Consider the following 57,671-nt stretch of genomic DNA (forward strand, 5'->3'; position numbering starts at 1 on the left):
TGTATCAGAAATCGTTGTTTCTTTTCTTAAAGTTGCTACAGTAAAGTACATTGTGTTCCCAGTAAACAATTCAGCACCGCCATATATAATAAGTACGAGAGCAATCCCGAAAAACATAGAAGCAGCTAAATAAGTTGCTGGTGAATCTGCAATGTGAAAAAAGTTACCTAATTTAAAACATAGTACAATAATAAAACCGATATAAATACCCGCAAGTGCAGCACGAATGAAATATTGCATTGGGTTTGTATCTAGTATTTTCTTTTTGCTTTTAGCCAGTTTGACAACATAATCTAGTCCTTGTTCTAGCATGAGTAATACGCTCCTTTAGTAAATCTTCTATAAATACTCCTTATATGAATAAAGTACATGGAATTGTTCTCACTTTCAATAAGTTTGTGCAATGTTTCACAAAAAGGACATACATACATTAAGAAAACGTTTACAAAAGGTAGTATAATGGAATTTTTTCTGGACATTGGGAAGAAGAAAGAAAAAGAAAAAGCGCTGTAATTACAGCGCTTTTTCGTCTAAATTCTTTTCTACTTTTACTTCTACTTCTTTTGAGAACCAACCACCAACTGCGATTCCGACTAATACAATCCAGAATGTAAGCTTCCACGGAGTGGATTCTGGGAATGAATGTGGAATTACATTTAATGCAGGGTGTGCTAATGTATAAACTGCTAGCTTCACACCAACCCAACCTACAATTAAGAATGCTGCGGTTTCAAGTCCTGGTTTACGTTTTAAGATTTGTACGAAAGCAGTTGCTGCAAATCGCATAATGATTAATCCGATAAGTCCACCTACAAAGATAACAACGAATTGCCCAGTATCAAGACTACCAATTGTACCTAATCCTGTTTTTGGTAAAGTCATTGCTAGTGCAACAGCAGCTAAAATTGAATCAACTGCGAAGGCGATATCAGCAACCTCAACTTTAAATACAGTCCACCAAAAGTTCTCTTGTTTTTTCTTTGCTTCTTTTTCTTCTGTTTCTTCATCTGTGTTCTTTTTAACATATGTTTTAAATAAGTGATTACCAGCGATAAACATAAGGTAGATGGCACCGATTGCTTGCACTTGCCATACATCGACTAAGAACGAAATCATAAATAACGATCCAAATCGGAAAACAAATGCCCCCGCTAATCCATAAAATAGTGCTTTCTTTCTTTTTTCTTCTGGTAAATGTTTTACCATAATTGCAAGAACAAGAGCGTTATCAGCCGCTAAAATCCCTTCAAGTGCAATTAGGATGAGTAATACCCAACCATACTCCAATAATAATGATACATCCATGTACATTCTCCTCTCATTTCTATAAGTTCTAAATAAGTGAAGAATTTCCCCACTATTTAGTTTCCCCATACTCCTGCCTATTAACTTTGGAAGAATCTGGAAGTGAATGCAAAAAAGACCTCTGCCGTTAATAGGCAAAGGTCTTGCTAGACATATGTAATAAAAAATGCCAACAAAGCCGGAAGAACTAAGTTCTACGTAATGACGACTTTGTTTCCAAGAAATATTCTTGGACGCTACTCCCCTTTGGAGATATGTTATTGTATTCTCATTATATGGATAATTTATACGGTTGTCAACCTGTTAAAATATCTTCATTCGGATATTTTATTTTCAGGTTCTTTTTACGAGCAAATGAAAAAGCCAATGTTAAAGGACCCATTTTCCCGAAAAACATCATAAAGATAATAATAGCTTTTCCGATTATAGTTAAGTGGGGTGTTAAATTCATACTGAGGCCAACAGTCCCAAATGCTGAAAATACTTCGAAAGCACTCATCAATAGAGGAACTCGCTCAGTAATACTCAAAATTAAAATAGCAAAAAAGATAAATGAAATTGAAATAATAGTAATGGTTAATGATTTGACAATGAGAGTATCTTTAATGGATTTTTTAAATACGACAATATCCTCTTGTTGTTGTAAAAATTTAAATACGCCAAAAAATATGATTAAAAATGTTGTTAACTTAATCCCACCACCAGTTGAAGCGCTACCAGCACCAATAAACATAAGGAGCATCATTAATAGAAGAGAAGGTTTTGACAATGTAGAAATATCAACTGTATTAAACCCGGCAGTTCGCGTTGAAATTGCTTGGAAATAAGAGGCTAATCCTTCTTCAAATGGGGTAAAACCTCTCATAGAAAGGGAGTTATGGAACTCGAATATAAAAATAAAAAGGGTAGCAATAATGTTGACGATTAGAGTAGAAGAGAGCATAAGTTTTGAATGTAGTGTAAGGTTTTTAAAGTTTTTCTTTCTTTTTATGTCTACGATTACTGTAAAACCAATTCCACCTAAAATGATGAGAGAGGAAATGACGAGATTGACAAGAATGCTATGAGAATGGGACATTAAATTATCGCTCCACACAGAAAAGCCAGCATTGTTAAAGGCTGAGATTGAATGGAAAAAACTATAATAGATCCCTTTCATAACCCCATATTTTGGTACCCATTCAAAAGAAAGAATTATAGTAGCGATACATTCGACTGTAAAAGAGAATAAAAATAATGCTTTGGCAAGACGGATGATGCCGCCGATATTCGTTTGATTTAATGCTTGTTGCAGTAAAATCCGATTTTGAAGACCGATTTTTCTTCCGAGCATAATCGCAATTAAGACAGCAAAGCTCATAATGCCAAGCCCGCCAACTTGTATAAGCGTTAAAATGACACATTGTCCAAACAAAGTAAATACTTTTCCAGTATCTACAACACCAAGCCCAGTAACAGTACAAGCGGAAACGGTTGTAAATAAGGCATCGAGCCATGAAATGGACGTTGTCGTAGCAATGGGTAGTTTTAATAAACATGTGCCGACAACTGATAATACAAGAAAAGACAAAGTAAGAACGCGGGGAGGGCTCATGCTAATATTAATCCGTTTCATTTCACATATCGCTCCTTTCGTTTTGCTTTGATTAGTATGTGAAAAAGCACCATTATGTATGTTGAAAATAGAAAGAGGCAGAGAATATCTGCCTCTAAGCCATATGTTATATTATTATCCACGTAATTGTTGTTGAGCTAAAGCAACAAGACGTTTTGTTACTTCACCGCCAACTGAACCGTTAGAACGAGATGCTGTATTAGATCCTAAACTTACACCAAATTCTTGTGCAATTTCATATTTAAATTGTTCAAGTGCTTGTTCTGCACCTGGAACTAATAATTTGTTTGTTTTTACCATGTTGATACACATCCTTATGAGTAGTCCAGTTCAGCTAAGTTCTTATCTAAACTGGTAACGTTATTTTATGTGGAAACGACGTACTCATACGCGGAAGTAATCGGTGCGATTAGAAGTTCTTGGATAGAAAAAAGGGTAGCAAATTTGCTACTCTTTTTTTAGTATTGTCGCTGTTCCTTCCACGACAATATCATCTGATTGATTATATATGTTTGTTTGCAGCGTAATGATTTTTTTATCATCACGCTTCTTAATAACCTCTGCCACAACGCGAAGTGTATCACCGATTTTGACAGGGGCACGGAATGAAACATTTTGGGATAAATAAATCGTATTTTTGCCTGGGAGTTTCGTTCCAAGGATGGTAGAAATAAAACTCGAAACGAGCATACCGTGAGCAATACGTTCTTTAAACATTGTCGTTTTTGCAAAAGAATCTAAAATGTGAATAGGATTCACATCCCCAGTCAATTTTGCAAAATTGATAACATCTTCATCTGTAATTGTTTTTGTAAGGGATGCTTGATCACCGACTTGAATCTCATCATAACGAAGCTCCGGAACAGTTTGTGCTTCTTGAAATGGATTCATTTTGTCCTCCTTCTTTTCCATATCGAAAAATGTTAGCCATCTTGATGTAGTAGGAGGAAGAAAGAGTTTTGTTTGTGCTGCGGTTAGCTCCCACATTTTTCTTACTTGATGGAAGTAAATAGATTTTTTGAGTTTTCCTCGAACTTTTTTGCGAGTTCCAACTGTTTTGACTTGAACTCTTCCAAAAAACCCTCTAACTGTTTTTGAGCCTCTTCACGTTGTAATTGTTGTTGCTCAATAAATTGTTTTGTTGTTTCTTCAAATTGGCCGCTTGTTTGGGTAAGAATTGACAATGATGTTTTTGTAGGAGAAACAGTAAGCTGATGCATATGAGCAGAAAGTTCCTTCCATTTGTCCTGCCACTCGTTAATTTGATCATTTAAGGAGTTTCCAGTTAATTGTTTCACGTAATCTGTATATTGGTTATTGAACTGAGCAGTGAGTTGTTGTAGTTCTTTTTCTAGTTCATCTACTCCTGATGTTAATTTATGCAAAGCGTCTTGTTGTTGTTTTAATGTTTCTAAAGTAAGTTGCTCTAATTGCTTCCCAGCTGAAGAGAAAAGGGAAAGTGATTGAGACCAGTTTTTCCAAAATGCATCGACTAATTCGTATGGTTTAGTTTCCATTGTTTGACCCCCAAATGTTTTTTTGCATATTGTGAACGCAGATTACTCTGCTGTACCACCAGGTGAAGATGAAGAATCCGTTTCATCCTTTTCTGGAGAAGTAGAAAATGGAAAGAATGCATTGGTGTATAACGTGAAAAACGTTCGCAACATATTTTGATAATGTCCAAAAGAAGTCGCACATGTTGTTAAATATTGCTCTCCATATTCAGTTAAAGAATAAATTCTTTTTGCCGGCCCTCCATCGCTTGTATCCCAAGTAGAAGAAATAAGGTTTTCTTTTTCTAATTTGCGTAGTGTTCTATAAACATTACCTTGGTCAACAGAAGAAAAGCCGATATCCATTAGCATTTGAATAAGTTTGTAACCATGAAGACTCCAGTCTTTTAGACAGAGAAGTAAGAAGGGAACTAAGAAGTTTTTTGGCATGGAGTTTGGTTGTTTCGCTTGGTTGCTCTCCAAACTTTCGCGTTGTTCTGGTTCATTTTGTAGCATGATTGTGCATCACCTCATGAATCAGTTAGATGGAATTTTTTGCTTATAAGTGCAATTTACACCTATCTGTTTTTAAAGTCAACACATTTGTTAGAAAATAGAAAAAAATAAAATATAGACTTGAAGTTTTATTCAGAATATTAGAAAATAGTGAATAGGTTGAATTGTTTCAAAAACGAAAAAGGGAGTGTAGGTAAAGTGATTGATCAAAAATTCGATCCACTACAAGCATGGAAAAATGCTTATGAACAAACCGAAACATTTTGGGGAAAAGCGCTCAATGAAACAATTAAAACAGAAGAATATTCTGCTTGGATGGGCAGCGTTCTAGATTTGAATTTGTTTTATCAAAAAGCATTAAATGATACGACAAAAAACTATTTAGAACAAGTAAATGTTCCGACGAAAGAGGATATCGCAAGAGTGGCTACGCTTGTTATTAACTTAGAAAATAAAGTAGATAACATTGAGGAGTTTCTAGAGGAGAAAGTAGATTCTTTAGGGCAAGCTCCTACATTAAAGCGTGATGTAACGAAAGTAAAACAAGATATTCGTACGCTTGAAACAAAAGTAGATCAAATTTTAGAATTGCTAGAAAAGCAAAATGCAGTACTAACTAAACTACAAGTACCTGTAAAAGAAGAGGTAAAGCCTGCGAATAAACCAGAAAATAAAAAATGATAAAAGCGCTTGTTTATAACAGATAAAAGAGAGAGGGAGAATCTCTTTTCACGTATAAACAGCGAAACATAATTATATATGGACTCTATAGTATGAGTACCAAAATGATTCATAACAATCGTTCACAAATTCATTTAAGGGGGAAAAGAAATGGTTCAATTAAATGGAAAAGTAGCAATCGTAACAGGTGGAGCAAAAGGAATTGGAAAAGCAATTACAGTAGCATTAGCACAAGAGGGAGCGAAAGTAGTTATTAACTATAATAGCAGTAAAGAAGCAGCTGAAAATTTAGTAAATGAATTAGGAAAAGACGGACATGACGTTTATGCAGTGCAAGCGGATGTTTCTAAAGTAGAAGATGCAAACCGACTTGTAGAAGAAGCTGTGAATCATTTTGGTAAAGTTGATATTCTTGTTAATAATGCTGGTATTACAAGAGACCGTACATTCAAAAAGTTAAATCGTGAAGATTGGGAGCGCGTAATTGACGTGAATTTAAGCAGCGTATTTAATACGACAAGTGCGGTTCTTCCATACATAACGGAAGCAGAAGAAGGAAGAATTATTAGCATTTCTTCTATTATTGGTCAAGCAGGTGGATTTGGCCAAACAAACTACTCAGCAGCAAAAGCGGGGATGTTAGGATTTACAAAATCATTAGCGTTAGAACTTGCAAAAACAAATGTCACTGTAAATGCTATTTGCCCAGGATTTATTGATACTGAAATGGTAGCAGAAGTACCAGAAGAAGTACGTCAAAAAATCGTTGCAAAAATCCCGAAAAAACGTTTTGGTCAAGCTGATGAAATTGCAAAAGGTGTAGTATACCTATGCCGTGACGGTGCGTATATCACAGGTCAACAATTAAACATTAACGGCGGATTATATATGTAATGAAGTAAGAAAAAAGTGCATATCCATAGCAGGAATGCACTTCTTTTTTTTAAGAAGGAAATCGACCAAAAAGGAGATAGAAAAATGACTACATTCGCAACAGAATGGGAAAAGCAATTAGAGCTATACCCAGAAGAGTACCGAAAAGCATACCGCCGAGTGAAAAGGGCGAGTGAAATTTTATTACGTGAACCAGAGCCGCAAGTCGGATTAACGCCGAAAGAGGTTATTTGGACGAAGAATAAGACGAAGCTTTATCGCTACATTCCAAAACAAGAAAAAACACAAAGAGTTCCAATTCTGTTAATATATGCTCTTATTAATAAACCATATATTATGGATTTAACTCCTGGAAATAGTTTAGTGGAATATCTAGTGGATCGTGGTTTTGATGTATATATGCTTGATTGGGGCACATTTGGTTTAGAAGATAGTCATTTGAAATTTGATGATTTCGTGTTTGATTATATTGCAAAAGCAGTAAAAAAAGTAATGCGAACTGCAAAATCGGACGAGATTTCTTTACTTGGTTATTGCATGGGTGGAACGCTAACTTCTATTTATGCAGCGCTTCATCCGCACATGCCAATTCGTAATTTAATTTTCATGACAAGTCCTTTTGATTTCTCTGAAACAGGATTGTATGGTCCTTTATTAGATGAGAAATACTTCAATTTAGATAAAGCGGTTGATACATTTGGAAATATTCCGCCAGAAATGATTGATTTCGGAAACAAAATGTTAAAGCCAATTACGAACTTTGTTGGTCCATATGTTGCTCTAGTAGATCGTTCAGAGAATGAACGCTTCGTCGAAAGCTGGAGATTGGTTCAAAAGTGGGTTGGTGATGGTATTCCGTTCCCAGGTGAATCATACAGACAGTGGATTCGTGATTTTTATCAAAATAATAAATTGGTTAAGGGTGAACTCGTTATTCGCGGACAAAAGGTAGATCTTGCAAATATTAAGGCGAATGTCTTAAATATTTCCGGGAAACGTGATCATATCGCTTTGCCATGTCAAGTAGAAGCATTACTAGACCATATTTCTAGCACAGATAAACAATATGTATGTTTACCGACAGGGCATATGTCTATCGTTTACGGTGGAACAGCTGTAAAACAAACATATCCGACGATTGGAAATTGGCTTGAAGAGCGTTCTAATTAAAAATAAAAAATCCAACTAGCCTATGTTAGTTGGATTTTTTTATGAAAAATAACAAAACATAGAAAGGAGAAATTTATATTTTAGGAGTATAATTATGAAACTTATGATGGGTAAGTTGTTTTGGAATACAGGAGTTTCTGTACCTTGTTATCCACTGTTAGAAAATGATATGATATGTGATGTGCTCGTAGTCGGAAGTGGCGAAGCCGGTGCTCATATAGCGCATTCGTTAGCGAAAATTGGCATGAGTGTTACACTTATTGAAAAAAGAGTAATTGCATGTGGTAGCACAGCTGCTAATACAGGTTTACTACAATTTCTTCATGATAAATCGTTAACCTCTCTTATCCATACATTGGGTAAAGAAAAAGGGGTACGAGCATATAAGCTTTGTTATGAAGCGCTAAGAACAATGGAAGAGGTTATACCGACTCTTGATATTAATCCCCATTTTATTCCGCGACATAGTTTATATTATGCAAGTAAAAGTGAGGATGTCTCATTTTTACAAGAGGAATATAATACGTTACAGAATTATGGATTTCCAGTTGAATATTTTACAGAAGCTGATATTAAGAAACGTTATCCTTTCATAAAACAAGCGGCATTATATACACACGGTGATGCCGAGGTGAATCCGTATTTATTAGCGCACAGTCTTTTGCATAAAGCAAATCAAATGGGAGCTAATATATATGAACATACAGAGGAAATACATATAAAAAAACGCAAAAATGATTTAATTTGTTACACGAAAACAGGAAATCAAATTGTAGCAAAGAATATTATTATGGCGACAGGTTATGAAGCGCTTTTTGGAAAGAAAGAAAGAAAAAATACAACAGTAGACACCTCTTATGCAATTGTAACAAATGAAATAGATCAGTTTGAAGGCTGGCATGAGCGATCGTTAATTTGGGAAACGGCACGGCCCTACTTATATTTTCGAACGTATCGAAACCGCATTATTGTAGGCGGATTAGATGAAGCGCTGCAAATTCAAACAATTGGTGATACGAAATTATTGCATAAGCGTGATATCCTTATTAATATTGTAAAAGAGATGTTCCCGCAGTATAAAAATATACAGGCAGACTACTATTGGGCAGCCGCATTTGGTGGTACTCATGATGGTCTCCCCATTTTAAAAGAAGACGAAAAGATACATAATTTGTTTTACGCATTGCCGTATGGAGGTAATGGAACTGTATATGGAATGGTCTTTGCTAAATTATTTGAGCAGTTATTTACAAATAAAGAAAGTAAAGATTTTTCTTTATTTAATCGATAGAAAAAAGGTAGCGAAGTGATGGAATGAGAGATATAAAAAAGTTTTTACAAAAATTACGTCCTGTACAACTCATCGTCTTGTTTTATTTATTAGCGGTAGTTGTATCGGTGATATTGCTTAGTTTACCGTTTGTTACGAAGCCTGGTGTGAAATGGACATTTATAGATGCGCTTTTTACATCGGTTAGTGCGGTAAGCGTTACGGGACTGTCTGTTATTACGATTTCAGATACGTTTACTACAGCAGGAATTATTGTTTTAGCCCTTATTCTACAATTAGGCGGCTTAGGAATTATGGCGTTAGGTACATTCGTTTGGATTATAACAGGAAAAAAGATTGGTTTGCAAAGAAGAAGATTAATTATGGCAGACCATAATCAAGGGAATTTATCGGGTCTTGTAGAATTGATGCGTTCTATTTTGATTGTAATTATTTCAATAGAACTTATTGGAGCAATCCTATTAGGTACAAGATTTTTACTTTACTTTCCGACTTGGCAAGAAGCTTATTTTCACGGTTTCTTTGCAGCTGTTAGTGCGACTACGAACGGCGGATTTGATTTAACAGGACAATCATTAATTCCGTATAAAAAAGATTATATTGTTCAAATGATTCATATGTTACTAATTATTTTGGGAGCGATTGGTTTCCCTGTGCTAATGGAAGTGAAACAATTCCTTAGTAAAAGGAGACAACAATTATTCCGTTTTTCATTATTTACAAAATTGACGACAACAACATTTTTTGCACTCGTTGTTGTTGGTACAATTATGATTTTTTTACTGGAGAGAAATCATTTTTTAGTAGGAAAGTCATGGCATGAAACTGTCTTTTATACATTATTCCAATCTGTGACGACGCGAAGTGGTGGACTTGCTACGATGGATATACGTGAATTGTCACAACCGACGCTTTTATTTATGAGTATATTAATGTTTATAGGGGCATCTCCAAGTTCGGTTGGGGGCGGAATACGTACAACAACATTTGCTGTTAGTATATTGTCACTATACACCTTTGCAAGGGGCGGTAGAACAGTTAGAGTCTTCAAACGTCAGCTACATGAAGAGGATGTACTGAAAGCATCTGTCGTTATGACGATGGGGATTTTGTTATGTGCTACTGCGCTATTCATTTTATCTATTACGGAAAATGTACCGCTTATGAGCTTAATTGTTGAAGTTTGTTCGGCTTTCGGAACGACGGGACTATCAACAGGTGTTACGCCTGATTTAACAACTGTTGGGAAACTTGTACTTATTGTGCTTATGTTTATCGGACGCGTTGGCATTTTAACATTTATTTTAGCTAGTGGTGGAAGGGAACAACCACCTCGCTATAAATACCCGAAAGAGCGGATTATTATTGGATAGTATGAAACCATTCTACCTACGTTAGGTAGAATGGTTTTTTAGTCGTTAATGCCAAATTGTGGATGCATAAAAGCTTCATTTTTATTATCCGCTTCGTTTTTTAGCAATTCTTGATTTTCTTCTGAAATCCAGCCAATATCATTTGTAGGATGGATCCACTCATCGCCAGCCATAATGGCAGGATCTACTTCATCACTCCAATTGTTAAGCGGACTGTTCTCGGAATTATATTTACTGTCTCCAATTACAACATCATATTGATTCACAAAAGGTTGTTGCATCGTTTTTCCTGTTCCTTTAAAAGATGGAAAATTCATTTGATGCGGGAGCGTTTCGTCTAAAATCGGTGATTGAATCTTTTCTTTTTTCTTCAAAATCATCGCTCCTTTTTATAATGGTTTCTTCATATGTAGTATTTCCATCGAACGCCTCTTATGTACTTGTTAACACTTGCCAGTAATAATTATTTTAAGTTGTTTCAAAATAGAGTAGAAAGTGATTTCTTGAGAGCAGGTGAATGTATTGGTAAAAAGAAAAGTGAAACAAAATGCGGCAATCAATAATAATAAAACTCCGAAAGAAAGCTTACCAGATGCAGAATTTGCATTAGAGTATGAAGGAGAAAATAGCGCAAAGTATGCTAATCGTAATTCAAAAAAAGGGAAACAAAAATGAGGCGTTTTTTACAAACGCCTCATTTTTTTGTGGGATTATAAAGGTTTTTTTAATTATTTGTAAATTTAGTGTTTTCTATTAGCAGAAAAATGCGAAAAAACATAGAAGTAGCAACGTATTACACAAAAACAAACAACAAACAAAAGATTAATGTTGGTTTAATACTGCTTTTACACTAGTTGTTTATATTTGAGTTGTACATAAGATTTGTAAAAGGAGAGAGAAACAGTGAAAAAAACAATCTTTAAAGCTGTAGCGACTGGAATGGTATTTTCGTTATTAATGGGGTGTGGTGCAAAGAAAGAAGAAAGTGCTGGAGCGAAAGTGAAAGATGACAAATTATCTGGATCATTAACTGTTTACACAGCCATTGAAGAAGAGCTTGTACCAATTTATCTTGATTCCTTTAAAAAGAAATATCCTGATGTGAAATTGAACATTGTACGTGATTCAACAGGAGTTATTACTGCGAAATTACTAGCTGAAGGGAAAAATACACAAGCAGATGTTGTATGGGGAACTGCGGCATCAAGTCTATTAGCTTTAGATAAAAAAGATATGTTAAAAGGATACTCTCCAAAAGGAGCAGATCGTGTTCTTCCACAATTTAAAGATGATAAGCAACCTGAAAAATGGGTAGGAAATACTGCATTTATGACGGGGATTGCTGTAAATAAAGAAGAGTTAAAGAAGAAAAATTTACCGATGCCAGAATCATATGAAGATTTAACGAAACCAGAGTATAAAGGAACACTTGTTATGCCACATCCAGCATCATCTGGAACAGGATTTTTAACAGTTTCTGCATGGCTACAAATTATGGGTGAAGATAAAGGCTGGGATTACATGAAGAAACTTCATGATAATATGGCAAGTTATACGCATTCAGGTTCAAAACCAGCGAAATTAGCAGGAGCAGGTGAATATCCAGTCGGTGTATCAATGGTTTATAGTGCTTTAAAAGAGAAACAAAAAGGTGCACCAGTTGAAGTTGTACTGCCGAAAGAAGGATTAGGATGGGAAGTAGAAGCGAACGCACTTATTAAGAAAGATAATGCGAAAAATGATAAATTAGCGCAAGCATTTTTAGATTGGGCAATTACTGATGATGTAATGAAGTTATACTTTGAGAAAAATGGATTTGCGACAATTAAAAATGACTATAAACTTCCAGAGGGATTCCCGAAAGATGTTACGGAAAAATTATATAAAAAGAATGACTTTAAATGGGCAGCAGAAAATCGTGACAAAATTTTAGAAAAATGGGAAAAAGAGTTTGGCCAAAAAGCAGAACCGAAAAAGTAAGTGAGTGGGAGAGAGAAAAATGAGCGAATATGTATCAATTCAACACATTCAAAAACAGTTTGATGCATTTACAGCGTTAAAAGATATTTCTTTTACTGTGAAAAAAAATGAGTTTGTTTGTTTATTAGGCCCAAGTGGCTGTGGGAAAACGACGTTGCTTCGCATTTTAGCGGGACTAGAGGAACCAACGACTGGCAGTATAGCTGTGAATGGAAAAGATATTACAGCATTGCCTCCTGGAAAGAGAAACTTCGGAATGGTTTTCCAATCGTATGCTTTATTTCCGAATTTAACAGCACTTGAAAATATTGAATACGGCTTAAAGACAAAAAAATATGGGAAAGCAGAAGTGAAAGAGAAAGCGCTAGATGCGTTAAAACTTGTAGATTTGCTGAATGTAAAAGATAAATATCCTGCTCAAATGTCTGGTGGACAACAGCAGCGAGTAGCACTTGCACGTGCGCTCGCTCTGTCTCCAGATATTTTGTTACTCGATGAGCCGTTATCAGCTTTAGATGCAAAAGTGCGTGAAAAATTACGTAGGGAAATGCGTGATTTGCAAGAGAAAATAGGAGTAACGACGATTATGGTAACGCATGATCAAGAAGAGGCATTAACGATGGCTGATAAAATTGTTGTAATGAATCATGCGGAAATTATGCAGATTGGAACACCAGAGGAGATTTATCAAAGACCAGCCAATCCGTTTGTGGCAGATTTTATTGGTTCTATTAATTTCTTTTCGAAAAATAACGAAGAACATGCAATTCGTCCTGAACATGTAACAATTGTACAAAAGGACGGTATTAAATCAGTTGTGGAAAGTATGGAATTTCGCGGATCTGTATATCGGACGGAAGTGCGAGTCTTAGAAGAAAACACACACCTTTATAATGAGAAAATTGTAGTGGATATATTAGCATCAGAAGTAGAAGCAACGGCTATTAGAAAAGGAAAGCCGATTCAAATCTCTTTCTCAGAAAATCATATGTTGTCATATGGAAAGAAGGTCATTGTATAGATGGAGATGTTAGAAAACTATAAGGTAGAAAGTACGAAAAAAAAGATTAAGAGAAGTATAGGGAAAGAGGAATGGATCCAAAGGCTCGTAATTATCGGTATGATTTTTTCTTTCCTTATCATACTTGTATTACCGCTATTACAACTATTTACACAAGCTTTTTATAATAAAGATGGAGTTTTCGTTGGTTTATCGAATTTCAGTAAATATTTCACAACACCAACTTTAGTTCAGTCTTTACAAAATACAGTATGGATTTCGGGCGCAACAACAATTATTTCAGTTGCAATCGCATTCGTTTACGCATATGCAATTGCCCGTACGAATGTTTTTGGAAAGCGTGTATTTCAGTATGTAGCGTTATTACCATTGTTTGCACCAACGATGATGCACGGTATAGCACTTACATATTTATTTGGTAATCAAGGGCTAGTAACGAAAGGAATGTTTGGTTTATTTGAAGGTATACAAATCCCTTTATATGGACCAGTAGGAATTGTAATAGCTGAAGTTATGTATACATTTCCGCAAGCCTTTCTCATATTGCTAATTGCCTTTCAAGGATCTGATTATCGTTTATATGAAGCTTCTAATATGTTAGGAGCCAGTAAAACAAAGCAATTTTTCACGGTTACTTTACCTAGTGTAAAGTACGGATTAATTAGTGCAATGTTTGTTGTGTTTACACTTAGTTTTACTGATTTTGGGGCACCAAAAATTGTTGGTGGGCAATATAATGTGCTTGCTACTGACGTATACAAACAAGTAATTGGACAGCAAAATATGCCGATGGGTGCAACTGTCGGAATGATTTTATTAATCCCAGCTATATTCGCATTTGTAGTTGATCGTATTACGCAAAGAAAGCAGGCGAATTTCTTATCTTCAAAAGCAGTACCATACAGAATAATAGCTAATAAGAAAAGAGATGTAATCTCATTCATATATTGTAGTGTGATTACCCTTATGATCATTCTATTATTTGTTGCAGTTGGTATTGCTGCAAGTGTGAAAGTATGGCCATATAATATGAGTTTTACATTTGAGCATTTTAATTTTTCAAGTTTAACAGGAGATGGACTTGAAGCATTTAAAAATAGCGTAATTGTTTCAGCAGTTACAGCAGTTATTGGGGCGATCTTAACATTTGTATTCGCATATGCAATTGAGAAAATAGACCAGCTACAATTTTTTAGAAAAACAGGTTACTTTTTCTCTATAGTGCCGTTAGCGATACCAGGTTTAGTACTCGGATTAGGATATGTCTTTTTCTTTAGTCAACCAACGATTCAAATTCTTGGACTATCAGTAACGAATCCGTTTCATTCTTTATACGGAACAATCGCTGTATTAGTACTAGTAAATATCATTCATTTTTATTCTGTAACATTTGTCACGGCAACGACTGCCTTAAAGAAATTAGACCGAGAGTTTGAGCTTGTTTCGCAGTCGATGGGTATTCCGTTTTATAAAACATTCTTCCGAGTAACAGTACCAATGTGTTTACCAGCAATTTTAGAAATGGTAATGTACTACTTCGTAAATTCAATGGTAACTGTATCGGCAGTTGTGTTCCTATATGCAGCTGATTTTAAACTAGCTGCCGTATCAATCGTAAATATGGATGATGCAGGAAATGTAGCGCCAGCAGCTGCAATGAGTGTACTTATTGTTGTTACAAATATTGTAGTGAGAGTTGTATATGAATGGGGAACGAAAGCACTTCGTAACCGAACTTCACAATGGCAAAAAAGATAAGTAAGAAGGGTGATGGACAGAATGAAAATTGAAGCAGTTATTTTTGATTGGGCAGGTACGACGGTTGATTACGGATGCTTTGCACCGCTAGAAGTATTCATGAAGATTTTTCATAAACGGGGCGTTGAAATTACAGCAGAAGAAGCACGTAAGCCAATGGGATTATTAAAAATAGATCATGTAAGGGCACTAACAGAAATGCCTCGTATTGCGGATGAGTGGAAGCGTGTCTTCGGTCAATTACCAACAGAAGCAGACATTCATGAGATGTATGAAGAGTTTGAAGAAATTCTCTTTTCTATTTTACCAAGTTATGCTACGCCGATTGATGGGGTAAAAGAAGTAATCGCTTCTTTACGTGAGAGAGGCATTAAAATCGGTTCAACAACGGGCTATACGAGAGAAATGATGGAAATTGTAGCAAAGGAAGCAGTGTTACAAGGATATAAACCTGATTTTCTTGTTACGCCAGATGATGTTCCAGCAGGCCGTCCATATCCATGGATGTGCTATAAAAATGCAATGGAACTTGGTGTGTATCCGATGAACCATATGATAAAAGTAGGGGACACAGTATCAGATATGAAAGAAGGTAGAAATGCTGGAATGTGGACAGTTGGTGTAATTCTTGGAAGTAGTGAGCTTGGTTTAACGGAAGAGGAAGTGGAGAGTATGGATTCGGTAGAGCTTCGTGAAAAAATAGAAATAGTTCGTAATCGGTTTGTTGAAAATGGGGCTCATTTTACGATTGAAACGATGCAGGAGCTCGAAAACGTAATGGAACATATCGAGAAACAAGAACTTATTATTTCATAAAAGGGGCACGGGATCATGAATGAAAATCACTACTTATTATTAACACCAGGACCATTAACGACAACAAAATCAGTAAAAGAAGTTATGCTATACGATTGGTGTACGTGGGATGATGAATATAATACGATGGTGCAAGAAGTAAGAGCTAAACTTGTATCGTTAGCGACGAAGGAAGAAGAGAAATATACAACAGTGTTAATGCAAGGAAGCGGTACGTTTTCAGTTGAAGCAGTAATTGGTTCTGTTATTCCGGCAAATGGGAAGCTTCTCGTTTGTACAAATGGTGCGTACGGTAAGCGAATTGTGCAAATGGCAGAGATGTTACAGATTGATGTAGTGATCAGTCAAACAGAAGAGTGGGAACCTACTAATATTGTAGAAGTAGAAAAGTTATTGCAAGAAGATAAAGAGATTACGCATATTGCAGTTGTTCATTGTGAAACAACGACAGGAATTATAAATCCAATTGTAGATGTATGTAAATTAGGACAACAGTATGGAAAGGTTACAATTGTTGATGCGATGAGTAGTTTCGGTGGGATTGAAATAGACATTGCTGATTTACAAATTGATTTTTTAATTAGTAGTGCAAATAAGTGTATTCAAGGGGTTCCTGGATTCGGATTTGTAATCGCAAAACGTGATGAATTATTGAAGTGTAAAGGGCAAGGACGCTCTTTATCTCTTGATTTATATGATCAGTGGGAAACGATGGAAAAACAAAATGGGAAATGGCGTTTTACTTCGCCTACACATGTTGTACATGCTTTTTATCAAGCGCTACTTGAGCTAGAAAAAGAAGGTGGAGTAAGAGCGCGTTACAATCGATATTACAACAATCAAAAACTACTAGTGAATAGAATGGGAGAAATCGGATTTAAGCCACTAGTAGATAAGAAATATCAATCTCCTATTATTACATCTTTCATTTATCCAAAAGAGGGGTTTGAGTTTCAACAGTTATATAACGAATTAAAGCGTTATGGATTTGTTATTTACCCTGGGAAAATTTCGAAAGTAGATACGTTCCGCATTGGAAATATCGGTGATGTACATGAAGAAGATATTAATCGCTTAGTTGATTGTATGGCTAAAGGAGCTGTTATTGGGTGAAAGTATTTTGCTTAGGTGGAGCAGGTAAAATTTGTCGTGAAGCTATTTTGGATTTAGTTCAATTTTCATCTTTTGAGACGATTACTGTAGCCGATTTTAACGAGGAAGAGGGCCGTAAAGTAGTAGAATGGCTCAACGATCCTCGTGTTGATTTTGTAAAAGTAGATGTAACGAATCACGAGGATACGGTTGCAAAAATGAAAGGTTATGACATTGTAATGGACGGTACGACGATAAAGCTAAACGGATTGTCGACTCGCTGTATTGCAGAAGCAGGCTGTCACGGTGTGAACTTAAATGGATTTGGTGAAGAAAATGAATCGCATGCTATATTTGTTCAAAATGAAAAAACATGTTTACCTGGATTTGGCATGACGCCAGGTGTAACGCAAATGATGGCAATGCATGCAGCAAATCAACTGGATACTGTAGAGTCCGTCCGTGTAAGTCACGGTTCGTATCGTCCGATTGCTTTTTCTGCTTCAATTACAGAGACAACGACATATGAATATGATCCACATTTATCATCGCGTATAGTGTATGAAGATGGTGAATTTAAGCAAGTACTTCCGTTTGCGCGTCCGAGAGAAATAGAATTGCCAGCGCCTTATGGTAAGGCAACACAGTATATCATTCCGCATTCTGAAACGATTACGTTAGCAAAGGCACTAGAAAATAAAGGTGTCAAACTGATAGAGACGAGAGGAACTTGGCCAAAGCAAAATATGCAACTTGTACGTGCTTTATATGATTACGGCATATTGCGTAATGATCAGATTGAAATAAACGGGAAAGAAATAGGAATTATGGATTGTATTTCGCAGTATTTATTGCAACCGAAAGAAGGTCAAGAAACAGAGCTTTATGGTTATGCACTTCATGTAGAAGTAATAGGTATGAAAAATAATGAGAAGCAAAGACATGTGTTATATCATACACATCCGTTATCTGATGGTTCTGTTGTAGGATGGGAAAAATTAAGAGCGTATACGAGAAACGTCGGTATTCCATTTGGGGTTGCTACAGAGTTAATTGCAAATGGAAATGTAAATAGGGTGGGTGTTGTTACGCCTGAAGAAGCCTTTGAAAATCCACAATTGATTTTTGATGAGCTAGCAAAGCGCGGTATTCATATTCATGAAGAAGTTTCTACTTATAAAGAAAATTATAACTTTGTATAAGTAAGGAAGTTTATAAGGGAGATATAAATGAGGTGAAGCTATGTCTGTAGTAGGAGAAGAAAGAAAGCGAACCATTCTTGAAAAGGTAGAATTTAAAGGGAAAGTAAAGGTCTCAGAATTAGCGAGAGAATTTGCTGTATCAACAGAAACGATTCGTCGATATTTAGAAGAATTAGATCGTGAAAAGAAGCTGAAAAAAGTGTATGGTGGAGCTGTTCAACTTCCAGGCGCTGGAGTAGAGGCACCAATGTTAGAAAGAGAAATGCTACATATAGAAGAGAAGAAAAGAATTGGTTATAAAGCAGCGACATTTGTAGAAGATGGTGATGTCATTGCAATTGATGATGGAAGTACACCGCTTCAGATGGTTCCATACCTTGTTCATCGTAAGAACTTAACAATTGTAACAAGTTCATTTCCAGTCGCAACACAATTAATTTCTTCTATTAATAAAAAGATGTTTCATGGTGAAGTTTTATTTATAGGTGGAAAAGTATCTCCAAAGCATTCGCGTGTATCAGGGTCTATTTCTCAGCAAGTCATACAGCAATTCCATTTTCATAAAGCGTTTGTTTCGATTGATGGGTTATTACCTAGTTTTGGAGTTTCCAGCTTTGAATTAGAGAAAGCGAAATTGTCAGAGGCGATGATGAAATTAGCTGAGAAAACATATATTTTATGTGATCATACGAAGGTAGGCGTGAAAGGGAATTATCGTATAGCAGCAATTTCGCGTATTCAACACGTAATTTGTGATAAAAAAATGCCATATAGCTTTGAAGAAGAACTTATGAAGCATAATATTCAGTGGACAGTTTGTTAAATACAGTGAAAGCACATAAACTCCCACCTAATTTTTAGGAGGGAGTTTTATTATCTGTAAATCGTAAAATAAAAGATTTGCAGTTATGCAAAAAGTGGACACATTTTCTCACCTCTTTCATATAATTTACCAATACAAAAAAAGTTGGTCGAAGGAAAGAAGGGAGAACATGTCAGAACGAATATATAATAAACTTGTATTGTACGCGAATATTTTGCAAAAAATAGGTGTCATCAATGAGAAGGAAAAAAGTGAAATTCTTCATACGATAGGTAAAAAAGCCCTTTGAATAAAGGGCTTTTTTATTTTGTACCTTTAAAAATATAAATTTAATGTAATATTCTCATTGACAATGATAATGAGATTCATTATCATTTATTTGTGATTAATTGATAAATGTTATCAATTGTGAAAATTATATATGATAGGGGATATTATTTTGAAAAAAAATTATATGAAGGCGCTAGTAGTAGCGACAACATTAGCGATTCCATTTGCTACGTACTCTACTCCAGCATTAGCGGCATTAAAAGTTGAAGCAAATCAATCGGTAGCAGCAGCGAGTGATCGCACGTATGATACTGAGATTAAAATATATAAGGACCAAAAAGATGAGCCATCTATGGTTTCTCAATATATAAAAGATCCTAAAGTAACGATTGCAGCTGGCAAAAAAATTGTCACTGTAACAATGCAAGATAGCGATTATTTTCAATATCTTAGAATAGAAGATAAAAACCAGCCTGGTGTATTTCATGATGTGAAGGTTTTGTCAGAAGATAAGAGGAAGAATGGAACGAAGGTAGTTCAATTTGAAATTGGCGAGTTTGAGAAGAAGCACAATATGCAAATGCATATACTTATTCCAGCTATTGGATATGATCACAAATATCAAGTTCAATTTGAAATTAAAGATCCAACTGTAGGTAACAAAGAAACAGAGAAACCAGATGATAACTCTAATTCAGGAAATACGGAAACGGATAATCCAGTTGATAATCAAAATATGATAACAGATAACAAATTAAGAGAGCTTGTTAATAAAAAAGTATTTAATAGAAAAGATTTAAATACACCAATTACGAAAGAAGATTTATTACAAGTAAAGGATTTGTTTTTAAATACAAATGAGATACTTGATTATAGTGCATTAAAATATATGCCAAATTTAAAATCTTTAACAGTTGCGAATGCGAAGATAAAGGATCCGTCGTTCTTTGCGAACTTAAAGCAATTAAATCATTTAGCTTTGCGTGGTAATGAATTTGCAGATGTAATGCCACTTGTTAAGATGGATAATTTAGAATCCCTTGATTTAAGTAATAATAAAATTACAAACGTTGCACCACTAACTGAAATGAAAAATGTAAAAAGTTTATTTCTATCAGGCAACCAAATAGAAGATGTAACAGCATTAGCGAAAATGGAACAACTAGATTACTTGAATTTAGCAAATAATAAAATTACGAACGTTGCTCCATTAAGCAATTTGAAAAATGTAACATACTTAACTTTAGCAGGTAATCAAATTGAAGATATTAAACCGCTTTATACGTTACCGTTAAAAGATTTAGTATTAACACGTAATAAAGTGAAAGATTTATCAGGCATTGATCAATTGAATCAATTACAAGAGCTATGGATAGGGAAAAATGAAATAACAGATGTTACTCCTCTAAGTAAGATGACACAGTTGAAAATTTTAAACTTACCCAACAACGAGTTAAAAGATATTACTCCATTATCAAGTTTAGTAAACTTACAAAAGCTTGATTTAGAAGCGAATTATATTTCAGACTTATCACCAGTTAGTAATTTAAAAAAATTAGTATTTCTAAGTTTTGTTGCAAATGAAATCCGTGATGTCCGACCAGTTATAGAACTAAGTAAGACGGCTTATATTAATGTCCAAAATCAAAAAGTATTTTTAGAGGAAACAGAAGTAAATAAAGAAGTAAAAGTACCTATATATGAAAAAGATGGTGAGATTTCTACGAAAATCCGTCTGAAGAGCGATAATGGTACGTATAGTAATGGTGTAGTGAAATGGAGTACACCAGGTGAGAAAGTATATGAATTTGGTGTGAAAGATCCATTCGCGGATACAGGAATCTTCTTTACAGGATCTGTTATTCAAAATGTAGTAGAAAGTAAAGACGGTAATACATCTAAAGAAGATGAGAAAACAGAAGTGGTAGAATTTAAAGATGTACCAAAGGGACATTGGTCAGAAGAAGCAATTAATTACTTAGCGAAAGAAAAATTATTTATAGGCTATGGAAATGGTGAATTTGGATTTGGTGATAACATTACTCGTGGACAAGTAGCACTTCTAATACAAAGATATTTAAAATTAGAAAATAATCTAGAACAAAAAACGGCATTTACAGATACGAAAGGAAATATGTATGAAACGGCTATTGATGCAGTGGTTCAAGCTGGAATTATGACAGGCTATGGAAATGGTATGTTCCGTCCGGATGGAGTATTAACTCGATATGAAATGTCAGTAGTACTACAAAGAGTATTTCAGTTAAAAGAAAATGAAAATAGTGCAGAGAATTTTAAAGATGTACCAAATGGCCATTGGGCGAAAGGATATGTGAAAGCTTTAGTGGATAATAAAATATCAAAAGGCGACGGGGAAGGGAATTTTTTAGGAGATAATTTCGTAACACGTGAACAATACGCACAGTTTTTGTATAATGCAATAAAGAAATAAAGTGAAACTTTATTCAGTGGGGGTTTTGTTCATTCCCCACTGATTAGTAGCCCTCACCAATCGGGCTGCCCGTTAATGCGGGATAAAAAATGAGGAAAATACGCTATTCTTTAATTAAAGAATAGCGTATTTTTTATGTGCAAAATGAAATAGGAAATAGATAGGAGTATAGACATATGAATAGCCTATTTTAAAGAAGAACCACGAAACTATATTGACAAAAAAGCGTTCTCATGTGATAATTCAATTAAATTTTTAGAATAATCAAAAAATATTCCTTTTACATAGAAAGGATTCGAATCTTATATGAATATTATGCCGGGGGTGACGAAATGTTATTTTTTCTGAAGAAATGGAATGAATTAAAAGATGTGAAATCTGAATTGGCACTTCGTGATTGGTTTTATGGTACCAAAATTAGCTTATCGCTATGTACGTCAAAAGAGCCGTTAACATTTTTAGTAAATGTTGAGGGAAGAGATAAAGGGCTATTTTCGGAAGAAGATTTTATTGTCGTAAATTGCATGTGCGAGTCAGTATTTGAAAATGAAGAAAAACCAGCTGCAGAGTCATTTATGCATGCGGATATTTATAAAAAAAGTAGTGCAGGATGTATTTTACAAGTGCAGACTGTAGATAGTCATTTAATATCAGAGTTATATGGGGAAGAAGGAGAAGTAACGTTCGATAAACGCAGTGTGGAGCGTGTTTTCGGAAAAGAAGGTATAACAGAAATGACAATTCCAATTGTAGAAGATGAAAAAAAATTCGCTGATTTATTAGAAAGCAATGTTCCGAATTTCATTGAAGGTGGAGGAGTAGTTCTTGTTCATAATTACGGCATGATTGTGTGGGGAAAAACGCCAGAAGAAGCGAAAAAATGGCTAGAGGGTATAGAATATTTAATGAACTATCATGTAAAGTTATTAATGATTAAGGGTGCAAGGAGCTCTGTTATATAAAAATGGATGTGATATGGATACAAGTTAATAAATAAATGAAAGCGTTTTAAAAATAATTTCACTCATAAAATATAGGTCTCCTTATTATATATAGATTACATGTTGACATGTAAGGAGGAACATATTTTGCGAGTTAAATATCATTTTCTGCCAAAGCAGCAAGTAACATTTTGCAAGATAAATGATTCTGGTGAAGAGGCACTGCAAATGATGAACGAAACGGGATTTCGAGCCATCCCGGTATTAGCAGAAGATGAGAAGAAATTCACGGGGATTATTTATAAAGTAGATTTATTAGAAAAAAAATGCAATAGCGGATTAGAGCATGTAAGTGCAGGGGATACGCTTGATGATTCCAATGCATTTATTTTTGAAAAGGATTCATTCTTCAGAGCTTTTTATGTAATTCGTCGGCTTCCGTTTTTAGCCGTGCTAAATGATTATAATGAATTTGTCGGTATGTTAACGCATTCGAATATATTTGATGTTATTGAAGATTCATTTGGTATGCGAACAGGTGGTTATATATTAACAATTGCAACACAAGATTGTAAGGGAACGATTAAAGAGCTTGGGACATTGTTAAAAGCATATAATATCGGTGGCCTATTTACGTTAGATAACGGTGATCAATATATCCGCCGCGTTATTGTAAATATATCAGATGAGTTAGATGAAACAAGATTAAAGCAATTAATCGGAAAAATAGAGAAAAAAGGATTCAGAGTGAGTCATGTAGATTATATTTAAGTTAAAAAAAGTACCTATCTGTTATATATAGATAGGTACTTTTTTGTCCCGCCATTTGTGGGCAGTAAAATCCGAGCCTCAAAATTCAGCGCAAGTAAAGAAGTTAAGTGGGGGGACGGATTGCCCATAAAAGCCCAATTGGTTAGGGCTGATTATATGTGAGTAATGAACTTTATTTTGAAACAGGAGGCGGGGATAATGCTAGATCAGATAAGAAAATAAAGTCTGCATGCTCACGAATTTTAGGGATAGAAGTTTCAATAACGCGTGATGTAATTTCACCTGGAGGGCCCACATGCCCGATAGCTACCATAATAGGTTTTTCTTGAATTTTTTTGATGAGTAATTGGGCTTGTTTTGAAATATGTCCTGCTGTATACACATCATCAAAAAATAGTTGGTTTTCAATAATAGGAACTCCTAATTCTTTTCCGATTTTTGGGACGACACTATTAGGATTCGTTTTACTATCTAAGTAAAATAAACCGTGTTTTTTACAAGCAGCAAGTATAAGGCGAACAATTCTTTCATCCGCTGTTACTTTTGACCCCATATGATTGTTCATTCCAATTGCATGCGGTACTTCTTGAATCGCTTGTTCAAGTCGGTTGTTTATTTCTTCATCGCTTAAATCAGTTGTAATTGCTTTCGGCCCAAGCCATTCTTTTTTACCTTTTATAGGTTCCATTGGCATATGTATAATAACTTCATGGCCTTTCTTATGGGCAGCTATTGCATCTTCTTTTGTGGAAGGAAGAAAAGGCATAACAGCAACAGTGAGTGGAATGGGAAGTGATAACATTTGATTAGTCCCCTTCATATTATTTCCGAAATCATCAATGACAATAGCAACTTTATTCGTATGAGCATTTGCTTGAATAGGAAATAAGAAGGACGGTAAAAACAAAACAATGATGAATAATGCAATCGTATATTTTCGCATATAAATATTTCCTTTCTATTGTTATCCCGCTATTTGTGGGGAGTAAGACTCCCACCTCAACATTGGGCTGGATAGGTGGGAGACCCACTGCCTATAAACGCCCGATTGGTGAATGCTAATAATCAGTGGGGGCTGAACAAAAAACACTGATTAAAGTTTCACTTTATCAATCATCATTATGTTTTGCTTTTTTATATAAATTAAACAAAAAATGTCGAAGAAAAGTAGATGGAAAATTAAGAATCCCCGGTTTACGTAGAATTTATAAAAAAACAAGATGAAAAAAATGTCTATTATTGCGAATGTATTTACAAAGATAGAATAATTTGTAATAATTCTCAAAGTGAGGGTAAAGATTTGTAAATTACAGGGAGAAAATGTTAAATTTTCTGATTCTTCAAATTTGCATATGATTAAGTAGTTAAAAAAGTCAATGGAGAAGTGAAGTTAAGAGCATGGAAGTATAATAAGGGGGATATGGATGTTTACTGTAAAAAGGAAGTACACATTAGAAAGGCTTTCACGTGATATTCATATGAAACGTGAAGAAATGATTCAACTAGGATTAACAAGTGGGCTAAATAGTAGGGAGACAATTCAAGTTAGTCAAGAATTGGACAAGCTTATTTTACAATATCAATGTTATAAAGAAAAACAAACACCGAAATGGTTTTCAATTATAAAAATACCTATTTTCCAAATCGGGTATGAAGGAAAATCAAATAATTTTTGGCGAATGCTTGTGGCTGGTTTTATGAAATAAGTATAATTACCCTTATAGGATAAGGATAATTATACTATGTGTAACGGAATTTCGATATGAACTGTTGTTCCTTCGTTTTCTGTACTGTCAATAAAAATATGCCCATTATACATCTCTACAATTCGTTTACATATGACAAGTCCAAGACCTGTTCCAGTATCTTTATTAGTAAAGAACGGATGAAAGAGGTGTTTTTGAATATGTTGCGGAATCCCTTTTCCAGTATCTATAATCTGCAATTGTGCGTGTGTTTCATTGTTTTTTACTACAATGGTTAGTGTATCACTAGAAGTCATGGCCTCAATTGCATTTTTTGTAATGTTTAAAACCACTTGTTTCATATGGTCTTTCGAACAATGGATATGAACAGGATGGTCTGGCAAATGTAAATGGAATACAATGTTATGTAAATTCGCCTCAGATTGAATAATTAATGCTACCTCATTTAGAATTGTTCTTACATCATACGTTTGTTCGATGATGGCGGTTGGCTTTCCGAGAATAAGAAATTCACTTACAATTTCATTGATTCGCTCTATTTCTTGTTCAATTACGGAAAAGTAGAACTGATCTTGCTCATCTTTATATTTCTCTTTTAATAGAGCGACGAGCCCTTTAATTCCAGTAAGAGGATTACGGATTTCGTGTGCTGTACTCGCTGCAAAAGTTCCAACTAATTCAATTTTCTGTAGTTCATTTTGTTGTCTTTCAAGTTTTGTTTGCCGTTTTAACAAAATATATTGAGCAAGTAAAAATAAAATAGACATTAAAAATAAAGTAGCTATACACTCTATTGTAACCCACTGGTATAAGGTTTTTTGATGAATAGGTAATGGAGAAACAGAGACCTTCCAATTTAATCTTTGGAGTGGGGTAGTAAGCATATTAGAATGCGTATCACTTGTGTCGTTATTATCATCGGTTAGAAAAACTACATCATGTTTATCAGTTACCTCAAAATGGTATTGTGGTTTAATGGCATTTAAAGAAGATGAAATGTAATCAAAGCGTAAACTAGCTAATAATAATCCTGAGAGCTCCTTCTGTTTATTAAATATGGGGGCAGCAATTATAATAGCTTTATGTCCAAGAACGCGATCAGTAATGACTGATGATACAGTGGTTTTTTTAGTTTGGAGCGCGTCTTGAATATATTTACGGTCTGAAACATCTATAGGCTTTGATTCATCTTCAGATGCGATTGTAATGACTCCTTCTGGTGTAGCGTAATATAGACCAGAAAAGCGTGCATCGTTTCCATCTGTATCATGTACAATTTGTTTAATGCCATTTATATTACCAGTCTCGGTGCCTACAACTTTTGCAAGCATGTCTAAAGCAGAAATTGCTTCACCAAGATGATGATCCAAATAATCTCTATATAAAAAGAGAACTGTATGAGCAGATAATTTGTTTTCCTGTTTCATTTTATATGTATGATACGAATAAAATGTAGCACCAATCCCTATTGTCGGTAGGATAACAAGCAATATATATACAATTATGCTTTGGAATTTGACTTTCAAATGTGGTACTCCTTCTTTTTTTATTATCATTATATATAAACTATGTTAAAATTGTCATGTTTTTATTCAAGAATGATTCTTAATATATTAGGGGAGAGGAAATGGATGAGTGAATGCTCATTCGGAATTCACATGAAGTATGAAGTGGCATTTTCTTTTTATTGCTGAGAATTTAAGTGAAGGGTTGAAAGTTGTATGACATCAAATAATGAACGAGAAGATATTTCTCAATCTTTAAAAGTATTTATTGCATTATCTCGTGTACATCGTTCTGTTATGGATACTACAAATAAATCTATACAAAGTAACGGATTAAATCCAACTGAATTTGCTGTATTAGAACTGCTATATCATAAAGGCGGTCAACCACTTCAGCAAATTGGTGAGCGTATTTTAATAGCTAGTGGCAGCATTACATATGTTGTAGATAAGCTGGAGAAAAAGGGATTAGTAAAGAGAATTCCATGTCCGAATGACAGACGTGTTATTTACGCGCAATTAACTGAGTCTGGCGAGAACTTTATTGCTTCTATTTTTCCGGGGCATGAGAAAGTTATACATCAGTCTTTTGAAATGTTAACGAAAGATGAAAAAGATGAATTACTTGATTTATTAAAAAAAATTGGGAAGTATGAAAAATAATATGTTCCAAAGGAGCTTTGGATAAATAAATCCAAGGCTTTTTTATTTGTAATGAACTCAGGGCAGTCACTGCCGAAATTTGTTGAAAATTAAGAGGGAATTCAAGAATACGTATTGAATTATAATAAAGGTATGTAATGGAGAGGAGGCTCGTTCATGTCATTTAAAGACTATGAATATAAACGCCCAAATATTGAAGAGTTAAAAGAGAAATTTACTGTTGCTTTAGAGAAGTTTGATAACGCAAAAACTGTAGAAGAACAAAAACAAGTCATTCATTCAATTAATGAGATTCGCAACGATTTTGGTACAATGGGAAACCTTTGTTACATTCGCCATTCTGTTGATACGACGGATACTTTTTATAAGGAGGAGCAGGATTTCTTTGATGAATTCTCTCCAGTTGTACAAGGATATGGTACAAAATATTATAAGGCACTCATTAATTCTCCATTTCGTGAAGAATTAGAGGCGTATTATGGAAAACAATTATTTGCTCTAGCAGAATGTGATTTAAAAACATATTCAGATGAAGTCGTGAAAGATTTACAATTAGAAAATAAATTATCATCGCAATATACACAGTTATTAGCATCTGCAAAAATTGACTTTGCTGGAGAAGAAAGAACGTTATCGCAACTGATTCCGTTTATGCAAGGAAAAGAAAGAAGCGAACGTAAAGCAGCAAGTGAAGCATACTACGGATTTTTAGCTGGAAATGAGGAAGAACTAGATCGTATTTATGATGAGCTTGTTAAAGTGAGAACGAAAATCGCAAAATCTTTAGGTTTCAAAAACTTTGTTGAACTTGGATATGCAAGAATGTACCGTACAGATTATAATGCGGAGATGGTGGCTAATTACCGTCAGCAAGTGCTAGATTATATCGTTCCCGTTACAACGGAATTAAGAAAGCGACAACAAGCACGTATCGGTGTAGAGAAGTTAGCTTATTACGACGAAAACTTTGAGTTTGCTACAGGTAACCCAACTCCAAAAGGAGATGCGGATTGGATTGTTGATCATGGAAAGACAATGTATAAAGAGTTATCGGCTGAAACAGATGAATTTTTCAATTTCATGCTAGATAATGATTTATTAGATTTAGTTGCGAAAAAAGGAAAAGCTGGTGGCGGATATTGTACATATATTGAGAATTATAAAGCGCCATTTATTTTCTCAAACTTCAATGGAACATCTGGTGACATTGATGTATTAACACATGAAGCAGGTCATGCCTTCCAAGTATATGAAAGTCGTAAATTTGAAATTCCAGAATATAATTGGCCAACATATGAGGCGTGTGAAATCCACTCTATGAGTATGGAATTCTTTACATGGCCATGGATGAAGCTATTCTTTGAAGAAGATGCAGATAAATATTACTTCTCTCACTTAAGTTCAGCACTTCTGTTTTTACCTTATGGTGTATCTGTTGATGAATATCAACATTATGTATATGAAAATCCTGAAGCATCACCTGAAGAGCGAAGACAGCATGGCGTAACATAGAGAAGAAATATTTACCACATCGTGATTATGAGGAGAATGATTATTTAGAGCGCGGTGGTTTTTGGCAACGTCAAGGGCATATTTATAGCTCACCGTTCTATTATATTGATTACACGCTTGCTCAAATTTGTGCGCTACAATTTTGGAAACGTGCAAGAGATAATAGACAAGAGGCGTGGGAAGATTATGTGAATCTGTGCCAACAAGGTGGAAGTAAATCGTTCTTAGAATTAGTAGAGGTTGCAAATTTAACATCACCATTTGCTGAAGGCTGTGTGAAAAGTGTTATTACAGAAATTGAAGCATGGTTACATGCGATTGACGACACAAAATTGTAAAAAACATGCGCTTTTTTCACATGTTTAACATCGACATAATGGGAAAATGATGAGATAATAAAAGAAAATTCAGAATACTGAAGGGGTGTTTCTAATAAGGAGCACCTCTTTTCACCAACAAAAGGGGGGAACAAGTATGCTTCAATCTAATATGGATGTAAGTTTAGAAAGTTTAGTAAACTCATTACAGGCTACTCGAAGCACGCTATTATCAGAAATTGAAATGTTAAATGACACAGAAGTGAATGTAAAGCCACGCCGTGATAAATGGAGTATTATTCAAATTTTACACCACTTGCATTTAGTTGAACAATCTGTCACGTCTGCCCTTGTATATGCTTTACAAAAAAATGAAAGAAACATGACTCCATTTAAAGACCTCCAACTTACGCTTGATCGCACACATAAACGAGAAGCTCCTCAGCAAATGCAACCAACAGAAACTTTAATGAAAAAACAGCAAGGAATTCAATTACTAGAACATTCACGCCAAGAACTATTACACGCGCTTCATAGTGTTATAGATGAAAAAGATTTATTTGAAAATGGATTAAAGCATCCTGTTTTTAATGATCTGAATTTGTATCAATGGGTTCAATTTCTTGATTTGCATGAACAAAGACATCTTACGCAGTTAAAAGAGGCGAAACATGCAATTTTGCAACGCTAAAGTGGAAGAAGTGGGAAACCACTTCTTTTTTGATACGTGCATAGTTTTCTTTCTTATTTTGGAATACTACATGGAGAAAGAAAAGAAGGAGTTGAAAAAACATGTCTAAGAAGAAGCGAGAAGAAGAGCGCGCCTGGAAAGCACGTAAAGAAAATCAACAACCGCACGGAAAAGTGAAAGCTTTTGCTGAATTAGTTGAAGGAACAGAAAAAACGTGATGAGTATTTCATCACGTTTTTTGTATGAGTGGAAAAGTTAATAAAAAGGTTGTACCGATTCCTTTTTCACTTATAATATCAATTTTTCCATTCATAGCTTGAACAACACTGAATACGACCATCATTCCAAGTCCAGTACCTTTTTCTTTCGTTGAATAAAAGGGCGAACCAAGACGTTTTACTTGTTCTGAATCCATACCGACTCCTGTATCTTTTATATATAACTGAATATGCTTATGATCAGGAACTAATGTGAAATAAAGATCACCGCCTTTTGGCATAGCCTCAATGCAATTTTTTAAAATATTTAATAAACATTGATTTAGTTTTTGCTTTTCTCCAGCGATAAAAAAAGAAGTGCTTTGCTTTATATAATGAGTACGTACATTTGTTAAATTAGCAAGCGGTGTAATTAACGACAATGCATGTAGTAATTCTTCTTCTAACTGTAATGTTTGTTCTTTTTCAATGCTTGGTTTAGCAAAGGTTAAATAATCTGTAAGAACATGATTTGCTTGTTCGATGCCATTAATGGCAATGTCGATATATAATTTTCGTTCCTGCTCAGTGCATGTATCTGATTGTAACAGTTGTAAAAAACCTTTCGTTGAAGTTAATGGATTGCGAATTTCATGAGAGATAGACGCTGCCATTTCACCAATTAAATGAAACTTTTCAGCATTTATAAGTTCGTTTTGGAGACGAACTTGAGTTTGTAATATGTGTAGTAAATATAAAATTAGAATCGTACCAAGCATTGAACATAATTCATACACAATAATATGCGGTATATAATCAGTCTTATTTGTAACCTTTGAAAGGAAGAAGGGTATCCAACTAAATCCGTATGTGAGACTGTAGATAATAGCAAGTGTTATTTTTATACGATTAGAAGTTCGATTGAAAAATTTATATGTTAATAATAGAACAATAAATAGAAGAACAGAACCGATAAGAGATGGGAAAACACCTATCCCACCTAATAATAAGCGATATATGTTTAATACAACTAAGATAGAACCACCAGCAATAGGCCCTCCCGTTAATGTACCGACAATTAATACAATATGGCGCATATCAAATTGAAAACCATTATTTGTTTTTGCTGCAAATGTAATACAGAGTACGGTAGCAAGGCAACAGAGTACAATGAATATAGCTGAATTTAATTTAGGAGAGCGTTTCCCTTTTTGATTCCAAAATAAATGATATACGAGCATTGTAATCAGGATGAATAATATATTTAAAAAGAGATAAATAATAAAGGGTTTCAGTGGGATGCCTCCTCTCTTCTTATATTAAATTAATCATACTATAAAATGAAAGAAATGAAATAATAAATAGCTGAAAAATCAGAAATTTTTACGCTAGTATACAATATGTTACAATAAGCTGTGTCAATGAAAGAAGAAATTCCGTGCACCGCGCGGGAGAGGTTCGCGAACTCCCTCTATAAAAAACTATGGAAACAACAATATCCTTAGGTATTGTTTTGTTTTTTTATTGTGACAGTTCAAGAACGTTCTTTCTTCTTATTTATAGTAGAGAAGGAGAATGAGTGAAATGAAAAAAGAAAAAGCAGTTGTTGTTTTTAGTGGAGGACAAGATAGTACGACATGTTTATTTTGGGCAATAGAGCAGTTTGCAGAGGTAGAAGCTGTAACGTTTAATTACAATCAACGTCATAAGCTAGAAATTGATTGTGCAGCGGAAATTGCAAAAGAACTAGGAATAAAGCATACGGTACTAGATATGAGTCTATTAAATCAACTTGCTCCAAATGCTTTAACGAGAACGGATATGGAGATTACACATGAAGAAGGTGAATTGCCATCGACATTTGTAGATGGACGAAATTTACTCTTCTTATCATTTGCTGCTGTATTAGCAAAACAAGTTGGAGCACGTCATATTGTAACGGGTGTATGTGAAACTGATTTCAGTGGTTATCCAGACTGCCGTGACGTGTTTGTGAAATCGTTAAATGTTACTTTAAATTTATCTATGGATTACCCGTTTGTCATTCACACGCCACTTATGTGGATTGATAAGGCTGAAACATGGAAATTATCAGATGAACTTGGAGCATTTGAGTTTGTTCGAGAAAAAACATTAACATGTTATAACGGAATCATTGGTGATGGTTGCGGTGAATGTCCAGCATGTCAACTTCGTAAAGCAGGATTAGATACGTACCTACAAGAACGCGAAGGAGCGAACAACTAATGGATAACTTTTTTGGATTTCGCATCGTAGAGAATTTGCAAAAAATGGACAAGGATATTCAGCGTAAACAACTCAAATACCATAATAAAAGAGTAATGGTCAGCAAGGAATTTACATTTGATGCAGCACACCATTTACACTGTTATGAAGGGAAATGTAAAAACTTACATGGTCACACATATAAAGTTGTATTTGGAATTAGTGGATATGTAAATGAAATAGGTCTTGCAATTGACTTTGGAGATATAAAAGAAATTTGGAAGAATGAAATAGAAATTTATCTAGATCATCGTTATTTAAACGAAACGTTACCTGCAATGAATACGACTGCTGAAAATATGGTCGTTTGGATTTATGAAAAGATGGCAGAAGCACTAACAAAAGAGAATCGAGTGAACGAATATAAAGGAGCTCGCGTTGAATTTGTTCGTCTATTTGAGACGCCGACTAGTTATGCGGAAGTAAGACGGGAGTGGATGCTTGATGAGTAAAATCCCTGTCTTAGAAATATTCGGTCCGACTATTCAAGGTGAAGGAATGGTTGTAGGGCAAAAGACAATGTTTATCCGTACAGCTGGTTGTGATTATAGCTGTGCTTGGTGTGATTCTGCTTTTACGTGGGATGGATCAGCTAAAGATCAAATTAGACAGATGACACCAGAAGATATTTGGGATGAGCTTGTTGCAATTGGAGGAGAAAATTTTTCTCATGTTACGATTTCAGGTGGAAATCCGGCATTACTGAAAAATATTGAGTTTCTTCTTTCTATATTAAAAGAAAATGGAATGCGAACGGCAATTGAAACGCAAGGGAGTAAATGGCAAGATTGGTTACTTCAAATTGATGAGATAACAATTTCTCCAAAACCACCAAGCTCAACGATGAAAACAGATTTTCAGAGGTTAGATGCTATTATTCAGAAACTAGCAGGAAAAGATATTAGTTTAAAAGTAGTAGTATTCGATGATCATGATTTTGAATATGCAGTTAAGATGCACGAACGTTATCCAAAGGTACCATTTTTCTTACAAGTAGGAAACGATGATACAAAAACAGTGGATGATGCGATGCTTATAAAAAAATTATTAGATAAGTATGAATGGCTGATTGATAAAGCTGTAAATTGTAAAGAGATGAATGATGCAAAAGTATTGCCTCAGCTTCATGCGTTAGTATGGGGAAATAAGCGCGGCGTATAACGAGAAGGGATGTTTAAAATGACAGGAAGATTAGATGAAGATTTAAAAGATGTAACATTACTAGGGAATCAAAATACAAAATATTTATTTGAATATAGCCCAGAAATATTAGAGGTATTTGATAATAATCATCCAAACCGTGATTATTTTGTAAAATTCAATTGTCCTGAATTTACAAGTTTATGCCCGAAAACAGGACAACCAGATTTTGCAACAATTTATATTAGCTATATTCCAGAGCAAAAAATGGTAGAGAGTAAATCTTTAAAGTTGTATTTATTTAGTTTCCGCAATCATGGTGATTTCCATGAAGATTGCATGAACGTTATTATGAACGATTTAATTAAATTAATGGATCCACGTTATATTGAGGTATGGGGGAAATTCACACCACGTGGTGGTATTTCAATTGATCCATACTGCAACTACGGGCGCCCAGGGACGAAGTATGAACAAATGGCTGATTACCGCATGATGAACCACGATCTATATCCGGAAACAATTGATAATCGTTAATAGAAAGAAAGGGCCTGTATAGTATACAGGCCCTTTCTTTCTATTATATTATGCATTTTGATTAATGACAGTATAGTTTTTATGACTTACAACTGTAAGAGGTTCCATATCTAGTTCTCTAAAATTCTTCATAATTGTTATATCAACAATAACAGAGTTTTGATTTACTTTTTGAACACGGCCTTGCATTCCACCTTTAAATTCGATGATATCTCCAGTTTCTGCGATCTGCATAAGCAACTCTCCTTGTTACAGTTTTCCCAAAAAAAGAATAAATTTGGGTTTTTTTATTTCCTCCTATTTTGAACCATATTTCCTACTTTGTAAATGTTTCCAAAGTAAAAATTCGAAAAATATTCACTTTTTGTAAGAAAATATGTAGAAAATCCATGTTTTTTGAAAAAAATAGCAAAAATGCGAGAATCTTTATATCGAGGTATAATGAAAAAGTAGAATAACCTGCTGAAGTGGGAGAAATTAGAGGCGGTAAAATGATGTTTGAATTTGTGGGGAGTGTTATAGCTTTAATTTTATTTTTATTTTCTTATATGCATTTAAAAAAGATTCGTCAATATGATACGAGTACATATTTTGATGGGATGGATGGTATCCATGCTTCGATAACACATGATAATGGTGGGGAGATGTAAAGGTATATAACTTTATTTTCTTGCGTGGTATGATGTTTAGAACTAGTGCATAATAGAGTTCATAAGTGATGAATGGAGAGTGAAAAGAATGAAGATTTCTTTTATTCGTCATGGTCGCTTAGATTGTACTATAGAACCAATGACGGTTACATCCTTTCATGAATGGATAAAAGGATATGACTTACATACTATAACAGAAAAACAACCTATACCATTGGAAACAAGAGAAGCGGTTGAAGTAGCGAAATTGATTGTAACGAGTGATCAAAAGTGTGCTGTACAGTCAGCAGCTGAATTAATGGATTCTTTATGTTTTATACAAAATTCTCTTTTTAGGGAAGTGGCAGTTCCGGCGAGCTTTTATGCGCCAAAATGGTTGAAGTGTAAACTTAACGTATGGATGTGTATTGGACGAGCATTATGGATACTTGGTTACCATAAAAATGTTGAATCTTATAAGGAAGTAAGAGAGAGGGCAAGGCAAGCAGCTTACGTATTACATCGTTATGCTCTCGTACATGGAAGTATTGCTCTTGTAGGTCATAATTATTTTAATTCGATGATTGGAACGGAGCTGAGGGCAATGGGATGGTCTGGTTCGCCTATTTTGCATAGAAAGCCATGGGGATGTACAACATATACGTTTCACGAGGCGATGGATGGAAATATATTAAATACGAATTTAACATAAAAGCACACGATTTATATAAATCGTGTGCTTTCTTTTTAAGATACAGAAATTTTGACGTTTAATGGTTTTACGAGATGAGCATAAGGTTCGCCTACTAGCATAACAATTTCATCTTTTTTATAACCTAACTTTTCGTATAGTGAATAGGCGCGTGTGTTTTCGAAATTAACAAGTAAAGCGATTTTTTCATGCCCTTTTTCAGTTGCATAGATTTCGGCAGCTTCAATTAATTTAGAACCGATACCTTTTCCGCCGTGTGCACTTGAAACTGATAGTGTATCAATGTAATACTCATCAAGCTCAGCTTCTTTTTCTAACGTAATTGATTCATCTTTATGTAATTCTCTTAAGTGATGTACAATTGGTGCGTCAAGCTGTGTTGCTTCACTACCGTGATAAGCGACAATAACTCCAACTGCACTCTCGTCTTGTTCATAGACAAAACAGTTTTCGTAGCTCAGACGGTTATTTTCTTTTGAGAACCATGTCTCAAGTCCTAGTAATACTTCTGCTTCATCTGTGCTACCTGTGATTTTTTCAGCAATTTCATGCAGAGCATTATACAATAAAGGAGCTATTGCCATTGCATCTGTCTTTTTTGCTTTCCGAATCATAGTATCCCTCCTAGTTCTATTTGTATATTGTAGCATAGTGGTATGGAACTTTGCATAATTGAATGCCGAAATGTTTGATATAGAGAAGTAGCTATGTTAGTATATGATACTTAGTGGACATATAGTAAAACGATATTGTTTGCGAAATAACGAAAATAAAATCATGGCATAACAACAAGATAAAGTGAAACGTTAATCAGTAAGATTTTTTGTTCATTCCACGACTGATTAGTAGTCAACACCAATCGCACTACCTGCAAATAGCGGGATAAATTTACAGTTGTTGACCTATAGAATATACGATAAAATAAAATATTGCAGAGAGGTGAAATACATGGATAAAGAATTAGCAAATACAATTTTAGATCAGCTAAAAAATGGTGAAATAAAGGAGTATGTTGTTACGAAAGATGTATTTTATACGTTCAGAGAAGTTGTTGTAAATAGAGAAGACTTTAAGCATTTCATTGGTAACGCACAGCGAGGCGGGCAAGTGATTTATACATATTCAGAAACGCCACGTTCATAAAGGGGAATTTTGATCAGCAGGGCATCTCTCACTGATTAGTAGCCTTTCACCAATCGGACGTTTAATGCGGGATAAATAAAAGATAAAGGAGAGGGGAATTATGGGCGATTTTAAACAAGGCATTTTACCACATTGGGATTATATGTGGAAAGATAGAGCCGGCAATCGATTTATGGGAATGGTTATGTATCCAGAGAAACGAAAATGTTCAGCAAAAATGCTTCAGAAAATAAAAAGAGCATATGAAGAAGCAGTAGAAATTAAAGTAACTGTACAAGTTCGACATACATATCAGTACGTAGAAGGAATGATTGTATACTTTGATGAAGAGGCTCCGGTATGTACAATGATTGATAAAGATGAAAATCCGCATCATATATTTGTAAAAGATATTTTGCGCATTGAGCACTCTGAATAAACTTTTCATAAATAAATTGAAGTTCCATAATAATAATCTTTTTCTATAATAGTTATCTTTTAGTGTGTAACGAGAAACGAAAGTATATGTATAATATATTTAATAAGGTAAATTTGATAAATGTAATCGTTTTTTAGAGCAGATTATAGTTTCATATCTGTTCTTTTTTGCGTGATGCTGGAGAAATATATTTCTTCAGCATCTACCGTTTTATGACAAAATATATTGTTAACTTTTTTAAAAATAAGGTTAAATTCGTTGACAACTTTTTTGAAAAGCACTTTATTGACATGAGTTTTAGAATGTTGTTTCATAGTCATTGTATTGAAAAAAAACGGCTATCATGTCGAAAAGTAAAAGTTAAAAAAAGAAAGAATTTATACATATATCTTGTGTCTTATTTTGAAACGTAATACAATATATAGAGAAATCAAGAACAACATATAGAGAATATAGATTTGAGAGGGAGGGTCGGAAATGTTAGTTGCATATGATTCTATGACAGGAAACGTGAAGCGTTTCATTCACAAATTAAATATGCCGGCCGTTCAAATTGATGAAGATCTAGTAATAGATGAAGACTTTATTCTTATTACGTATACAACAGGTTTTGGCAATGTACCAGAACGTGTTTTAGACTTTTTAGAGCGCAATAATGAAAAATTAAAAGGCGTATCTGCAAGCGGCAATCGTAACTGGGGAGACATGTTCGGTGCAAGTGCTGACAAGATTTCTACTAAATATGAAGTGCCTATTGTATCAAAATTTGAGTTATCTGGAACAAATAACGATGTAGAATATTTTAAGGAAAGGGTGCGGGAGATTGCGACACATTGAACTGAATAATGAAATCACGCAAATGCAGGACGGTTTTTATCAGCTTCATAAAGATAAAGAGGCATTAGAAGTCTTTATGGAAGAAGCTAGAGAGAATACCGTTCCTTTTAATAGCGTGGCAGAGCGAATGGAGTATATGAAAGAACATGATTACTATTACAACGTTCTGGACGAGTATAGCTTGGAGGAAGTAGAGGAAGTATATAACATCGCTTATGGTGAAAACTTCGAGTTCCAATCTTATATGGCAGCATCTAAGTTCTACAAAGATTATGCGTTAAAAACGAATGATCAAAAACAATACTTAGAAAGCTATGAAGATCGTGTAGCAATTGTTTCATTATACTTAGGACGCGGTGATGTTTCGAAGGCAAGACAATTCGCAAGCATGATTGTAAAACAAAACTACCAACCAGCGACACCAACCTTTTTAAATGCGGGAAGAAGCAGAAGAGGAGAAATGGTGTCTTGTTTCTTGTTAGAGATGGATGATAGCTTAAATTCGATCGGCTTTAACATTAATACTGCGATGCAATTATCGAAAATCGGCGGGGGAGTAGCTTTAAACTTATCTAAGCTACGCGCACGCGGTGAGCAAATTAAAGGTATCGACAACGCTGCAAGTGGCGTAGTACCTGTTATGAAATTGCTTGAAGATTCGTTTTCATATGCGAATCAGCTTGGTCAACGAAAAGGTGCCGGTGCAGTATATTTAAACATTTTCCATTGGGATATTATTGAATTCCTTGATACAAAAAAAATAAATGCCGATGAGAAGAGCCGTATTCAGTCTCTATCAATCGGAATTATCGTTCCAAGTAAGTTCTTTGAGCTTGCTGAGAAAAACGAACCTTTCCATGTTTTCGCGCCTTATACGGTTTATAAAGAATATGGCAAGCATTTAGATGATATTGACATTGATGAAATGTACGATGAATTAATGAGCAATCCGAAAGTGAAGAAGAAGCCACTAGATATTAGTGCACGTGATATGCTTATTAAAATCGCTATGATTCAGCTTGAGTCTGGTTACCCATACTTAATGTTTAAATCAAATGCAAATAATCAACATCCATTGAAGGATATTGGAACTGTGAAGATGTCGAACTTATGTACAGAAATCTTCCAGCTTCAAGAAACTTCAGAAATAAATGATTACGGTACAGATGACATTATCCGTCGTGATATTAACTGTAACTTAGGATCGTTAAATATCGTAAACGTAATGGAAAATAAAGAAATTCGTGAAGCAGTTCATGCGGGAATGGAAGCTTTAACAGCTGTTTCTGATATGACGATTATTCCGAATGCACCAACTGTGAAAAAAGCAAATGACGAGCTTCATTCAGTTGGACTTGGAGCAATGAACTTACACGGATATTTAGCAAAAAATAAAATCGCTTATGAAAGTGCAGAAGCGAAAGAATTCGCTCGTACATTCTTTATGATGTTAAATTACTACTCTATTGAGAAAAGTATGGAAATCGCTACAGAAAAAGGCGAGACATTTAAGGACTTCGATAAATCTGATTATGCGAATGGCACATACTTCGAAAAGTATGAAACGACAGATTACAGCCCAGTAACTGAAAAAGTTCAGCAACTATTTGAAGGAATTCATATTCCAACAAAAGAAGATTGGACAAGTTTAAAAGAGCAAGTACAGAAGAATGGTTTATACAACTCATATCGTCTTGCCATTGCTCCAACACAATCAATCAGTTACGTTCAAAATGCAACTTCAAGCGTAATGCCGATTGTAAGTCAAATCGAATCAAGAACATATGCGAATGCGACAACATATTATCCAATGCCGTATTTATCAAAAGATACGTTCTGGTACTATAAATCTTCTTACGATATGAATCAGTTTAAATTAATTGATTTAATCGCAGAAATTCAAGAACATATTGACCAAGGAATTAGTACAATTCTTTACGTTAATAGTGATATTTCAACACGTGAATTAGCACGTTACTACATCTATGCACATAAAAAAGGCTTAAAGAGTCTGTATTATACGAGAACACGTAAATTAAGCGTGGAAGAGTGTGTGGCTTGTACCGTTTAATATAAAAAGTGAGACATGATGAGCAGGGTTTTCTGAACCCTGCTCATGCTTAGTTATCATATTTAGAGAAGGGGCGATTTAATGCGTGCGGTAAACTGGAACAAAAAAGAAGATGATTTTAGTTTAATGTTTTGGAAGCAAAACATCGCTCAGTTTTGGACAGAAGAAGAAATTGCGGTTTCGTCTGACAAAAATACTTGGGTGCAATTATCGAAAGAAGAGCAAATTGCTTATAAGCGTGTATTAGGTGGTTTAACACTTTTAGATACGAAACAAGGTGGCGAAGGAATGCCACTTGTACTTGTTCATCTTGAAAATTTACAAGCGAAAAGTGTATTAGCTTTCATGGGAGCTATGGAAGAAGTACATGCGAAAAGTTATAGTCACATTTTCACAACATTAGCTACAGAAGAAGAGATTGATGATATTTTTGACTGGGTAGACAATCATCCGTTACTTGAGAAAAAAGCTGGTATTATTACTAGTTACTATCGTCGTTTATTAAAGCCTGAAGTAACAAAAAAAGAGTTATACATGGCAATGGTAGCAAGTGTGTTCTTAGAAAGTTACTTATTCTATAGCGGATTCTTCTATCCACTTTACTTAGCTGGTCAAGGAAAACTAACAGCAAGTGGTGAGATTATCAACTTGATAATTCGTGATGAGTCAATTCACGGCGTATTCGTCGGTATTTTAGCACAACAAATCTTCGCAGAACTTTCTGCAGAAGAGCAACAAGAAGTGCAAAAAGAAACACAAGATTTATTAATGGAACTATATGAAATTGAAATGGCCTATACAGAAGAAATTTACACTTCTATCGGTCTTGTAGAAGATGTAAATCGTTTCGTTCGTTACAATGCGAATAAAGGGCTTATGAACTTAGGACTTGAGCCGAAGTTTGAAGAAGAAGAAATTAACCCAATCGTTTTAAATGGTTTACGTACAGATACGAAAAACCATGATTTCTTCTCTGTAAAAGGAAATGGTTACGTAAAAGCAACGAACGTTGAAAAGTTAGCTGACGATGACTTCGTGTTTAACTTTTAATATAGGATTATAAAGAAAAACTGTCTTATTCATTGATAAGACAGTTTTTCTTTATAATTTTGTTTACATAACACTATTATTTTTGTATAGCGATTTATATTTGGGAAGTTCTATTCGTTTAACGGATAGAACTTTTTTGTAATTAAATGGGTATTTACAAACCTTTTGTATCGGTGTATTATTTAACTAGTACACCGATACAAAAGGAGGGAAGAAATGAAAATAGAGTTTTCTCCAAATACACCAATTTACATTCAGGTAATGGAATACATAAAAAAAGAGATCGTAACAGGACATTTATTGCCTGGTGATAAAATTCCCTCTGTCCGTGAATTAGCGAGTGAATTACAAGTGAATCCAAATACGATTCAGCGTACATTTCAAGAGCTAGAACGGGATGGAGTTGTTGTCACACGTAGAGGAATGGGACGGTATGTAACGAATGAAGGGGAGAAAATTATGGAGCTGCGAAAAGAGATGGCGAAAGAATTACTTCATTCTTTTATAGATGGAATGGACAATTTAGGTTTTTCAGAAGAAGAAATTCTTACAATTCTTCGTTCTTCATTACATGATAAGAGGGAGGAGAGCCAATGACAGAGCTATTGAAAATAGAAAACTTATGGAAGAGATACGGATTAAAAGCAGTGATCCGTGAATTAAACATAGAGATTATGGAAGGGAAAATCGTTGGGCTTGTTGGAGATAACGGGAGCGGGAAAACGACGTTATTGAAAATGATTGCAGGCTTGCAACACCCTTCTGAAGGTAGTATTACAATAGACGGTAAAAAGGTAGGGTTACAGACGAAAGAAATTGTTTCATTTATGTCCGATAAGCCAATCTTTGATGATTGGATGACTGTAAAAAACGCTTTATTTTTCTATCGAGATTTTTATAAAGACTTCGATATTCAAAAAGCGGTAGATACGATTGCAGAATTTAAAATACCGTTAGAAGAAAAAATTACAGCATTGTCAAAAGGTATGGTTGAGAAGTTGCAGATTATTTTAACGTTTTCTCGAAAAGCGAAGCTATATGTACTGGATGAGCCATTGGGCGGGATTGATCCTCTTTCTAGAGAACATGTATTGGATCTAATTCTACAGTTCTATAGGGAAGATTGTACGATATTAATTTCCACTCACTTAATAAATGAAATTGAAAATATTTTTGATGAAGTGATCTTTTTAAAAGATGGAGAAATGGTTCTATATGAAAATGTAGAAGAAATTCGTTTTCAGAGAGGAAAAGCAGTTCATGAATTGTTTAAGGAGGTGTTTAGTAAGTGAAGTCAGTACTTTCCTATTTATGGAATGTAAATAAGAAAAGATATATTGTTACTTTTTTATTCTTTGTGCTAATTGAAGCTGTGTTATTTTCACAAATGATTGTAAGAAAAAGTGATGCGGCTATCAGTAGACAAGAGGGTATATTTGGAATCATTATGATTATATTTTTCTTTTATATTGTTTATATGTTTATACAAACAATGAAATCATATTCACGCTTACTAACTAATCCAATGTTACGACTTACAGCAATATCTGGGAAACAATATGTAATTTCTATGCTTATTTTCTCATTTATCGCAATGGCTATATGGTATGGGATATGTGGAATTCTTTTCTACGTAAGTTATGTATTAGCTTTTCCTACGACTTCTGTATATGTAGAAGCAAAAGAGATTATGCAAGTAGGCATAATTAATAATTTAATATATACGATAAGCGATTTATTTGAGTTTTTGTTTAGTGTTTTACAAATCATATTGGTAATTACTCTAGTAAAGTTACTTACGAAAAAGAAAAAGGCGCAAAATATACTAATCGTTATTATTTTTCTAGTAATAAATATCGCGATTACTTTAGCGACAACCTTGCTAGGAAAATTAGCTCCAGCTTTCCAAGTATTGCGAAGAGTAGAATATCATAGTGAAAGCAAGAGTCTGTTTATTAATATGTTTCAAGAAAATGGATTTAACATTTTTAATATAAGTTTCATGGTAATGGTTAGTGCTCTAATAATATATGTAATTGCTTATATTATCGATAAAAAACTAGAAGTCTAAAGGAGGAATCAGCATTGGGAAACGTAGTAGTAAAGTTAGAGAATGTTCGAAAAAAGATTGGTGGAACGGAAATTATTCGTGGTTTATCATTTGAGGTTCGTGAAGGAGAAGTATACGGATTCCTTGGACCGAACGGTAGCGGTAAGACGACGACGATCCGTATGATGACAGGTCTTATTTCAATGACAGAGGGCGATATTACAATTTGTGGACATAGTATTCGCTCGGAGCGTGAAAAGGCACTAGAGCAAATTGGAGCGATTGTAGAAAATCCTGAACTATATGATTATATGACAGGAATGCAAAACTTAAAGCATTTTGCGAACATGGCCATTACACCAATTAGTAAAGAGCGCATTGCTGAGATTGTAAAGCTTGTTGAGTTAGAGCATGCGATTCATAAAAAGGTGAAAACATATTCACTTGGTATGAAACAACGTTTAGGAATTGCACAGGCATTACTTCATCAGCCGAAAATCTTAATTTTAGATGAGCCGACAAATGGATTAGATCCAGCTGGTATTCGCCAAATTCGTGATTATTTACAACGTTTAGCGAAAGAAGAGAATATTGCTGTAATCGTATCAAGTCACTTATTGAGTGAAATTGAATTAATGTGTGATCGCGTCGTTATTATTAAACAAGGTGAGTTTGTACAAGAGTACAACTTACATGAAAAAGTGAAGCATGATGAGGCAGTCGTTGTAGCGTTTGAAGTAGATGAAGTTCAGAAAGCGAATGAAATCATTAAAGGTAAAGCAAAAGGGAATGTAATTGTAGCATCTGTAACAAAAGACAACATTCCGCAACTTGTAAAAAAACTTGTTCATGCTGATGTGCTTGTATACGGAGTTACTGTTCAAAATAAAACGTTAGAGGATGAGTTCTTAGCGATTACTGGGGGAGTGAAAGCGTAATGTTTAAATTAATTCAAAATGAATTTTTAAAGTTGCATGCGAAAAAAGGTATGTATATTTTAATTGGTGTCATTGCTTTATTGGAGATTTTAGGAGCAGTAGTACTGGCGAAATGGGGTGAAGCTGGTAGTTTAAATGGATCTTACTTAGATTTTGTAAGTTCAGATATCGGCTTAATTATGATATTCGCAACGATTTTTGGAATTACAACAGCTTCGCGTACAATTACAGATGAATTCCAAAAAGGAACGATTAAACAATTATTAATTCGTCCAAGAAAACGAATGACAGTTTTATTTTCTAAATATATTACAGTGTTATTAACGATGTTATTTATTGTATTTGCTAGTACGTTAATTGCTATGATTATTGGATTAATTGTAATGGACGGTAGTAAAACTGAATTAACGTTAGGAATTGTTTTAAAAACAATATTATATCAGCTGCTATCACCATTTTTCTTTGCAACACTTGCATTTTTCTTAGCAAACGTATTTAGAAAATCTGTATTACCATTAATTATTACGATGTTCCTATTCTTCTTACAAGGTGCAATTAATATGGTATTAATAATGTTTGCAAAAGGTGTAGCGAAGTTTGTAGTATTCAACCATTTGGATTTAAGAGCTTACGATAGCAATAAATTAATCAATGGTGGAATGGAACCAACATTTACAGAATTTACGTTTACAACTTCATTATTACTTGTAGCTGCATACTTTGTTGTGTTACTTGTAGCATCAAGTGCATTATTCCAAAAACGTGACGTATTATAATAAAAGAAATCCCCGCTTGTAAAAACGGGGATTTTTATTACATAAATTTCACTTGGATTGCAACTTGAAGAACAACGATATGGTATTTTAAGAGATATGCTGTTTAAAAAAATGAGAAAAATAGGAAGGATTTCAACTATATTCATATTATAATTTAGTTATCCTGCTATTTATAGGGAAAGGATTGCCTATAAAGTACTAATTAAAGTTTTATTTTTACTATCTTTGGGGGTGTTTTATATGCACTATGCATTTTCACGTATAAGGCTACGTAGCTTTTTTGGATGGATGATTATAGGGGTGTTCCTTATAATGATTCCATTAGATCTAACAAATGTTTCTGAGAATACGATGGAGGTTATTTCACAAATAACTGTATTTTTTGTATTTCCGTTACTTTGGCTATACGTAAAAACAAATAAAAATAATGTTGTATTTAACAGTTTTTTTGATAAGCCAGGACGTTTATCTTGGGGATTAATTGTATTAGCAACGATAATGGGGATGATTTTTTCAGTTGGCATATCTCAGATTCAATTTTACATATTAGCACATACGTTACCGAATTTCTTAGTTACTATGCTAGAAGACGGAAATGTTATTAATACGAGTAACGTATATATGACGATATTTACTTTCATTTCAGCATGTGTGTTAGCACCTATTATGGAAGAGGTTATTTTTAGGGGATTTTTCTTACAGCGAATGGCTTATAAATGGGGAATTAAAAAAGCTGTAATTATATCTTCAATTATTTTTGGCTTAGGACATTTTGATGTTATTGGTGCGTTCATGTTTGGTGTCGTTATGTGTCTTTTATACATAAAGACAAAAAATATATGGACGAATATAGCTGTGCACGCTCTAAATAATTTGATTGCAACAAGTATGCAATTTTTCGGTGGAGAAGAAAGCGGTACAATCTCAATTACTGAATTACAAGCGCAAAGTAATTTATGGATTGGTATCGGTCTTACAGTTGTTGGATTGCTTTGGTTAATTCCTTATGTTTGGAAACAATGGCGTACAGTAAAAGAAGTTGGCGTGCCACCAGTACGTTTTATAAATGAGCAAAAAGTAGTGAGTTCATCACAAGAAAATGAAGTGTATAGTCAAGTGATCTTAACCGATAGATTGATGGCCATAGAGTTACCAGATGAGGCTGTAAATAAGCTTCGGTTAGAAGAAAATGATTATGTAACAGTATCTGTAGAAGAAGATAAAATCGTTATAAAGAAAGCACATAATAGATAATTAAAAAGTAGCTCCTAAAGAGCTACTTTTTAATTTGTAATAATTTCTACTCGAAAATTATTACCGTTCTTTACATATTTAATATCTGTAACAGTGCGGACCGTCTTTAAAATCTCCACTTTTTCACCAATTCGCGGGATGGTTGGAACATTGTCCCAAATACCAAGCAAGTCATCTAATTGTGCCGTTTTTTCATAAAACCAGATTTTCAATGTAAAGCCCCTTTCTCGAACTTTATGTATTTTAATACATAATATATTATTTTTATTCTTATTGTAAGGGGTTTTTTTATATTTTTTGAATAAAAATAAATTAATCTTCTGGGAAGATATGTTCAATATCAGGAGTAAGAGATACTTCTGATAATACGATATGAGAAACTGTCGTTGCATATGAAGAAACATCATTGATAAATTCTTCAAGTTCAACGAGTGAAGGAACAGAAATTTTTACAATGTAGCATAAGCTTCCTGTTACTCGGTAACAAAAACTTGCAGATGGATAAGACTGAATAAATTGTTGCATACGTGTTGTATCACCATTTTTTAAAGTGATTTCTAAAATACAATCTAAAACGAGTCCTGCCTTTTTATAATCAATATCGATTGTGTATTTTTGAATAACACCTTCGCTTTCGAGCTTACGAACACGTTCTGAAGTAGACGGAGCAGATAAGTTTACTCGTTTCGCCAATTCACGCATCGAAAGGCGACTATCATTATATAATTCATTTAAAATTTTTCGATCAACACGGTCTAATTGCATTTGTAAATATACCTCCAGTAAAATAATGATTTTTGTAAAGGGAAAATATAAATTAAGATTCATATGAAATGTAAAGTGAACGTTATTTATTTTACAATAAAACAGAAGGAAATAGGAGGGGAAATGATGGAGAGAATTTCATTATCAAATGTAGGAGATACAAAGTTTCAAAAGTTATTAGGGCATAATTCGGATATATTACATTCGTGGAGTACGTTAGAAGATACACTGTACAATACAGGAACTCTTTCAGCAGAGTTGAAGGAGCAAGTGAGAAGAACATTAGCGTATGGGAATGAATGTCCGTACTGTATGGCAAAGGGAAGACCTGATGATGTGCAAAAGGCAGAGGAGATTGGTGTAGCTGTTACTTTTGCGCATACATTTGTTCATGACCGAAAAGCAATAGATGATACTATGTTTCACGTATTAAAACAATATTGGACAGAAAAAGAAATTGTAGAGCTTTGCGCCTATGTTTGCTTTATTACTGCGTCACAACAACTTGGTTTTCTATTTCAATTACAGCCAAATTAAGGGGGAAATGATGACAAATCAAATAGCACTTATCATAATCGATGTACAAAAGGCATTTCAATTACCAGATTGGGGCGAGAGAAATAATATTTTTGCTGAAGAAAACATGAGAATTTTGTTAGAAGAATGGAGAAAAAGGGAACGACCAGTTTTTCATATTCAACATGTAAATAAAGAAAATGCTCAGTCAATGTTTTATGAGAGAGCGGAAACGGTAAACTTTAAAGAAGAAGTGCAACCACTACTTGGTGAAGTGGTTATTCAGAAATTCGTTAACAGCGCGTTCATTGGGGCAAATTTAGAAGAGCAATTAAGAAAGAACAAATGTAATGCAGTAGTGGTTGTAGGATTAACGACAAATCATTGCGTGGAAACTACGACACGAATGGCAGGGAATTTAGGATTTACAACATATTTAGTGAGTGATGCAACGGCTACGTTTAACCGTAAAGGTTTAGATGGTAAGGAGTATAGTGCAGAGGATATTCACAATATGACACTTGTAAATTTACATGAAGAGTTTGCTACGATTGTGACGACAAAAGAAGTATTAAAATTATTTTAAGAAAATAATTGCGAATTATGTAGAAAAAAATAAGAATATTTCGTATAATCTAAGTACAATCATTTTGAAAATAGGGGTGGCATCATATGGAGCAAATTTCAGTAAAGAAATTAGAAGAGGTACTTGTTGTAGCAGGGAATGATAAACAGAAGCAAAAGGAATTTTATGAATTGCTCTTATCTACTGAGTTTTATGTTGCTGGTTCACTAGAAGCAGAGGACGGGGCAACAGAAGGAATACTTCGTTTGCGTCATTTCCAAGGAGAAGGTAGATGGATCGTTCCGTTCTTTACACAAATGGAATTTGTAAAAGATGTGTTGCCAGAAGGAACGCCCCTTATTACGATACGTGGGAAAGAGTTATTTGGTAGCATTGAGAAAGATGCTACAGCTGTATTAAATGTTGGCACTGATATAAGTAAAACATTTATTCCAGAAGAAATTGCAGATATCGCATCTGGACGAATTTTTAATTATTATAAGTAAAAGGAAAAGCGTAATCGCTTTTCCTTTTTAATTTGAATATGGAGTGGCTATACCAGAAGAAATAGAGACTGTTTTATTATTCGTGTTTATTGTTGCTGTAGCTCCAAGTGGAATACCGATGTTTGGACTTATATGTCCAATTGGTAAATCGAATAGGACAGGTATATGATATGGCGCGAAATATTCATATAATATTGTTTGCAATGATTGAGAGGGCTTTGAAGGAGTGCAGTCGTGACAACTTGTGAAAATAACGCCCCTGCATTCATTAAACTTTCCAGATAAAAGTAGCTGATTTAACATACGGTCAATGCGGTACGGTTCTTCACCAATGTCTTCAAGTAATAAAAGTGTATTGTCCGTATTTATCTCGTAGGGCGAGCCAATTATACTTGTTAACACAGCTAAATTTCCTCCAACTAACGTACCTGTAACTGTACTGTGAGAGCTAGGTACGATACATTCTGATGCAGATAAAATGGTTGAATACGGATGGAATAGCTGATTAAAAGAGGATAAAGATAGGGAATCAATGCCTTTTCCTAGTTCTTCAATCATCGGACCATGAAATGTTATAAGCTTTGCATAACGTGAAACAGCAGTATGTAAAGCTGTAATATCGCTATATCCCCAAAAGATTTTTGGATTCTGCCTAATAACTTCATATTGAATGTGAGGAAGAAGACGAGCACTTCCATAACCACCTCGTGCACAAAAAATTGCCTTCACTTCATTATTTGTAAATGCTTCATGTATATCGTCAAGCCGAACTTGATCACTTCCGGCTAAAAATCCATATTTCTCGTAAACACTCTTCCCGATTATTACGGATAACCCCATCTCTTGTAATACATTCACACCTTTTAATACATTTTCGATTGTAGGTGGACCAGATGGTGCAATAATCATTACTGTATCACCTTGTTTTAATGCATTTGGATAAATCATTAAGCTCAGCCTCCTTCTCTTTCAATATATTCGCTTCATATGAAGTTCAACCCTTGCAAAAGCAGGGGAAAGCTTATCAAATAAAGAAGATATAAAGGAAATAGGAGGGGAAATGATGTTTACAAGTCGAGTAACAGACATATTAAAAATTGAGTATCCCGTTGTTCAAGCCGGTATGGCAGGCGCGATTACGACGCCAGAACTTGTTGCAGCAGTAAGTAATAGTGGAGGATTAGGGACGCTTGGAGCGGGCTATATGAGCCCAGAACAAATTCGTGAAGCGATTTATAGAATAAGAGAACTAACAGATAAGCCTTTCGGTGTTAATTTACTTGTAACGAAAGAGATAGAAATAGAAGAAGAGAAGGTAGATGAGGCGAAAGTATTACTAAGCGGAGTGAATAGAGAATTAGGTATAGAAGTAGAAGGAACGTTAAAGCTTCCAAAAAGCTATAAGGAACAATTACAAGTGCTATTAGATGAAAAAGTACCGGTCGTTAGCTTTGCATTTCAAACGTTAGAAAAAGAAGAAATAAATGATTTAAAAAGAAGTGGAATAAAAGTTATCGGAACAGCTACCCATGTGAAGGAAGCGAAAGTACTTGCTGAGCTAGGAGTAGATATTATTATTGGGCAAGGTAGCGAAGCAGGAGGGCATAGAGGAACGTTTATTGGGAAAGAACGAGATGCTATGATTGGTACGTTTGCGTTAATACCTCAGTTAGTAGGGGCTGTTCCGCATATCCCAATTGTCGCAGCAGGTGGTGTAATGAACGGACAAGGGCTTGTTGCGGCATTGGCACTAGGAGCAGAAGGTGTTCAAATGGGATCAGCCTTTTTAACAAGTGAAGAGAGTATTACGCACGATGTGTATAAAGAAGCGGTTTTACATAGTACAGATACGAGCACAACTGTAACTCGTGCGTTTTCCGGGAAATATGCACGCGGTATTCGGAATGAATTTATAGAGAGACATGAAGGAAAAGAAGAAGGGCTTCCGGTATATCCAGTGCAAAACGTATTAACTTCTAAAATACGCCAAGAGGCAGCGAAGCAAAATAAGGAAGAATATATGTCACTTTGGGCAGGGCAGGCAGCATCATTGGCACGAATCGAATCAGCTCAGCATGTAGTGGAGCGAGTTATGAAAGAAGCGGCGAATGCAATCGAGCAATTACAAAATATATACAAAAAGACCACTTGAGTAATTCAAGCGGTCTTTTCGTTAGTTTGCTTTATAAAATTGTTGGAGGGCTTCGTCGATGTAAACCCAGCCTTTCCAACCTAAGTGCATATGATCTTTTAAGAAGTATTTATCGTATTCATGATTTGAGAAGTCGGCAATTGGATAACCAGCTTTTTCAATTTGCTCATGAACTTTCTTATAGTATGCTTCGCGGCGTTCTTTCGGGAAGCCAGCGTAGTCGTACCAAGGACCTTTGACAGGAACAGAAATGAAGAGTGGTTTTGCACCAGATTGTTTTAATAAATCAAGTACAATTTGTAAATCTTCATATTCTGGCGATTGGTCATAAGCATCATTTTTTAAGTAACCTTCACGTTGCTTTAATTTTTTCTTAATTTTGCTATTGAAGTAACCATCTTCGATACCATATTCATTAGATCTAGATTCTGCTGCACCTGTTTGATCCGCATGTTTACGAGCCTCTTCCCAGTTCATTTGTTTTAATGAAGAATCGAGCTTCTCTTTGTGCGGTTTAATATTAAACATAGCTGTAAATAAATCTTTACGATCTAAAATGTTACGGTAAATATAAGCGAAAGGTTTAGCAGCAAGTGCTTTTACTTTATACTTCGTATCATCATAAGCGATACCTTCAAGCGAAATTTTTAATAAAGTTTCTTTTTTTACAATCTCAAAGTTTAATAAACGCTTTGCAATTTGTTTTTTCATTTCAGGTTTTAAATCATTGTTGAAAATGAAGTGGTAACCTTGTTGTTTTGAAAAGTTAGGTGCAAAGTGCGTTTCGTCAATACCTTGTGGTACAAACCATTGCGGAGAAAGAACGAATACCATTTTCTTATCTTTCAATTGATCCATTGTAGATGCGAAGTTTAATACATGTACAAGGTCTTGTGTTCCGCCGCGTCCAAGAAGGAATGGCGTAAATCCTTCAGGCTTTACTTTAAAATAATTAGATGGATGGAAAGCATCCATACGTGCGAATTCCGATGAACCGTACATCGGAAGATATTTTGGATCTGCTAACATCTTTTGCTGTAAAATCATACTTTGAATTTTTTCTTCTTTTAAAGAAGTAGCAGCTTGTTCTACTTTTTCATCACTTAAAAGTGGAAGTAGGAAGCGCGTTGGAATAAGTAAGAATACAGCAAAAAGGGCCAATGCTAAAAGCATCGGACCAAATTTTGCTTTGTTCATCGGATTTCTTCCAACTTTTTAATAACCATGTTTGGTGTAGCCCACTCGTCACGGTCAAAATCAGAAATAGAAACTTCAATATCTAAACGCTCTTGGAATTCAACTAATAAAGATACTACAGCGAAAGAATCAAGGATACCTTCTTCAAATAATTGAACATCTAAGTTTTCTTTCACAATATCGTTTTCACATACTTCTTCTAAAATATCTAATACTTGCTCTTTGAATTCTGCCATTTTTAAAATCTCCTTTATATCCGAAATTATTATATGTGCAACTTCTTAATGGAATAAGAAGGGTGCATTAAAAGTATCTGTTAAGGTGTCCAGAGAAGATTAGGAAACCGAAACATACAACGTGGAACGTAATTACAATCGCAAGGATGTGTGTAAATTTATTGTTTGGCCAAAACTTATGCTTCTTGTTTTTTCGTTCGAAAATATCGAATAAAATAAACAGTGCGGCATGGTATAGACCATAAATAACATACTGCGCAACAGCGCTTCCTTGGATGTGCCAAATTCCCATAATGAAGAAGTTTAAAAATGCCCCGATATACGAAATAGTGTAACGGTTCTTAATTAACTTTTTCTTCGTTGCAAAAAAGACGAAACGCATGTAAATAAAATCACGGAACCAGAATGATAAACTCATGTGCCAGCGGTTCCAGAAGTCTTTAATATTACGACTAAGGAATGGCTTATTGAAGTTTTCTGGCGTTTTAATTCCCATCATATAACTTACACCAATTACAAAAGAGCTATAACCAGCAAAATCAAAGAATAGATATAAGCTATAGCTATACATGTAAATCATATTTGAAAATATTGTATCGTGTTGAGCGAATGCTGGATCCATACAATATTGCTTTATTAAGTAAGCAATAATAAATTTATACAAGAAACCTTGGAAAATACGATTTAGTCCTGTATATAGTAAATTTTGATATTCTTCAGCGCTAGGTGGCTTTTGAATATCTTTTTGGAATCTTCGGTAACGATCGATAGGTCCTGTTGAAATCGCAGGGAAGAATAAAACGAATTCCCAGAAGTTAAAGAAAGAAAGCTCTTTAATTAAACCATCACGAACTTCAAATACCATTTGAACTGCTCTGAATGTTACGTAAGATATACCTAGGAAAACAACAAGTTTTAACTCAGGTAAAAACGATGCAAACGGCGCGATTTTTGCCAAAATAAGAGGCAAAATCGATAAAATAACAGCTATGCAAAATGTGAATGTACTATTATTTTGTTTTCTTAAAATTAAATAGCCTTTAATAAGGACATATTGCCAAATAATAAATGCAGCTAGCATCATTGCTTGCTTTGGTTTATCTGAGAAGATAATAGCAATCATGACTAATGTTAAAACGGCATTATATTTGCGCAACATTTTACCTTTTAATCCAGCTATGATAGTAGGTATTAATAAAATGCCCACTATAGCGAAAAAATAAAATGATCCATATGCGGTCATGCTGTAACCTCACTCAATAATTTTTTGCGATCTACCTTTCCATTTGGTGTCATTGGAATAGAAGATTGATACATGAATTTACGTGGAATCATGTAGTTTGGTAATCGCTCATTGAGTTCTTTTTTGATTGCAGATGTTAATTTGAATTCTTTTTCAAACGAATGCTCCCCAGGAACAACAACCGCTAATAAATAATCGTATTTCTCACCTTTTTTAATTGGAACGATAACTGCTCCTTCTACGTAAGAACACGCACGAAGGTGATGTTCAATTTCTTCTAATTCCATTCGATAACCATGCAGCTTAATTTGGAAATCAAGACGACCATTATAGAATAGAAGACCATTTTCAACATAGCCAGCATCGCCTGTTTTATAGGCGCGCTCACCGTCAATCATAGTAAATGCTTTTTCTGTTAATTCAGGGCTTCCTAAATATCCAACGCTTACGCTTGGACCGACAATTACGATTTCACCTTTTTCACCATCAGGTGCGATCGTGCCATCTTCTTTCATAATAAGAAGGCGACAGTCTGATTTACAATAGCCAACTGGAAGTGATTTGTATTGATCAAGCACTTCTTCTGTAACGTGAATACCTGTTACAGCGACAGTAGCTTCTGTTGGACCATACGTATTCATAATTGTTGCTTTAGGGAAACGCTCAATTAATTTTCTAGCTACTTCATTTGGTAACACTTCACCGCAGAATAAGAATGTTTTCATGTTCGGTAGCATACTCTCAGAGAAAGATGCTTCCATTAAACACATTTCAGCGAAAGAAGGTGTGGAAGTCCATACTTGAATATCCGATTGCTCTAAAGAAGCAAACAAGTCTTTTGGACGCGCAATCATATCTTTATCGATTGCCCAAAGTGTACCACCTGTTACTAATGATGGGTAAATATCCATTACAGATAAATCAAATGAGAAAGGTGCTTGGTTTAAGAATACTTGCCCTGTTTGTAAGTTGAAATCTTCTACAGCCCATTTTGTAAAGCTAACAAGGCAGTTATAAGTAATCTGAACCCCTTTCGGATTACCTGTGCTTCCTGATGTGTAAATAATGTAGAAGTTCTCATCACCTTTTACCGCATGTTCAGGATTTGGAGTGTTCCCTTTATGAGTAAAGAAAATATCTTTTAAGTTGTCTTCACTTACGATGCGAACTGGTAAATCAGTTACAGTTACTGCTGTTGCCGATAAAAGTAATTTCGCACCAGAATTTTCAGCAATACGTTGTACACGATCAGCTGGGATAGATAAATCTACAGGAATGTAAGCATGTCCAGCTTTTACACATCCTAAAAAGTTAATAATCATTTCAGGTTGCATATGGCCATACACCATAATTGGTGAACGATCGTCTGGATACTCAGAAGAAATCCAATGTGCCAACGCATCAGAATCTTCCTTTAATTGTTTGTACGTAATTTTCGCATCTCGCCAAACAAAAGCGGTTTGATCAGGCGTTTCTGCAGCCCACTTTTCAATTTGTTCTAATAACTTCATAACGTTCCCACCCTAGAATTCATTGTAAATAAATGTACTTGTGTTTGTATCATGGAATCCATACAACCAAAGTAATGCAAATAAAATTGCAAGATAATAAACCGTCTTTGCAACCCATTGTGTGAGTGGTCGAGACCATATCTCTTTTAATCTTTCCATGTCTTTCCCTCTCTTAATGAAATAATAGCTCTTTGTAGGTATCATGTCCTACATTATTGTGAAAAAAACAAAATCCCACATTTTAGGTAAAAATAAGTCAAAAGGCTCTTTTTTGATATTAGCACTAAATACTAAAAAAGAAAATCCCTAACTTAGCAATTATATTACATTCAGCATGAATTTGTAATGGGTTTGACATGTAAATAGAAAGTGGATTGTGTGAATACATAAAAGTGGACTATAAGAATACGTAAAAATACAGTGTTTGTTTTTATTAATCATTTAAGACGGAGTAAACTTTTAAATTTCTAGTTCTTTTGAAAAGGAGGAAATTATCATGAATAGAGTGTGGAAGAATCTAATTTCGGAAGAAAATATCGTGAAATGGAGAAGGCATTTCCATAAGTATCCGGAATTATCATTTCATGAAAAAGAAACTTCGCAATTTATATATGATACATTATGCTCATTTTCTTCTTTTGAAGTAACGAGACCGACGAAGTATAGTGTACTAGCAATTAAAAGAGGTGTGAAGCAAGGGAAAGTAATTGCGATTCGAGCTGATATAGACGCTTTGCCAATTCAAGAGGAGACAAGTAAATCTTATACATCTGTGAATAAAGGAATGATGCATGCATGTGGGCACGATGCTCACGCAGCTATTTTATTAAGTACAGCAGAGGTGTTATCAAATATAAAGGAAGATTTTGCAGGTGAGATTCGTCTATTCTTTCAGCACGCAGAAGAGGTGTATCCCGGTGGGGGACAAGAAATGGTTGAGGCAGGTGTAATGGACGGTGTTGATTATGTAATAGGTTTACATGTTATGTCAGGACTTGAGAGTGGAAAGATAGGAATTGCATATGGACCGATGATGGCAGCTCCAGACGTATTTACAGTTGAGATTCAAGGCAAAGGAGGACATGCGGCGCGACCAGAAGAAACGATAGATCCTATTGCTATCGGAGCACAGATTATTACAAATCTACAACATATCGTATCAAGAAATACAAGTGCTTTTATGCAAAGGGTTGTTTCAGTTACACAATTTCATGGGGGAACGGCTGACAATATTATTCCTAGTACAGCAACTTTAATGGGAACTGTTCGTTCATTTAATCAAGCATTGAGGGTGGAAGCAGAAGGGAAAATCGAGAAAATTGTGAAAGGAATTACAGAAGCACATGGAGGATCGTATACATATACGTATCGATATGGATATGATCCGGTTATTAATGATGAATATATTACGAAAATAGTAGAAGAAAGTGCACTACATTTGTTTGGGAATGAGCGTGTTGTGAAGCTTGAACCTTCTATGGGTGGAGAAGATTTTTCAGCATATTTAAGAAAAGCACCTGGTTGTTTCATTAAATTAGGAACAGGTAATGAAAATATATATACTTGTTATCCACATCATCATCCGAAATTTGACGTGGATGAATCAGCATTAATTTGTGGAGTGGAGCTATTTTTAGAGACGACTATAAGATTACTAAAATTATAGAAAAACAAAAAAAGGCAACTGCACTCTATTGCAGTTGCTTTTATTTCTTTCCGTCAGAGAGGGCTGAGAAAGAACTATGCTCATTCATAGTATATGAATAGCTAACGGACAAGCTTGTACATTTTAATCATTTTTTTTAAAATAGTTATTGACATTGATAATCAATGTCAATTAATCTAAATATAGTTGAAATTGATAATTATTATCAATAGGATGGATGCGACATGTTAATGAGAAAGAATTTTCACCTTCTGCGGAGGGGATTAAAAGATAAAAATAAAGATGTTGATCAGCATATGGAATGGCAAAGAAATGTAATTCGGTCTGAATATGTAGATGAGAAGAAGAGCATTCAAACAGAAAAAGAGATACAAAGTAAAGGGAGAGGTTCAGTTGAGTAAGTTAGTAATGATTTTTGCAAGTATGAGTGGAAATACAGAGGAAATGGCTGACCATATTGCCGGCGTAATTCGTGAAACAGAAAATGAAATTGAAGTTATTGATATTATGGATTCACCAGAAGCTTCTATATTAGAACAGTATGATGGAATTATTTTAGGTGCATACACTTGGGGAGATGGCGATCTTCCTGATGATTTCTTAGATTTTTATGATGCAATGGATTCTATTGATTTAACTGGGAAAAAAGCGGCAGTATTCGGATCATGTGATTCGGCTTATCCGAAATACGGAGTGGCAGTTGACATTTTAATAGAAAAGCTACAAGAGCGCGGGGCAGCAGTTGTGTTAGAAGGACTAAAAGTAGAATTAACGCCAGAAGATGAAGATGTAGAAAAATGTTTACAGTTTGGAGCTGAATTTGTAAAACACCTTTCTTAATGGCAGAAGGGAGATGAAGAGCAAGTGCATGAGAAAATCTCAATCAAAACGATGACAGATTATCATTTGTATGATTTTATGCGTTGTCCGCATAAATTTTATTTTCGTCACATAAAAAGAAGAGAACCTTCTTCATTTGAATGGCAACAAATAGCACAAATGATTGTCAATCAAATTATTAACGAGTATTACACGCTACCTGCGGGTCAACAAACGAAAATTGTACTTTTAATATTAATAGAAAAGTATTGGAAAAAAGTAAGGATTAATATGTTTGCTTCGAAGACGGAATACTATATTGTATTAGCGAAGCTAACGGATCACTTATTACAGTTCGTTGAAAAGGATGATAGTCAGACACCACCATTGTTTTTATACGAGAAGTTTCAAACATATATGGAAGAGTTAGGTGTCCACATGTCATTGACATTTGAAGTTGGTGAGTGGAGTGCTGAGTCGTTTGTAATTAAAAAGTATGTTGTCGATGCAGATGAGGAAATGCTTGCTCTTTGTCAGAAGCTAATGACAGTATTCAGTTATAAAGCTTTCGGAGTTCTTCCAGGAAAAATTGAAGT

General features: G+C 34.7%; 66 protein-coding genes, 1 pseudogene and 2 riboswitches (2 of these 69 only partly in view). Of the genes and pseudogenes, 46 read left to right on the forward strand and 21 right to left on the reverse strand.

The window, feature by feature from the left end; all coding sequences use genetic code 11:
- The 7 genes from V6946_RS06985 to phaQ form a co-directional block, all read right to left on the reverse strand.
- On the reverse strand, positions 1-312 hold the beginning of the coding sequence (locus V6946_RS06985; protein WP_000893026.1) for a formate/nitrite transporter family protein. 540 nt of this gene lie to the left of the window's left edge; the window shows 312 of its 852 coding nt (coding positions 1-312); it begins with the start codon at positions 310-312; its stop codon lies off the left edge, out of view.
- 201 nt (positions 313-513) lie between these two features.
- A complete protein-coding gene (locus V6946_RS06990; RefSeq protein ID WP_366981416.1) occupies positions 514-1,305 on the reverse strand; it encodes a TerC family protein in 792 nt (263 codons plus the stop codon).
- A gap of 82 nt (positions 1,306-1,387) precedes the next feature.
- Positions 1,388-1,562, reverse strand: a riboswitch (yybP-ykoY riboswitch).
- A 38-nt stretch (positions 1,563-1,600) separates the two neighbouring features.
- Positions 1,601-2,920: a TrkH family potassium uptake protein gene (locus V6946_RS06995; RefSeq protein ID WP_000822361.1), complete on the reverse strand. Its 1,320-nt coding sequence runs from the start codon at positions 2,918-2,920 to the stop codon at positions 1,601-1,603.
- Between the two features lie 114 nt (positions 2,921-3,034).
- The gene (locus V6946_RS07000; RefSeq protein WP_000241212.1) at positions 3,035-3,220 is read right to left on the reverse strand and encodes an alpha/beta-type small acid-soluble spore protein; all 186 of its coding nucleotides are present in this window, start codon (positions 3,218-3,220) and stop codon (positions 3,035-3,037) included.
- Positions 3,221-3,367: 147 nt separating this feature from the next.
- On the reverse strand, positions 3,368-3,811 hold the full coding sequence (locus tag V6946_RS07005) for a MaoC family dehydratase (protein ID WP_001067916.1): 444 nt from the start codon (positions 3,809-3,811) through the stop codon (positions 3,368-3,370).
- Between the two features lie 101 nt (positions 3,812-3,912).
- Positions 3,913-4,437, reverse strand: coding sequence for a polyhydroxyalkanoic acid inclusion protein PhaP (gene phaP, locus V6946_RS07010; RefSeq protein ID WP_000448594.1), 525 nt, complete (start codon positions 4,435-4,437; stop codon positions 3,913-3,915).
- A gap of 42 nt (positions 4,438-4,479) precedes the next feature.
- The gene (gene phaQ, locus V6946_RS07015; protein WP_366981419.1) at positions 4,480-4,932 is read right to left on the reverse strand and encodes a poly-beta-hydroxybutyrate-responsive repressor; all 453 of its coding nucleotides are present in this window, start codon (positions 4,930-4,932) and stop codon (positions 4,480-4,482) included.
- Positions 4,933-5,130: 198 nt separating this feature from the next.
- On the opposite strand from phaQ, the gene phaR reads away from it, so the two are divergent.
- The 5 genes from phaR (at position 5,131) to V6946_RS07040 (ending at position 10,341) form a co-directional block, all read left to right on the forward strand.
- Positions 5,131-5,613, forward strand: coding sequence for a polyhydroxyalkanoic acid synthase subunit PhaR (phaR, locus tag V6946_RS07020; protein ID WP_006917737.1), 483 nt, complete (start codon positions 5,131-5,133; stop codon positions 5,611-5,613).
- Between the two features lie 150 nt (positions 5,614-5,763).
- The gene (locus V6946_RS07025) at positions 5,764-6,507 is read left to right on the forward strand and encodes an acetoacetyl-CoA reductase (protein ID WP_000250407.1); all 744 of its coding nucleotides are present in this window, start codon (positions 5,764-5,766) and stop codon (positions 6,505-6,507) included.
- 84 nt (positions 6,508-6,591) lie between these two features.
- Complete coding sequence (gene phaC, locus V6946_RS07030; protein WP_000206336.1) at positions 6,592-7,677, forward strand: class III poly(R)-hydroxyalkanoic acid synthase subunit PhaC; 1,086 nt, start codon at positions 6,592-6,594, stop codon at positions 7,675-7,677.
- Between the two features lie 94 nt (positions 7,678-7,771).
- The gene (locus V6946_RS07035; protein ID WP_406622277.1) at positions 7,772-8,968 is read left to right on the forward strand and encodes an NAD(P)/FAD-dependent oxidoreductase; all 1,197 of its coding nucleotides are present in this window, start codon (positions 7,772-7,774) and stop codon (positions 8,966-8,968) included.
- A gap of 23 nt (positions 8,969-8,991) precedes the next feature.
- Positions 8,992-10,341, forward strand: coding sequence for a TrkH family potassium uptake protein (locus V6946_RS07040; RefSeq protein WP_001204707.1), 1,350 nt, complete (start codon positions 8,992-8,994; stop codon positions 10,339-10,341).
- Positions 10,342-10,379: 38 nt separating this feature from the next.
- Here the strand turns inward: V6946_RS07040 and V6946_RS07045 are convergent, their stop codons facing one another.
- Positions 10,380-10,715, reverse strand: a complete 336-nt coding sequence (locus V6946_RS07045) for a DUF3905 domain-containing protein (protein WP_000726024.1) — start codon at positions 10,713-10,715, stop codon at positions 10,380-10,382.
- A 148-nt stretch (positions 10,716-10,863) separates the two neighbouring features.
- Here V6946_RS07045 and V6946_RS07050 point away from each other — a divergent pair, with 148 nt between their 5' ends.
- From V6946_RS07050 to cbpA, 11 genes are all read left to right on the forward strand, one after another.
- The gene (locus V6946_RS07050) at positions 10,864-11,016 is read left to right on the forward strand and encodes a hypothetical protein (RefSeq protein ID WP_000240799.1); all 153 of its coding nucleotides are present in this window, start codon (positions 10,864-10,866) and stop codon (positions 11,014-11,016) included.
- A 228-nt stretch (positions 11,017-11,244) separates the two neighbouring features.
- Positions 11,245-12,321, forward strand: coding sequence for a putative 2-aminoethylphosphonate ABC transporter substrate-binding protein (locus tag V6946_RS07055; RefSeq protein WP_000750893.1), 1,077 nt, complete (start codon positions 11,245-11,247; stop codon positions 12,319-12,321).
- A 19-nt stretch (positions 12,322-12,340) separates the two neighbouring features.
- A complete protein-coding gene (locus V6946_RS07060) occupies positions 12,341-13,342 on the forward strand; it encodes a putative 2-aminoethylphosphonate ABC transporter ATP-binding protein (protein ID WP_366981421.1) in 1,002 nt (333 codons plus the stop codon).
- On the forward strand, positions 13,343-15,100 hold the full coding sequence (locus V6946_RS07065; RefSeq protein ID WP_006917744.1) for a putative 2-aminoethylphosphonate ABC transporter permease subunit: 1,758 nt from the start codon (positions 13,343-13,345) through the stop codon (positions 15,098-15,100).
- 21 nt (positions 15,101-15,121) lie between these two features.
- On the forward strand, positions 15,122-15,916 hold the full coding sequence (gene phnX, locus V6946_RS07070) for a phosphonoacetaldehyde hydrolase (protein ID WP_006917745.1): 795 nt from the start codon (positions 15,122-15,124) through the stop codon (positions 15,914-15,916).
- A 15-nt stretch (positions 15,917-15,931) separates the two neighbouring features.
- Entirely contained in the window at positions 15,932-17,029 is a 1,098-nt protein-coding gene (phnW, locus tag V6946_RS07075) for a 2-aminoethylphosphonate--pyruvate transaminase (RefSeq protein WP_001004775.1), read from the forward strand.
- A complete protein-coding gene (locus V6946_RS07080; protein WP_366982299.1) occupies positions 17,026-18,210 on the forward strand; it encodes a saccharopine dehydrogenase C-terminal domain-containing protein in 1,185 nt (394 codons plus the stop codon). Before phnW ends, V6946_RS07080 begins: the two co-directional genes overlap by 4 nt.
- A 40-nt stretch (positions 18,211-18,250) precedes the next feature.
- Positions 18,251-19,033, forward strand: a complete 783-nt coding sequence (locus tag V6946_RS07085; protein ID WP_000117668.1) for a DeoR/GlpR family DNA-binding transcription regulator — start codon at positions 18,251-18,253, stop codon at positions 19,031-19,033.
- 421 nt (positions 19,034-19,454) lie between these two features.
- A complete protein-coding gene (locus V6946_RS07090; RefSeq protein WP_016122153.1) occupies positions 19,455-21,755 on the forward strand; it encodes an NEAT domain-containing leucine-rich repeat protein in 2,301 nt (766 codons plus the stop codon).
- Between the two features lie 332 nt (positions 21,756-22,087).
- Positions 22,088-22,717, forward strand: a complete 630-nt coding sequence (locus tag V6946_RS07095; protein ID WP_000896006.1) for a class II aldolase/adducin family protein — start codon at positions 22,088-22,090, stop codon at positions 22,715-22,717.
- 126 nt (positions 22,718-22,843) lie between these two features.
- On the forward strand, positions 22,844-23,467 hold the full coding sequence (cbpA, locus tag V6946_RS07100; protein WP_366982297.1) for a cyclic di-AMP binding protein CbpA: 624 nt from the start codon (positions 22,844-22,846) through the stop codon (positions 23,465-23,467).
- Between the two features lie 172 nt (positions 23,468-23,639).
- Here the strand turns inward: cbpA and V6946_RS07105 are convergent, their stop codons facing one another.
- Positions 23,640-24,410 carry a divergent polysaccharide deacetylase family protein gene (locus V6946_RS07105; RefSeq protein WP_001234107.1) on the reverse strand — a complete coding sequence of 257 codons (771 nt, stop codon included), beginning with the start codon at positions 24,408-24,410 and terminating at the stop codon, positions 23,640-23,642.
- 481 nt (positions 24,411-24,891) lie between these two features.
- Between V6946_RS07105 and V6946_RS07110 the strand changes: the two genes are divergently transcribed.
- Positions 24,892-25,173 (forward strand): aspartyl-phosphate phosphatase Spo0E family protein, encoded by a 282-nt coding sequence (locus tag V6946_RS07110; protein ID WP_006917746.1) that lies wholly within the window; start codon positions 24,892-24,894, stop codon positions 25,171-25,173.
- A 29-nt stretch (positions 25,174-25,202) separates the two neighbouring features.
- Here the strand turns inward: V6946_RS07110 and V6946_RS07115 are convergent, their stop codons facing one another.
- The gene (locus V6946_RS07115) at positions 25,203-26,699 is read right to left on the reverse strand and encodes a DUF3149 domain-containing protein (protein ID WP_326302896.1); all 1,497 of its coding nucleotides are present in this window, start codon (positions 26,697-26,699) and stop codon (positions 25,203-25,205) included.
- 195 nt (positions 26,700-26,894) lie between these two features.
- On the opposite strand from V6946_RS07115, the gene V6946_RS07120 reads away from it, so the two are divergent.
- From V6946_RS07120 to V6946_RS07135, 4 genes and pseudogenes are all read left to right on the forward strand, one after another.
- Positions 26,895-27,341 (forward strand): MarR family winged helix-turn-helix transcriptional regulator, encoded by a 447-nt coding sequence (locus V6946_RS07120; protein WP_000203336.1) that lies wholly within the window; start codon positions 26,895-26,897, stop codon positions 27,339-27,341.
- A 156-nt stretch (positions 27,342-27,497) separates the two neighbouring features.
- Positions 27,498-29,191, forward strand: a pseudogene (locus tag V6946_RS07125) (M3 family oligoendopeptidase).
- A gap of 136 nt (positions 29,192-29,327) precedes the next feature.
- Positions 29,328-29,861 carry a DinB family protein gene (locus tag V6946_RS07130; RefSeq protein WP_000941961.1) on the forward strand — a complete coding sequence of 178 codons (534 nt, stop codon included), beginning with the start codon at positions 29,328-29,330 and terminating at the stop codon, positions 29,859-29,861.
- Positions 29,862-29,962: 101 nt separating this feature from the next.
- Positions 29,963-30,079, forward strand: coding sequence for a DUF6254 family protein (locus V6946_RS07135; protein ID WP_000038355.1), 117 nt, complete (start codon positions 29,963-29,965; stop codon positions 30,077-30,079).
- Between the two features lie 11 nt (positions 30,080-30,090).
- Here V6946_RS07135 and kinB read toward each other — a convergent pair whose 3' ends face one another.
- Positions 30,091-31,299, reverse strand: a complete 1,209-nt coding sequence (gene kinB, locus V6946_RS07140) for a sporulation sensor histidine kinase KinB (RefSeq protein WP_000964151.1) — start codon at positions 31,297-31,299, stop codon at positions 30,091-30,093.
- 206 nt (positions 31,300-31,505) lie between these two features.
- A riboswitch (PreQ1 riboswitch) is annotated at positions 31,506-31,549 on the forward strand.
- 93 nt (positions 31,550-31,642) lie between these two features.
- Between kinB and queC the strand changes: the two genes are divergently transcribed.
- From queC to queF, 4 genes are read left to right on the forward strand one after another with little or no spacing between them, the layout of a single operon-like run.
- Positions 31,643-32,305: a 7-cyano-7-deazaguanine synthase QueC gene (gene queC / locus V6946_RS07145; protein ID WP_000711595.1), complete on the forward strand. Its 663-nt coding sequence runs from the start codon at positions 31,643-31,645 to the stop codon at positions 32,303-32,305.
- Positions 32,305-32,796, forward strand: coding sequence for a 6-carboxytetrahydropterin synthase QueD (gene queD / locus V6946_RS07150; protein ID WP_000368414.1), 492 nt, complete (start codon positions 32,305-32,307; stop codon positions 32,794-32,796). Before queC ends, queD begins: the two co-directional genes overlap by 1 nt.
- Positions 32,789-33,505, forward strand: a complete 717-nt coding sequence (gene queE, locus V6946_RS07155) for a 7-carboxy-7-deazaguanine synthase QueE (protein ID WP_000036294.1) — start codon at positions 32,789-32,791, stop codon at positions 33,503-33,505. Before queD ends, queE begins: the two co-directional genes overlap by 8 nt.
- Positions 33,506-33,523: 18 nt before the next feature.
- Complete coding sequence (queF, locus tag V6946_RS07160) at positions 33,524-34,021, forward strand: preQ(1) synthase (protein ID WP_001986050.1); 498 nt, start codon at positions 33,524-33,526, stop codon at positions 34,019-34,021.
- 48 nt (positions 34,022-34,069) lie between these two features.
- Here queF and V6946_RS07165 read toward each other — a convergent pair whose 3' ends face one another.
- The gene (locus tag V6946_RS07165) at positions 34,070-34,255 is read right to left on the reverse strand and encodes a DUF2187 family protein (RefSeq protein WP_001165082.1); all 186 of its coding nucleotides are present in this window, start codon (positions 34,253-34,255) and stop codon (positions 34,070-34,072) included.
- 260 nt (positions 34,256-34,515) lie between these two features.
- On the opposite strand from V6946_RS07165, the gene V6946_RS07170 reads away from it, so the two are divergent.
- Together V6946_RS07170 and V6946_RS07175 are read left to right on the forward strand one after the other, a co-directional pair.
- Complete coding sequence (locus V6946_RS07170; protein WP_000461431.1) at positions 34,516-34,671, forward strand: hypothetical protein; 156 nt, start codon at positions 34,516-34,518, stop codon at positions 34,669-34,671.
- Positions 34,672-34,759: 88 nt separating this feature from the next.
- Positions 34,760-35,362, forward strand: a complete 603-nt coding sequence (locus tag V6946_RS07175) for a hypothetical protein (protein WP_000703102.1) — start codon at positions 34,760-34,762, stop codon at positions 35,360-35,362.
- 35 nt (positions 35,363-35,397) lie between these two features.
- Here V6946_RS07175 and V6946_RS07180 read toward each other — a convergent pair whose 3' ends face one another.
- Positions 35,398-35,976 (reverse strand): GNAT family N-acetyltransferase, encoded by a 579-nt coding sequence (locus V6946_RS07180; RefSeq protein ID WP_366982300.1) that lies wholly within the window; start codon positions 35,974-35,976, stop codon positions 35,398-35,400.
- Between the two features lie 334 nt (positions 35,977-36,310).
- Here V6946_RS07180 and V6946_RS07185 point away from each other — a divergent pair, with 334 nt between their 5' ends.
- From V6946_RS07185 to V6946_RS07235, 11 genes are all read left to right on the forward strand, one after another.
- Complete coding sequence (locus V6946_RS07185; protein WP_000356684.1) at positions 36,311-36,505, forward strand: hypothetical protein; 195 nt, start codon at positions 36,311-36,313, stop codon at positions 36,503-36,505.
- 100 nt (positions 36,506-36,605) lie between these two features.
- Positions 36,606-36,923, forward strand: coding sequence for a hypothetical protein (locus V6946_RS07190; protein ID WP_000502205.1), 318 nt, complete (start codon positions 36,606-36,608; stop codon positions 36,921-36,923).
- A gap of 477 nt (positions 36,924-37,400) precedes the next feature.
- The gene (gene nrdI / locus V6946_RS07195) at positions 37,401-37,760 is read left to right on the forward strand and encodes a class Ib ribonucleoside-diphosphate reductase assembly flavoprotein NrdI (protein WP_000959447.1); all 360 of its coding nucleotides are present in this window, start codon (positions 37,401-37,403) and stop codon (positions 37,758-37,760) included.
- Positions 37,747-39,831, forward strand: a complete 2,085-nt coding sequence (gene nrdE / locus V6946_RS07200) for a class 1b ribonucleoside-diphosphate reductase subunit alpha (protein WP_001215839.1) — start codon at positions 37,747-37,749, stop codon at positions 39,829-39,831. The genes nrdI and nrdE overlap by 14 nt, the downstream gene beginning before the upstream one ends.
- A gap of 81 nt (positions 39,832-39,912) precedes the next feature.
- Complete coding sequence (gene nrdF / locus V6946_RS07205) at positions 39,913-40,881, forward strand: class 1b ribonucleoside-diphosphate reductase subunit beta (RefSeq protein WP_001203028.1); 969 nt, start codon at positions 39,913-39,915, stop codon at positions 40,879-40,881.
- 216 nt (positions 40,882-41,097) lie between these two features.
- On the forward strand, positions 41,098-41,478 hold the full coding sequence (locus V6946_RS07210; protein ID WP_000687512.1) for a GntR family transcriptional regulator: 381 nt from the start codon (positions 41,098-41,100) through the stop codon (positions 41,476-41,478).
- Positions 41,475-42,173, forward strand: a complete 699-nt coding sequence (locus tag V6946_RS07215) for an ABC transporter ATP-binding protein (protein ID WP_006916807.1) — start codon at positions 41,475-41,477, stop codon at positions 42,171-42,173. Before V6946_RS07210 ends, V6946_RS07215 begins: the two co-directional genes overlap by 4 nt.
- Positions 42,170-42,952 (forward strand): hypothetical protein, encoded by a 783-nt coding sequence (locus V6946_RS07220; RefSeq protein ID WP_000843921.1) that lies wholly within the window; start codon positions 42,170-42,172, stop codon positions 42,950-42,952. The genes V6946_RS07215 and V6946_RS07220 overlap by 4 nt, the downstream gene beginning before the upstream one ends.
- Positions 42,953-42,966: 14 nt before the next feature.
- Positions 42,967-43,869, forward strand: coding sequence for an ABC transporter ATP-binding protein (locus V6946_RS07225; RefSeq protein WP_000528788.1), 903 nt, complete (start codon positions 42,967-42,969; stop codon positions 43,867-43,869).
- On the forward strand, positions 43,869-44,645 hold the full coding sequence (locus V6946_RS07230; protein ID WP_000475435.1) for an ABC transporter permease: 777 nt from the start codon (positions 43,869-43,871) through the stop codon (positions 44,643-44,645). The genes V6946_RS07225 and V6946_RS07230 overlap by 1 nt, the downstream gene beginning before the upstream one ends.
- A gap of 240 nt (positions 44,646-44,885) precedes the next feature.
- Positions 44,886-45,899: a CPBP family intramembrane glutamic endopeptidase gene (locus V6946_RS07235; RefSeq protein ID WP_000558806.1), complete on the forward strand. Its 1,014-nt coding sequence runs from the start codon at positions 44,886-44,888 to the stop codon at positions 45,897-45,899.
- 29 nt (positions 45,900-45,928) lie between these two features.
- Here V6946_RS07235 and V6946_RS07240 read toward each other — a convergent pair whose 3' ends face one another.
- Together V6946_RS07240 and V6946_RS07245 are read right to left on the reverse strand one after the other, a co-directional pair.
- Positions 45,929-46,111: a DUF3913 family protein gene (locus V6946_RS07240; protein ID WP_000707107.1), complete on the reverse strand. Its 183-nt coding sequence runs from the start codon at positions 46,109-46,111 to the stop codon at positions 45,929-45,931.
- A 100-nt stretch (positions 46,112-46,211) separates the two neighbouring features.
- Positions 46,212-46,664: an Lrp/AsnC family transcriptional regulator gene (locus tag V6946_RS07245; RefSeq protein WP_001175505.1), complete on the reverse strand. Its 453-nt coding sequence runs from the start codon at positions 46,662-46,664 to the stop codon at positions 46,212-46,214.
- Positions 46,665-46,790: 126 nt separating this feature from the next.
- On the opposite strand from V6946_RS07245, the gene V6946_RS07250 reads away from it, so the two are divergent.
- The 3 genes from V6946_RS07250 to V6946_RS07260 all read left to right on the forward strand — a co-directional run bounded on the left by V6946_RS07250 (position 46,791) and on the right by V6946_RS07260 (position 48,251).
- Complete coding sequence (locus tag V6946_RS07250; protein ID WP_000439759.1) at positions 46,791-47,201, forward strand: carboxymuconolactone decarboxylase family protein; 411 nt, start codon at positions 46,791-46,793, stop codon at positions 47,199-47,201.
- A 10-nt stretch (positions 47,202-47,211) separates the two neighbouring features.
- Positions 47,212-47,766, forward strand: coding sequence for a cysteine hydrolase family protein (locus tag V6946_RS07255; protein ID WP_000184428.1), 555 nt, complete (start codon positions 47,212-47,214; stop codon positions 47,764-47,766).
- Between the two features lie 86 nt (positions 47,767-47,852).
- Complete coding sequence (locus tag V6946_RS07260) at positions 47,853-48,251, forward strand: SseB family protein (RefSeq protein ID WP_006928838.1); 399 nt, start codon at positions 47,853-47,855, stop codon at positions 48,249-48,251.
- 27 nt (positions 48,252-48,278) lie between these two features.
- Here V6946_RS07260 and V6946_RS07265 read toward each other — a convergent pair whose 3' ends face one another.
- Entirely contained in the window at positions 48,279-49,199 is a 921-nt protein-coding gene (locus V6946_RS07265; RefSeq protein ID WP_000640062.1) for an LD-carboxypeptidase, read from the reverse strand.
- 115 nt (positions 49,200-49,314) lie between these two features.
- Here V6946_RS07265 and V6946_RS07270 point away from each other — a divergent pair, with 115 nt between their 5' ends.
- The gene (locus V6946_RS07270; protein ID WP_006928844.1) at positions 49,315-50,403 is read left to right on the forward strand and encodes a nitronate monooxygenase family protein; all 1,089 of its coding nucleotides are present in this window, start codon (positions 49,315-49,317) and stop codon (positions 50,401-50,403) included.
- Positions 50,404-50,424: 21 nt separating this feature from the next.
- Here V6946_RS07270 and dltD read toward each other — a convergent pair whose 3' ends face one another.
- From dltD to V6946_RS07295, 5 genes are all read right to left on the reverse strand, one after another.
- The gene (dltD, locus tag V6946_RS07275) at positions 50,425-51,600 is read right to left on the reverse strand and encodes a D-alanyl-lipoteichoic acid biosynthesis protein DltD (protein WP_006928845.1); all 1,176 of its coding nucleotides are present in this window, start codon (positions 51,598-51,600) and stop codon (positions 50,425-50,427) included.
- A complete protein-coding gene (gene dltC / locus V6946_RS07280; RefSeq protein WP_000807310.1) occupies positions 51,597-51,836 on the reverse strand; it encodes a D-alanine--poly(phosphoribitol) ligase subunit DltC in 240 nt (79 codons plus the stop codon). The genes dltD and dltC overlap by 4 nt, the downstream gene beginning before the upstream one ends.
- A gap of 67 nt (positions 51,837-51,903) precedes the next feature.
- On the reverse strand, positions 51,904-53,079 hold the full coding sequence (dltB, locus tag V6946_RS07285; protein ID WP_000127933.1) for a D-alanyl-lipoteichoic acid biosynthesis protein DltB: 1,176 nt from the start codon (positions 53,077-53,079) through the stop codon (positions 51,904-51,906).
- Positions 53,076-54,590: a D-alanine--poly(phosphoribitol) ligase subunit DltA gene (dltA, locus tag V6946_RS07290; RefSeq protein ID WP_000770505.1), complete on the reverse strand. Its 1,515-nt coding sequence runs from the start codon at positions 54,588-54,590 to the stop codon at positions 53,076-53,078. The genes dltB and dltA overlap by 4 nt, the downstream gene beginning before the upstream one ends.
- 12 nt (positions 54,591-54,602) lie before the next feature.
- Complete coding sequence (locus V6946_RS07295; RefSeq protein ID WP_000440293.1) at positions 54,603-54,749, reverse strand: teichoic acid D-Ala incorporation-associated protein DltX; 147 nt, start codon at positions 54,747-54,749, stop codon at positions 54,603-54,605.
- A gap of 337 nt (positions 54,750-55,086) precedes the next feature.
- Between V6946_RS07295 and amaA the strand changes: the two genes are divergently transcribed.
- The 4 genes from amaA to V6946_RS07315 all read left to right on the forward strand — a co-directional run.
- On the forward strand, positions 55,087-56,256 hold the full coding sequence (gene amaA, locus V6946_RS07300) for an N-acyl-aliphatic-L-amino acid amidohydrolase (RefSeq protein ID WP_006928846.1): 1,170 nt from the start codon (positions 55,087-55,089) through the stop codon (positions 56,254-56,256).
- A 224-nt stretch (positions 56,257-56,480) separates the two neighbouring features.
- Positions 56,481-56,657 (forward strand): hypothetical protein, encoded by a 177-nt coding sequence (locus V6946_RS07305; protein ID WP_000929023.1) that lies wholly within the window; start codon positions 56,481-56,483, stop codon positions 56,655-56,657.
- A complete protein-coding gene (locus V6946_RS07310) occupies positions 56,650-57,096 on the forward strand; it encodes a flavodoxin (protein ID WP_000041153.1) in 447 nt (148 codons plus the stop codon). Before V6946_RS07305 ends, V6946_RS07310 begins: the two co-directional genes overlap by 8 nt.
- Positions 57,097-57,120: 24 nt before the next feature.
- Positions 57,121-57,671, forward strand: partial view of a hypothetical protein gene (locus V6946_RS07315; protein ID WP_000544574.1) — the 5' portion only. The gene runs 223 nt beyond the window's last position; the window shows 551 of its 774 coding nt (coding positions 1-551); it begins with the start codon at positions 57,121-57,123; its stop codon lies beyond the right edge, outside the window.

The sequence above is a fragment of the Bacillus sp. PPSBB_2 genome (assembly GCF_045291115.1).
Taxonomy (GTDB): Bacteria; Bacillota; Bacilli; order Bacillales; family Bacillaceae_G; genus Bacillus_A; species Bacillus_A cereus.

Coding starts and splice junctions, on each gene's coding strand:
- V6946_RS06990 (WP_366981416.1), bottom strand. CDS start 1,305: ATGGATGTATCATTATTATTGGAGTATGGTTGGGTATTACTCATCCTA.
- V6946_RS06995 (WP_000822361.1), bottom strand. CDS start 2,920: ATGAAACGGATTAATATTAGCATGAGCCCTCCCCGCGTTCTTACTTTG.
- V6946_RS07000 (WP_000241212.1), bottom strand. CDS start 3,220: ATGGTAAAAACAAACAAATTATTAGTTCCAGGTGCAGAACAAGCACTT.
- V6946_RS07005 (WP_001067916.1), bottom strand. CDS start 3,811: ATGAATCCATTTCAAGAAGCACAAACTGTTCCGGAGCTTCGTTATGAT.
- phaP (WP_000448594.1), bottom strand. CDS start 4,437: ATGGAAACTAAACCATACGAATTAGTCGATGCATTTTGGAAAAACTGG.
- phaQ (WP_366981419.1), bottom strand. CDS start 4,932: ATGCTACAAAATGAACCAGAACAACGCGAAAGTTTGGAGAGCAACCAA.
- V6946_RS07025 (WP_000250407.1), top strand. CDS start 5,764: ATGGTTCAATTAAATGGAAAAGTAGCAATCGTAACAGGTGGAGCAAAA.
- phaC (WP_000206336.1), top strand. CDS start 6,592: ATGACTACATTCGCAACAGAATGGGAAAAGCAATTAGAGCTATACCCA.
- V6946_RS07035 (WP_406622277.1), top strand. CDS start 7,772: ATGAAACTTATGATGGGTAAGTTGTTTTGGAATACAGGAGTTTCTGTA.
- V6946_RS07040 (WP_001204707.1), top strand. CDS start 8,992: ATGAGAGATATAAAAAAGTTTTTACAAAAATTACGTCCTGTACAACTC.
- V6946_RS07060 (WP_366981421.1), top strand. CDS start 12,341: ATGAGCGAATATGTATCAATTCAACACATTCAAAAACAGTTTGATGCA.
- V6946_RS07065 (WP_006917744.1), top strand. CDS start 13,343: ATGGAGATGTTAGAAAACTATAAGGTAGAAAGTACGAAAAAAAAGATT.
- phnX (WP_006917745.1), top strand. CDS start 15,122: ATGAAAATTGAAGCAGTTATTTTTGATTGGGCAGGTACGACGGTTGAT.
- phnW (WP_001004775.1), top strand. CDS start 15,932: ATGAATGAAAATCACTACTTATTATTAACACCAGGACCATTAACGACA.
- V6946_RS07085 (WP_000117668.1), top strand. CDS start 18,251: ATGTCTGTAGTAGGAGAAGAAAGAAAGCGAACCATTCTTGAAAAGGTA.
- V6946_RS07090 (WP_016122153.1), top strand. CDS start 19,455: ATGATAGGGGATATTATTTTGAAAAAAAATTATATGAAGGCGCTAGTA.
- V6946_RS07095 (WP_000896006.1), top strand. CDS start 22,088: ATGTTATTTTTTCTGAAGAAATGGAATGAATTAAAAGATGTGAAATCT.
- V6946_RS07105 (WP_001234107.1), bottom strand. CDS start 24,410: ATGCGAAAATATACGATTGCATTATTCATCATTGTTTTGTTTTTACCG.
- V6946_RS07110 (WP_006917746.1), top strand. CDS start 24,892: ATGTTTACTGTAAAAAGGAAGTACACATTAGAAAGGCTTTCACGTGAT.
- V6946_RS07120 (WP_000203336.1), top strand. CDS start 26,895: ATGACATCAAATAATGAACGAGAAGATATTTCTCAATCTTTAAAAGTA.
- V6946_RS07130 (WP_000941961.1), top strand. CDS start 29,328: ATGCTTCAATCTAATATGGATGTAAGTTTAGAAAGTTTAGTAAACTCA.
- V6946_RS07135 (WP_000038355.1), top strand. CDS start 29,963: ATGTCTAAGAAGAAGCGAGAAGAAGAGCGCGCCTGGAAAGCACGTAAA.
- kinB (WP_000964151.1), bottom strand. CDS start 31,299: ATGCTCGTATATCATTTATTTTGGAATCAAAAAGGGAAACGCTCTCCT.
- queC (WP_000711595.1), top strand. CDS start 31,643: ATGAAAAAAGAAAAAGCAGTTGTTGTTTTTAGTGGAGGACAAGATAGT.
- queD (WP_000368414.1), top strand. CDS start 32,305: ATGGATAACTTTTTTGGATTTCGCATCGTAGAGAATTTGCAAAAAATG.
- queE (WP_000036294.1), top strand. CDS start 32,789: ATGAGTAAAATCCCTGTCTTAGAAATATTCGGTCCGACTATTCAAGGT.
- queF (WP_001986050.1), top strand. CDS start 33,524: ATGACAGGAAGATTAGATGAAGATTTAAAAGATGTAACATTACTAGGG.
- V6946_RS07165 (WP_001165082.1), bottom strand. CDS start 34,255: ATGCAGATCGCAGAAACTGGAGATATCATCGAATTTAAAGGTGGAATG.
- V6946_RS07170 (WP_000461431.1), top strand. CDS start 34,516: ATGTTTGAATTTGTGGGGAGTGTTATAGCTTTAATTTTATTTTTATTT.
- V6946_RS07175 (WP_000703102.1), top strand. CDS start 34,760: ATGAAGATTTCTTTTATTCGTCATGGTCGCTTAGATTGTACTATAGAA.
- V6946_RS07180 (WP_366982300.1), bottom strand. CDS start 35,976: ATGATTCGGAAAGCAAAAAAGACAGATGCAATGGCAATAGCTCCTTTA.
- V6946_RS07185 (WP_000356684.1), top strand. CDS start 36,311: ATGGATAAAGAATTAGCAAATACAATTTTAGATCAGCTAAAAAATGGT.
- V6946_RS07190 (WP_000502205.1), top strand. CDS start 36,606: ATGGGCGATTTTAAACAAGGCATTTTACCACATTGGGATTATATGTGG.
- nrdI (WP_000959447.1), top strand. CDS start 37,401: ATGTTAGTTGCATATGATTCTATGACAGGAAACGTGAAGCGTTTCATT.
- nrdF (WP_001203028.1), top strand. CDS start 39,913: ATGCGTGCGGTAAACTGGAACAAAAAAGAAGATGATTTTAGTTTAATG.
- V6946_RS07210 (WP_000687512.1), top strand. CDS start 41,098: ATGAAAATAGAGTTTTCTCCAAATACACCAATTTACATTCAGGTAATG.
- V6946_RS07215 (WP_006916807.1), top strand. CDS start 41,475: ATGACAGAGCTATTGAAAATAGAAAACTTATGGAAGAGATACGGATTA.
- V6946_RS07230 (WP_000475435.1), top strand. CDS start 43,869: ATGTTTAAATTAATTCAAAATGAATTTTTAAAGTTGCATGCGAAAAAA.
- V6946_RS07235 (WP_000558806.1), top strand. CDS start 44,886: ATGCACTATGCATTTTCACGTATAAGGCTACGTAGCTTTTTTGGATGG.
- V6946_RS07245 (WP_001175505.1), bottom strand. CDS start 46,664: ATGCAATTAGACCGTGTTGATCGAAAAATTTTAAATGAATTATATAAT.
- V6946_RS07250 (WP_000439759.1), top strand. CDS start 46,791: ATGGAGAGAATTTCATTATCAAATGTAGGAGATACAAAGTTTCAAAAG.
- V6946_RS07255 (WP_000184428.1), top strand. CDS start 47,212: ATGACAAATCAAATAGCACTTATCATAATCGATGTACAAAAGGCATTT.
- V6946_RS07260 (WP_006928838.1), top strand. CDS start 47,853: ATGGAGCAAATTTCAGTAAAGAAATTAGAAGAGGTACTTGTTGTAGCA.
- V6946_RS07265 (WP_000640062.1), bottom strand. CDS start 49,199: ATGATTTATCCAAATGCATTAAAACAAGGTGATACAGTAATGATTATT.
- V6946_RS07270 (WP_006928844.1), top strand. CDS start 49,315: ATGTTTACAAGTCGAGTAACAGACATATTAAAAATTGAGTATCCCGTT.
- dltD (WP_006928845.1), bottom strand. CDS start 51,600: ATGAACAAAGCAAAATTTGGTCCGATGCTTTTAGCATTGGCCCTTTTT.
- dltC (WP_000807310.1), bottom strand. CDS start 51,836: ATGGCAGAATTCAAAGAGCAAGTATTAGATATTTTAGAAGAAGTATGT.
- dltB (WP_000127933.1), bottom strand. CDS start 53,079: ATGACCGCATATGGATCATTTTATTTTTTCGCTATAGTGGGCATTTTA.
- dltA (WP_000770505.1), bottom strand. CDS start 54,590: ATGAAGTTATTAGAACAAATTGAAAAGTGGGCTGCAGAAACGCCTGAT.
- V6946_RS07295 (WP_000440293.1), bottom strand. CDS start 54,749: ATGGAAAGATTAAAAGAGATATGGTCTCGACCACTCACACAATGGGTT.
- amaA (WP_006928846.1), top strand. CDS start 55,087: ATGAATAGAGTGTGGAAGAATCTAATTTCGGAAGAAAATATCGTGAAA.
- V6946_RS07305 (WP_000929023.1), top strand. CDS start 56,481: ATGTTAATGAGAAAGAATTTTCACCTTCTGCGGAGGGGATTAAAAGAT.